This window comes from Dongia sp. agr-C8 (assembly GCF_054658695.1).
Window position 1 is genome coordinate 1,071,737 of the sequence record NZ_BAAGHZ010000001.1, and the last position, 56,015, is coordinate 1,127,751.

General features: G+C 65.5%; 50 protein-coding genes (2 of these 50 running past the window's edge). 24 read left to right on the plus strand and 26 right to left on the minus strand.

Annotated features, from left to right (window positions below; translation table 11 throughout):
- From ACYQ4T_RS04905 to ACYQ4T_RS04925, 5 genes are all read right to left on the minus strand, one after another.
- A protein-coding gene (locus ACYQ4T_RS04905; RefSeq protein WP_459851161.1) for a hypothetical protein crosses the window boundary here: on the minus strand, positions 1 to 483 show its 5' portion. Its footprint begins 243 nt before the window's first position; 483 of the gene's 726 nt are visible here — the first part of the coding sequence; its start codon is at positions 481 to 483; the stop codon falls past the left edge of the window.
- Between the two features lie 18 nt (positions 484 to 501).
- Positions 502 to 1,365 carry a hypothetical protein gene (locus ACYQ4T_RS04910; protein WP_459851162.1) on the minus strand — a complete coding sequence of 288 codons (864 nt, stop codon included), beginning with the start codon at positions 1,363 to 1,365 and terminating at the stop codon, positions 502 to 504.
- 25 nt (positions 1,366 to 1,390) lie between these two features.
- Positions 1,391 to 1,867 (minus strand): flagellar biosynthesis regulator FlaF, encoded by a 477-nt coding sequence (locus ACYQ4T_RS04915; protein WP_459851163.1) that lies wholly within the window; start codon positions 1,865 to 1,867, stop codon positions 1,391 to 1,393.
- A 68-nt stretch (positions 1,868 to 1,935) separates the two neighbouring features.
- Positions 1,936 to 2,292: a flagellar biosynthesis repressor FlbT gene (locus ACYQ4T_RS04920; protein ID WP_459851164.1), complete on the minus strand. Its 357-nt coding sequence runs from the start codon at positions 2,290 to 2,292 to the stop codon at positions 1,936 to 1,938.
- A gap of 135 nt (positions 2,293 to 2,427) precedes the next feature.
- A complete protein-coding gene (locus ACYQ4T_RS04925) occupies positions 2,428 to 4,710 on the minus strand; it encodes a flagellin N-terminal helical domain-containing protein (RefSeq protein WP_459851165.1) in 2,283 nt (760 codons plus the stop codon).
- A gap of 391 nt (positions 4,711 to 5,101) precedes the next feature.
- Between ACYQ4T_RS04925 and ACYQ4T_RS04930 the strand changes: the two genes are divergently transcribed.
- Positions 5,102 to 8,524: a tetratricopeptide repeat protein gene (locus ACYQ4T_RS04930; protein WP_459851166.1), complete on the plus strand. Its 3,423-nt coding sequence runs from the start codon at positions 5,102 to 5,104 to the stop codon at positions 8,522 to 8,524.
- Positions 8,525 to 8,534: 10 nt separating this feature from the next.
- Positions 8,535 to 9,620: a tetratricopeptide repeat protein gene (locus tag ACYQ4T_RS04935; protein ID WP_459851167.1), complete on the plus strand. Its 1,086-nt coding sequence runs from the start codon at positions 8,535 to 8,537 to the stop codon at positions 9,618 to 9,620.
- 120 nt (positions 9,621 to 9,740) lie between these two features.
- Here ACYQ4T_RS04935 and ACYQ4T_RS04940 read toward each other — a convergent pair whose 3' ends face one another.
- Entirely contained in the window at positions 9,741 to 11,981 is a 2,241-nt protein-coding gene (locus ACYQ4T_RS04940) for a flagellin N-terminal helical domain-containing protein (protein ID WP_459851168.1), read from the minus strand.
- Positions 11,982 to 12,511: 530 nt separating this feature from the next.
- On the opposite strand from ACYQ4T_RS04940, the gene ACYQ4T_RS04945 reads away from it, so the two are divergent.
- Complete coding sequence (locus ACYQ4T_RS04945; RefSeq protein WP_459851169.1) at positions 12,512 to 12,952, plus strand: hypothetical protein; 441 nt, start codon at positions 12,512 to 12,514, stop codon at positions 12,950 to 12,952.
- A gap of 6 nt (positions 12,953 to 12,958) precedes the next feature.
- Here ACYQ4T_RS04945 and ACYQ4T_RS04950 read toward each other — a convergent pair whose 3' ends face one another.
- Genes ACYQ4T_RS04950 through ACYQ4T_RS04960 form a run of 3 tightly spaced genes read right to left on the minus strand, consistent with a single transcriptional unit; the run spans position 12,959 to position 14,891 of the window.
- Positions 12,959 to 13,399 (minus strand): hypothetical protein, encoded by a 441-nt coding sequence (locus tag ACYQ4T_RS04950; RefSeq protein ID WP_459851170.1) that lies wholly within the window; start codon positions 13,397 to 13,399, stop codon positions 12,959 to 12,961.
- An 8-nt stretch (positions 13,400 to 13,407) separates the two neighbouring features.
- Complete coding sequence (locus ACYQ4T_RS04955; protein ID WP_459851171.1) at positions 13,408 to 13,740, minus strand: rod-binding protein; 333 nt, start codon at positions 13,738 to 13,740, stop codon at positions 13,408 to 13,410.
- Entirely contained in the window at positions 13,737 to 14,891 is a 1,155-nt protein-coding gene (locus ACYQ4T_RS04960) for a flagellar basal body P-ring protein FlgI (protein WP_459851172.1), read from the minus strand. Before ACYQ4T_RS04960 ends, ACYQ4T_RS04955 begins: the two co-directional genes overlap by 4 nt.
- A gap of 293 nt (positions 14,892 to 15,184) precedes the next feature.
- On the opposite strand from ACYQ4T_RS04960, the gene ACYQ4T_RS04965 reads away from it, so the two are divergent.
- Entirely contained in the window at positions 15,185 to 15,616 is a 432-nt protein-coding gene (locus tag ACYQ4T_RS04965; protein WP_395018172.1) for a flagellar assembly protein FliX, read from the plus strand.
- 167 nt (positions 15,617 to 15,783) lie between these two features.
- Complete coding sequence (gene dksA, locus ACYQ4T_RS04970; protein ID WP_395018174.1) at positions 15,784 to 16,200, plus strand: RNA polymerase-binding protein DksA; 417 nt, start codon at positions 15,784 to 15,786, stop codon at positions 16,198 to 16,200.
- Between the two features lie 9 nt (positions 16,201 to 16,209).
- On the opposite strand, the gene ACYQ4T_RS04975 is transcribed toward dksA, so the two are convergent.
- The gene (locus tag ACYQ4T_RS04975) at positions 16,210 to 16,755 is read right to left on the minus strand and encodes a PAS domain-containing protein (protein WP_459851173.1); all 546 of its coding nucleotides are present in this window, start codon (positions 16,753 to 16,755) and stop codon (positions 16,210 to 16,212) included.
- Between the two features lie 275 nt (positions 16,756 to 17,030).
- Here ACYQ4T_RS04975 and ACYQ4T_RS04980 point away from each other — a divergent pair, with 275 nt between their 5' ends.
- The 3 genes from ACYQ4T_RS04980 to ACYQ4T_RS04990 all read left to right on the plus strand — a co-directional run bounded on the left by ACYQ4T_RS04980 (position 17,031) and on the right by ACYQ4T_RS04990 (position 21,195).
- Positions 17,031 to 17,486, plus strand: coding sequence for a (2Fe-2S)-binding protein (locus ACYQ4T_RS04980; protein WP_459851174.1), 456 nt, complete (start codon positions 17,031 to 17,033; stop codon positions 17,484 to 17,486).
- A gap of 3 nt (positions 17,487 to 17,489) precedes the next feature.
- Complete coding sequence (locus ACYQ4T_RS04985) at positions 17,490 to 19,706, plus strand: xanthine dehydrogenase family protein molybdopterin-binding subunit (RefSeq protein ID WP_459851175.1); 2,217 nt, start codon at positions 17,490 to 17,492, stop codon at positions 19,704 to 19,706.
- Between the two features lie 142 nt (positions 19,707 to 19,848).
- Positions 19,849 to 21,195, plus strand: coding sequence for a hypothetical protein (locus ACYQ4T_RS04990; RefSeq protein WP_459851176.1), 1,347 nt, complete (start codon positions 19,849 to 19,851; stop codon positions 21,193 to 21,195).
- Here ACYQ4T_RS04990 and ACYQ4T_RS04995 read toward each other — a convergent pair whose 3' ends face one another.
- The 5 genes from ACYQ4T_RS04995 to ACYQ4T_RS05015 all read right to left on the minus strand — a co-directional run bounded on the left by ACYQ4T_RS04995 (position 21,196) and on the right by ACYQ4T_RS05015 (position 25,615).
- A complete protein-coding gene (locus ACYQ4T_RS04995) occupies positions 21,196 to 21,426 on the minus strand; it encodes a hypothetical protein (RefSeq protein WP_459851177.1) in 231 nt (76 codons plus the stop codon).
- A gap of 55 nt (positions 21,427 to 21,481) precedes the next feature.
- Positions 21,482 to 22,387 (minus strand): pseudouridine-5'-phosphate glycosidase, encoded by a 906-nt coding sequence (locus ACYQ4T_RS05000; protein WP_459851178.1) that lies wholly within the window; start codon positions 22,385 to 22,387, stop codon positions 21,482 to 21,484.
- A gap of 1 nt (position 22,388) precedes the next feature.
- Positions 22,389 to 23,399 (minus strand): carbohydrate kinase family protein, encoded by a 1,011-nt coding sequence (locus tag ACYQ4T_RS05005; protein ID WP_459851179.1) that lies wholly within the window; start codon positions 23,397 to 23,399, stop codon positions 22,389 to 22,391.
- 13 nt (positions 23,400 to 23,412) lie between these two features.
- The gene (locus ACYQ4T_RS05010; protein ID WP_459851180.1) at positions 23,413 to 24,060 is read right to left on the minus strand and encodes a DUF1013 domain-containing protein; all 648 of its coding nucleotides are present in this window, start codon (positions 24,058 to 24,060) and stop codon (positions 23,413 to 23,415) included.
- Positions 24,061 to 24,613: 553 nt separating this feature from the next.
- Positions 24,614 to 25,615 carry an NAD(P)H-quinone oxidoreductase gene (locus ACYQ4T_RS05015; protein ID WP_459851181.1) on the minus strand — a complete coding sequence of 334 codons (1,002 nt, stop codon included), beginning with the start codon at positions 25,613 to 25,615 and terminating at the stop codon, positions 24,614 to 24,616.
- Positions 25,616 to 25,726: 111 nt separating this feature from the next.
- On the opposite strand from ACYQ4T_RS05015, the gene ACYQ4T_RS05020 reads away from it, so the two are divergent.
- Positions 25,727 to 25,909: a DUF1192 domain-containing protein gene (locus ACYQ4T_RS05020; RefSeq protein WP_459851182.1), complete on the plus strand. Its 183-nt coding sequence runs from the start codon at positions 25,727 to 25,729 to the stop codon at positions 25,907 to 25,909.
- A 9-nt stretch (positions 25,910 to 25,918) separates the two neighbouring features.
- Here the strand turns inward: ACYQ4T_RS05020 and ACYQ4T_RS05025 are convergent, their stop codons facing one another.
- Complete coding sequence (locus ACYQ4T_RS05025; protein ID WP_459851183.1) at positions 25,919 to 26,809, minus strand: 2OG-Fe(II) oxygenase family protein; 891 nt, start codon at positions 26,807 to 26,809, stop codon at positions 25,919 to 25,921.
- Between the two features lie 591 nt (positions 26,810 to 27,400).
- On the opposite strand from ACYQ4T_RS05025, the gene ACYQ4T_RS05030 reads away from it, so the two are divergent.
- A complete protein-coding gene (locus ACYQ4T_RS05030; RefSeq protein WP_459851184.1) occupies positions 27,401 to 28,696 on the plus strand; it encodes an O-acetylhomoserine aminocarboxypropyltransferase in 1,296 nt (431 codons plus the stop codon).
- 7 nt (positions 28,697 to 28,703) lie between these two features.
- Complete coding sequence (locus ACYQ4T_RS05035) at positions 28,704 to 29,489, plus strand: alpha/beta fold hydrolase (protein ID WP_459851185.1); 786 nt, start codon at positions 28,704 to 28,706, stop codon at positions 29,487 to 29,489.
- 157 nt (positions 29,490 to 29,646) lie between these two features.
- Here the strand turns inward: ACYQ4T_RS05035 and ACYQ4T_RS05040 are convergent, their stop codons facing one another.
- Complete coding sequence (locus tag ACYQ4T_RS05040) at positions 29,647 to 30,099, minus strand: Hsp20 family protein (protein WP_459851186.1); 453 nt, start codon at positions 30,097 to 30,099, stop codon at positions 29,647 to 29,649.
- Between the two features lie 274 nt (positions 30,100 to 30,373).
- Here ACYQ4T_RS05040 and ACYQ4T_RS05045 point away from each other — a divergent pair, with 274 nt between their 5' ends.
- Positions 30,374 to 30,808, plus strand: a complete 435-nt coding sequence (locus ACYQ4T_RS05045; RefSeq protein WP_395018197.1) for a DUF1465 family protein — start codon at positions 30,374 to 30,376, stop codon at positions 30,806 to 30,808.
- Positions 30,809 to 30,986: 178 nt separating this feature from the next.
- Here the strand turns inward: ACYQ4T_RS05045 and rpmE are convergent, their stop codons facing one another.
- On the minus strand, positions 30,987 to 31,220 hold the full coding sequence (gene rpmE, locus ACYQ4T_RS05050) for a 50S ribosomal protein L31 (RefSeq protein WP_028098974.1): 234 nt from the start codon (positions 31,218 to 31,220) through the stop codon (positions 30,987 to 30,989).
- A gap of 204 nt (positions 31,221 to 31,424) precedes the next feature.
- Here rpmE and cyaY point away from each other — a divergent pair, with 204 nt between their 5' ends.
- Entirely contained in the window at positions 31,425 to 31,769 is a 345-nt protein-coding gene (cyaY, locus tag ACYQ4T_RS05055) for an iron donor protein CyaY (RefSeq protein ID WP_459851187.1), read from the plus strand.
- An 11-nt stretch (positions 31,770 to 31,780) separates the two neighbouring features.
- Positions 31,781 to 33,571, plus strand: a complete 1,791-nt coding sequence (locus ACYQ4T_RS05060) for an ABC transporter transmembrane domain-containing protein (protein ID WP_459851188.1) — start codon at positions 31,781 to 31,783, stop codon at positions 33,569 to 33,571.
- A 151-nt stretch (positions 33,572 to 33,722) separates the two neighbouring features.
- Here the strand turns inward: ACYQ4T_RS05060 and ACYQ4T_RS05065 are convergent, their stop codons facing one another.
- The 6 genes from ACYQ4T_RS05065 to ACYQ4T_RS05090 form a co-directional block, all read right to left on the minus strand.
- Positions 33,723 to 33,914, minus strand: a complete 192-nt coding sequence (locus tag ACYQ4T_RS05065; protein ID WP_395018204.1) for a hypothetical protein — start codon at positions 33,912 to 33,914, stop codon at positions 33,723 to 33,725.
- A 107-nt stretch (positions 33,915 to 34,021) separates the two neighbouring features.
- Positions 34,022 to 34,705: a DUF1345 domain-containing protein gene (locus ACYQ4T_RS05070; RefSeq protein WP_459851189.1), complete on the minus strand. Its 684-nt coding sequence runs from the start codon at positions 34,703 to 34,705 to the stop codon at positions 34,022 to 34,024.
- 2 nt (positions 34,706 to 34,707) lie between these two features.
- Complete coding sequence (locus ACYQ4T_RS05075) at positions 34,708 to 35,370, minus strand: PH domain-containing protein (RefSeq protein WP_459851190.1); 663 nt, start codon at positions 35,368 to 35,370, stop codon at positions 34,708 to 34,710.
- Between the two features lie 10 nt (positions 35,371 to 35,380).
- Positions 35,381 to 36,889 carry a phenylacetate--CoA ligase family protein gene (locus ACYQ4T_RS05080; protein WP_459851191.1) on the minus strand — a complete coding sequence of 503 codons (1,509 nt, stop codon included), beginning with the start codon at positions 36,887 to 36,889 and terminating at the stop codon, positions 35,381 to 35,383.
- Positions 36,890 to 36,917: 28 nt separating this feature from the next.
- Positions 36,918 to 37,715: a hypothetical protein gene (locus ACYQ4T_RS05085; protein WP_459851192.1), complete on the minus strand. Its 798-nt coding sequence runs from the start codon at positions 37,713 to 37,715 to the stop codon at positions 36,918 to 36,920.
- 6 nt (positions 37,716 to 37,721) lie between these two features.
- Positions 37,722 to 38,717 (minus strand): NAD-dependent epimerase/dehydratase family protein, encoded by a 996-nt coding sequence (locus ACYQ4T_RS05090; protein WP_459851193.1) that lies wholly within the window; start codon positions 38,715 to 38,717, stop codon positions 37,722 to 37,724.
- Positions 38,718 to 38,803: 86 nt separating this feature from the next.
- On the opposite strand from ACYQ4T_RS05090, the gene ACYQ4T_RS05095 reads away from it, so the two are divergent.
- The 7 genes from ACYQ4T_RS05095 to ACYQ4T_RS05125 all read left to right on the plus strand — a co-directional run bounded on the left by ACYQ4T_RS05095 (position 38,804) and on the right by ACYQ4T_RS05125 (position 49,059).
- Complete coding sequence (locus tag ACYQ4T_RS05095) at positions 38,804 to 42,268, plus strand: indolepyruvate ferredoxin oxidoreductase family protein (protein WP_459851194.1); 3,465 nt, start codon at positions 38,804 to 38,806, stop codon at positions 42,266 to 42,268.
- 325 nt (positions 42,269 to 42,593) lie between these two features.
- Positions 42,594 to 44,192: a peptide ABC transporter substrate-binding protein gene (locus ACYQ4T_RS05100; RefSeq protein ID WP_459851195.1), complete on the plus strand. Its 1,599-nt coding sequence runs from the start codon at positions 42,594 to 42,596 to the stop codon at positions 44,190 to 44,192.
- A 60-nt stretch (positions 44,193 to 44,252) separates the two neighbouring features.
- Positions 44,253 to 45,170, plus strand: a complete 918-nt coding sequence (gene oppB, locus ACYQ4T_RS05105; RefSeq protein ID WP_459851196.1) for an oligopeptide ABC transporter permease OppB — start codon at positions 44,253 to 44,255, stop codon at positions 45,168 to 45,170.
- Between the two features lie 7 nt (positions 45,171 to 45,177).
- A complete protein-coding gene (locus ACYQ4T_RS05110) occupies positions 45,178 to 46,074 on the plus strand; it encodes an ABC transporter permease subunit (RefSeq protein WP_459851197.1) in 897 nt (298 codons plus the stop codon).
- Between the two features lie 6 nt (positions 46,075 to 46,080).
- Positions 46,081 to 47,046 carry an ABC transporter ATP-binding protein gene (locus ACYQ4T_RS05115; RefSeq protein WP_459851198.1) on the plus strand — a complete coding sequence of 322 codons (966 nt, stop codon included), beginning with the start codon at positions 46,081 to 46,083 and terminating at the stop codon, positions 47,044 to 47,046.
- The gene (locus ACYQ4T_RS05120) at positions 47,025 to 48,071 is read left to right on the plus strand and encodes an ABC transporter ATP-binding protein (RefSeq protein ID WP_459851199.1); all 1,047 of its coding nucleotides are present in this window, start codon (positions 47,025 to 47,027) and stop codon (positions 48,069 to 48,071) included. Before ACYQ4T_RS05115 ends, ACYQ4T_RS05120 begins: the two co-directional genes overlap by 22 nt.
- A 31-nt stretch (positions 48,072 to 48,102) precedes the next feature.
- The gene (locus ACYQ4T_RS05125; RefSeq protein ID WP_459851200.1) at positions 48,103 to 49,059 is read left to right on the plus strand and encodes a DMT family transporter; all 957 of its coding nucleotides are present in this window, start codon (positions 48,103 to 48,105) and stop codon (positions 49,057 to 49,059) included.
- On the opposite strand, the gene ACYQ4T_RS05130 is transcribed toward ACYQ4T_RS05125, so the two are convergent.
- Complete coding sequence (locus tag ACYQ4T_RS05130; RefSeq protein WP_459851201.1) at positions 49,056 to 50,870, minus strand: AMP-dependent synthetase/ligase; 1,815 nt, start codon at positions 50,868 to 50,870, stop codon at positions 49,056 to 49,058. The genes ACYQ4T_RS05125 and ACYQ4T_RS05130 overlap by 4 nt on opposite strands.
- 111 nt (positions 50,871 to 50,981) lie before the next feature.
- Between ACYQ4T_RS05130 and ACYQ4T_RS05135 the strand changes: the two genes are divergently transcribed.
- Together ACYQ4T_RS05135 and ACYQ4T_RS05140 are read left to right on the plus strand one after the other, a co-directional pair.
- Positions 50,982 to 52,814: a M3 family oligoendopeptidase gene (locus ACYQ4T_RS05135; protein ID WP_459851202.1), complete on the plus strand. Its 1,833-nt coding sequence runs from the start codon at positions 50,982 to 50,984 to the stop codon at positions 52,812 to 52,814.
- A gap of 89 nt (positions 52,815 to 52,903) precedes the next feature.
- Positions 52,904 to 54,286 carry an ABC1 kinase family protein gene (locus ACYQ4T_RS05140; protein ID WP_459851203.1) on the plus strand — a complete coding sequence of 461 codons (1,383 nt, stop codon included), beginning with the start codon at positions 52,904 to 52,906 and terminating at the stop codon, positions 54,284 to 54,286.
- Here ACYQ4T_RS05140 and ACYQ4T_RS05145 read toward each other — a convergent pair.
- A complete protein-coding gene (locus ACYQ4T_RS05145; protein WP_459851204.1) occupies positions 54,255 to 55,136 on the minus strand; it encodes a 5'-nucleotidase, lipoprotein e(P4) family in 882 nt (293 codons plus the stop codon). The genes ACYQ4T_RS05140 and ACYQ4T_RS05145 overlap by 32 nt on opposite strands.
- A gap of 188 nt (positions 55,137 to 55,324) precedes the next feature.
- Between ACYQ4T_RS05145 and ACYQ4T_RS05150 the strand changes: the two genes are divergently transcribed.
- On the plus strand, positions 55,325 to 56,015 hold the 5' portion of the coding sequence (locus tag ACYQ4T_RS05150; protein ID WP_459851205.1) for a Re/Si-specific NAD(P)(+) transhydrogenase subunit alpha. It continues 440 nt past the right edge of the window; the window shows 691 of its 1,131 coding nt (coding positions 1-691); the start codon lies at positions 55,325 to 55,327; its stop codon lies beyond the right edge, outside the window.

Here is a 56,015-nt window from a genome sequence, read left to right on the forward strand (position 1 = left end):
CCATTCGCGCGGCAGGTCGCCGATCAGGTCCTCGGGCACCCAGTCGATGCCGTGCGGGTTGCGGCACTGCTTCGGGTCCTGGACGTATTCCGGCGTCAGGATGCGGTTGGCGGGGTGGCCGCAGTTGAACAGGATCAGGCTCGCCCACTCGAACCGCTTAGCGTTCTTCGAGACCATGACCGCGTAGCGGTCGTCGGTCATCGCGAAGAGCTCGGCCACGTCGGCGCGGCAGAGGTAGTCGAGGTCGAGGAACAGCGCCCAGCCCTGGAACCCGGCCAGCCACGGCGTCAGGAAGCGGCTGTAGGTGAACGGGGTGAGGCCGGTGCGGGTGAGCGGCAGGCTCGGCAGGAACAGCGGGGTGATCGCCACCGGCTTCGAGCAGCGGCGGAAGATGCTGAACTGCAGCACGTTGTAGGAGATCGCCTGGCGATGGTCGTAGCCGATGAAGATGCGCAAAGGCTGCGCGAAAGTCTGTGCGGTCATGGGTGCCGCCTCCTCCAATTAGAATGAGCCGCTGTAGATCATGCCGAGCAGCTTGCTGGTGCCCGAGGTGCCGATCGGCGGCAACGAGTTGATGCGACTGAAGGCGTCGGCCAGGGAGTCGGTCAGGATGTTCGCCGGGCTGTTGGTGTTGTTCGCGATCCCGAAGGGATCGTCGGTGCCTTCGGTATAGGCTTGCTCGGTGGTGGTGAAATCCTTGGTGTACCGCGTGCCCTGGGTCATCTGGATGGCGTAGTTGTAGGTGCCCTTGGCCTGCGTATCGACGCCGTCGGCGCGGGTGACGCGGATCACGTACTGGCCACTCGCCATGCTGAACGTGCCGTTCTTCAGGGCCTTGTAGTTGTCGTTGGCCTGGCCGGCGCCGGCGTCGCTGTCGGCGACCAGGCCCTTGCCCTTGGCGAAGATCTGGACCCGCACCTTGCCGCTGGAGTCCTGCAGCGGGTTCGGATTGCTGGGGTCGTTCACCAGGATCGAGAATTTGGTGCTGCCGTTGGTCGCGACGTTGAGCGAGAAGGTATCGACCTTGTCGGCCTTGTTGAGCGCGCTGATGACGTTCAGCCGGGTCGAGTTCAGGCTGAGCTGGCCGATCTGCCGGGCGGTCGCATTGTTGTCGTAGAGGACGTCCTGGCTGGTCTTCTCGAACTCCTGCACGTCACCGGAGGCCGAGGCGCTCAAGGCCGCGATCTGGTCGGAAATCTGCTGCAGCGCCGCGCTGGTCTGGTCGGCGATGGTCTGGGAGGCGTTGCCGGAGAGCGCGGTGTTCAGGTTCGAGGTGGTGGAGCTGCCGCTGTTCGACGACGACGTGCCAAGCAAGCCGCTGCCGCTGCTCGAGGTCAGTCCACTCGTCACGGGGCTCACGGCCATGCTCGGTACTCCAGTTGCCGGCCGTTCAGGCCGAGACGTTCACCGCCATCCGGGCGCCGCCGACGGCGGGAACCGCCGGGATGGGGTTTGCATCATTCGCTTGCATCGGCTGTGCCATTCCGGCTTCGGCGACCTGCGGCTTTTGCGCCAGGCCCTCGGCCACGCAGCGGTTGATGTCCAGGATCGGCTGCAGCTTGGAGCCGTCGAGGTCGCCCAGACGCTGCAGAATCTGCCGGTCCATCATGATCGAGAGGGCGAGGACATTGTCGCGGATCTCCCGCGGCAGGGGGCAGTCGGGCTCGGCCATGGCGGTCTGGAAGATGGTCCAGAGCCGCTGGTTGAGGATCAGCGCGTCGCGCAGCGACTTGCCGCCGTCCTCGGTCTTGGCGCCGACGACAAGGCGACGGGAAGCCTCGGACAGGGCCCAGGCCTCGGTGCTGCGCGGATCCGTCGCCGCCGGCTGGCTGACATAGCCCGCCTTTTTCGCCCCTTGGTTCATCATCGTCTTTACTCCGTGCTCCTAAAACGCCGCCTTGGCCTTTCGGCTCCGTTGGCGCTCGGAGCCGCGGGTCAGAACAGTTTCGCGGTCAGTTTCAGCGCTCGGTAGTAGTCCTCGGACTGCACGAGCCGTGCCACGTCCTCGAGCTTCTCCCGGTCGCCGGGCCGCTGCCGCAGAACCTCGCCCCAGATCTGCTCGAACTTGACCACGTTCTCCGCAGCGTTTTCCGGGAAGAGGTATATCAACTGAATGATTAAATAGAGCTTGCGCTCCAAAGTGTCGGCCTGCTCCTCCTTCATGACCTCGCGGCCGCGGAGAAACTTGACCTTGTTGTAAAGGTAAAAACTGCCCGGCTCCTCGCCGCGGCCGATGACCGCGCCGTTGACGATGACTTTCTCGCCGGGTTTCAAAGTGAACTTGAGGGGCAAAACGGGAACTCCCAATCCGAAGCGAATCGGCCCGGTCCCCTCGAACTATCGTATGCATTTGATTTCGCATCAGTCTTGGCGGGGAGCCTGGGCGGCGGGTTGCCCCGCCGCCCAAGTCTACCCAACCCCCGACGGTTAGAACAACCGCAGGATGGCCTGCTGAGCCTGGTTGGCCAAGCTCAGGGCGATCGTGCCGAGCTGCTGCCTGGTCTGCAGCGTCAGCATGTTCGCGCTTTCCTCGTTCTGATCTGCCTGGGTCAGCTTGGATGCACCTTCCGTGAGCACGTTCGCGAACTCCAAGGTGAAGTCCTGACGCGTCTGGATGATGTTCAAGTTGGTGCCCAGGTTGGACGAGGCCGTTCGCAGCAGGTTCTTGGCCTTGTTCAACTGGTCGATCGCGTTCTGAATGTCAGAACGGTCTCCCCAGCTGTTCTGGGCCTGGTCGAGCTGCAAGCCTTGTCCGTTGGTCTGGACGTTCTGGCTGACCACGTTGACGATCGAGGTGTTGGTCTCGTTCAACTGGACAGTCAGGTTGTTCTGGTCGGAAGCATCGACCAGCTGCTTGGTGGTCAGATCGGCCGAGGTGCCGGTATGCGCACCGCGGACGTCGAACTTCGCATCGCGCTGCTGGGTGTACGCACCGCGCACCTGGACGGTGAACGCTGCGTGGCTGGCCGCAGTACCCGCCGAGCCGGACTGCGAGATCGCGCTGTCGCGGAAGGCGAGGTTGATCGTCGCACCATTGTTGGTACCACCGGTCAGGGTGACCGAGATGATGCTGCCGGCGTCGACGCTGCCAGCACCGATCGTGGTGCTGAACGAACCGCCCAGGCCGTCCGAGATGTTGATGGTGGTCGAACCAGCCGATCCGACGGTCACATCAACGCTGAGCTTGCTGACCTGGTTGGCAGCGAAGCCAGCAACCGCGCCAACACTGGTGATCGGAGCGGTCGACAGGGTGCCGGACGCGCCGCTCTGCTGTTGGATCGTGGTGGCGATTTCGGCGGAAGCCGCCGCAGCCGCCGTCGCGATGTACTTCAGCTCATTGTAGTTGAACGAGATGTCGATCGAGCTGCCGTTGATGCTGCCGCCGGCGCTGAAACCCACCTGGGAAGCATTGCCGGTGCTGACGACCTTGGTGTTCAGGCCGGCCGAGCCGTTGCCGTCCAGCGAGACGCTATACGAGTCGAAGTTGCCGGTCGCATAGTTGAAGCTGTTGGCATTGGCCGTCACGGTGAACGTCTCGTCGACGGTCACGCTGCCCGGGGAGGTCAAGGTCGGGGTGCCGGTGATCGCCGCCGCGCCGGTGCCGTAGGAACCGGAAGCCGCCGCGGTGTAGGTCGAGGCCTGCAGGATCTGCCGCTCGTCCAGAGTGACGCGCGCGGTACCCGAGCCGAACGAGAACGCGTTCTCGCCGTCCGAGACCTTGCCGTTACCAACCGACTGGAGACCGTCGCGGGTGACCTTTTCGCCCGCGGAGTTTTCGACGGAAACCTGGAGGTTGATGTTCTTCTGGATGGTCGACGTACCCACGCCGGCGGTATCCGGCACGTCTTCGATCGAGTCGAAGTCGACGTCGAAGGTGAGGTTGGTGCCGCTGCCGAAGCTGTGCGAGAACTTCAGCACGGTGCCGGCGCCCTTCGCCGTGGTCCACTCCGCCTGGGTGAAGGTCGTGGTGAAGGACTCGTCGCCTTCGGTAACCGTGAAGGTCTTGTCCTTACCCGTGCCGCCGCTCAGCTTGATGGTGATGTCGGAGAGGGTGTTCTTCGAGGTCGAGGCGAAGCCGTTGACCGTGATGTTGCTGATGCCGCGATCGGTGGCGGCGTTGGCGATGTCGCCCGCGTCGCCGGAGATCGCGCCGTCGCCCGCGACCGAGACGGTGTAGGTGTCGGCCTTGGTGACGTTGGTGACAGTGGCACCGCTGATGCCGGCCAGGGCGTTGACGTCGAGCTGGCTGCTCGCAGTCACGCCGAGACGGAGGCCGCTGCCGATCAGCAGGTTCTTACCGGCATAGTTGGCATCTCCGGCCTGGCTGTCGATCTGGCGCAGGAAGGCGTTGTACTGCTGGGCAAGGCTCTTGCGGGTCGCGACCGAGTTCGCGTCCGTGCCGAGATTGCTCAGCGCCGACTGCGTCAGCGCGGTGGCGTTGTCGATCAGGTTTTGGATCGCCGTGATGCCTTTGTCGCCGGCGGTGATCGTGCTGATCGCCTGGCCGATGCCATCCTTCAGGCTGGTAAGATCGCTGGCGCGTTGGTTCAGCGACTTCGCCGCGAAGAAGGCGGTCGGGGAGTCCAGAGCCGAGTTGACCTTGTTGCCGGTCGACAGGCGGGTCTGGGTACGGTCGAGAGAGGTCTGCGTGGTCTGCAGCAGGAGGAGGTTGCTGCGGATACTCGCAGAGAGCTGGACAGAATTAGCCATTCGAGTGTGCTCCCTTTTGGAGGCTGGGTTTCAGCGCCGACCTTTGTCAGGCGCACCGGCCGCGGACATGCGGCAGGCAGGGCTAGGTAGCAATTTCCCTGCCAACCGGAAAAAGTTGCCAGACCCGGCAGAAATGGCGGAAATCCGTGCCGCCTGGATTAACCATGTTAGAGTAACGGCGTTGAGGCCCGGCAATTTTTGCCGAACGGGGCAGGAATTGCCGCTGAAACCCCTATCGCAGCGGCAGAATGTGCCGCGTTAACAAATTCCGATTTCCTCGGCGATTCATCGAGTTAGAGTTTATTTTTTGTTAACGCCCGACAGACTAGGCTAGCGGCAAGCCGAAGGCTGACGGCCCGATCCATCATCCGAAGTCAGGCAAGACCGCACCATGTCGTCCAACTACAAGATCAACGAAGCGGGGCTGCTGTCCTACCCCCAGGTCACCCCGGCGGTGGTGCCTGCCGCAGAGGATGCCGAACTGACGTTGAAGAGCCAGCGGCAGCGGAAGATCGAACTGGCCCATGAGGCGAGCCTGCTCAACAAGGCGGGTCGCACCGAGGAATTGAGGCGCTGCCTCGAATCCATGATCGACCTCGATCCCAACGACGCCCAGGCTCTCTACAACCTCGGCGTGCTGCTCTCGCGACAGGATAACGAGAAGACGCGCGCCGAGCGCATGCTGCGCCGCGCGATCGACAACGAACGCGACTATGCCGATGCCTACCTTGCGCTCGGTAACATGTATTTCGAGAGCCGGCATCTGCTCTCCTCGATCGAGATCTACGAGGCGGGGCTGCGGCAGGTACCGACCCGCCTTCAGCTGCTGAGCAGCTTGCTGCGTGCTGCGACCACCATGCGCTCGCCGCAGCGAGTGGAGAAGATCGCGCGGCGCATCCTGAACATCGACGAGGACGACACCAACGCCCTCAACTACCTGGCCTGGTCGCTCATGATGCGGGGAGGCGACCTGGACGAGGCGGATCGCGCCTTGAAGCGCGCCCAGAAACGCAAGGTGGAGGCGGCGTTGACGGCGGTCAATCTCGCCTTGGCGGAGGCGCTGGCCGACCTGCGCCACGAGCCCGACGTCGCCGCGGCGCATCGCGCGCGCCTGGAAGAACTCGCGGCCGACAACTGGTCTAACGCTCATCTCGCCGCCGAGACGTTCGTCATTGCGCAGCGGCCCGAACGCGCCGCGGGGATGGTGCGGGACTACATCAAGCGGAACCCGGACGACTCACAGGCCTATCGCTATCTGGCCGTGACGTTGATGCAGGACGGCGACTTCCTCGGCGGCCACGAAGTCGTGCGCGAGGTGCTGAATGCCGGAATGGACCGGCCGAGCCTTCTGATGATCTACTCCTTGAACTCATTCCGGCTCGGCGATCTTGAGACCTTCCACAAGTACCATTACACGCGTTGGGTGCGGGAAGGCGCTGAGGAACTGTGGAAACTTCCGGTCCCGGAGTGGGACGGCAGTCCGATCAAGCACGGCAAGCTGGTCGTGCAATGCGAGCAGGGGGTCGGCGACTATGTGATGTGGGCGGTGCTCTTTCCCGGCATCGCGCCCAAGGCGCGGGACGTCGTCACCAAGGTCATCCCACGTATGGGCAACCTGTTCCGGCGAAGCTTCCCCGAAATGCAGTTCATCTATGAGAACAAGCTGCCGCCTGACATCCCGCTAGAGGCGGTGGCGGCGCGCACGACGGCTGGCGACCTGCTCGATCTTCTGAAGCCCGATATCGACGATCTGCCGGGCAAGGCGGGCTTCCTGGTGGCCGATCCGGCGCTGAAGTCGAAGCTCCGGAAGCGTTACGAAGCGCAGTTCCCGGGGAAACGCCTGATCGGCATTTCCTGGCGAAGCGGAAACCGCGACAGCGCTGCGATGCGCTCTCTCGAACTTCCCTACTGGAAGCCGCTGTTCGACATGGAGGACTGCGCCTTCATCAGCCTGCAATACGGCGACCTTACCCGAGACATCGAAGAGTTGCAGCAGCAGCTGGGCGACAAGGTGTACTGGGACAAGGAGGTGAACCCGATGGGGGACATGGATCCTTTCACGGCGCAGATCTCCGCCATGGACATGGTCATTTCGGTAGACAACAGCACGATTCATTTCGCCGGCGGCCTCGGCAAGCCCTGCTGGGCCATGCTCCCGCTCAATTCCGACTGGCGCTGGCAGACCGATCGAACCGACACGATGTGGTACGACAGCCTGGAACTCTTCCGGCCCGACAAGGAAGGGGGCTGGGACGGATTGGTCGAACGGGTCGCCGATCGGCTGGCGAAGCAGGATGACGAAACTCTGAAACAGGCTGAGATCGCATACCTCCGCCGCGCCTTCTCCACCATGGTCAAGGCCAACCGGATCGCGGATGCCGAGCAATACGGCCGCATGCTCCTGGCCCATGGCGTGGACAAGGCGCAGGCCATGCGCGCGGTGGCCAAATCCGCGCTGGCGGCGGGCCAGGCGGCGGATGCCGTCGGCATTCTGCACCGCGCGATCGAGCTTGATTCCGAGGATCCGGACATCCAGGCGGACATGGCCCAGGCACTCGCCAAGGCGGGTGACGCCGAGCACGGCCTCGGTCTTGCGCGCGAGCTGACGCGCCGCTTCCCCAAGAACGACGAGGCCTCGATAGCCTGCGGCCGCATCCTGTCGGATCTCGGCCGGTACGACGAAGCGACCGATTTCTTCGCGCGGATCCTGCGTCGCGACCCTGAGAACGTGGCCAGCCGCATGGCTTTGGCGGGTTTGCAGGCCGCCCAGGGAGATTTCGAACTGGCCCGCAAGAACTACGAGCGCGTGCTCACCGTCGAGCCTTCGAATGCGACGGTCCACACCGCACTTGCCGAGATCCTGTTGCGGCTCGACCAATGGGCGGCAGGCTGGCCGAGCTTCCGCTGGCGCTTTGGTGTCCGGCCCGAAGTGCTGCCGACTTACTTCGCCGCGCTCGATCCGGCAAAGCAACCGAAGCCCTGGTCCGAGGGCAGCTTGCGCAAGCAGCGCCTCTTCCTGGCAGCCGAGCGCAATCTCATCGAGCAGCTGCTGTTCGCCGGATTGATCCCGGAGGTCGCAAGGGAAAGCCGAAAGACGGCGCTGGAATGCGATCCCCGTCTCGCGTCGTTGATGACCACCAGTTTTCCGACCATAGACGTCATGGGGCGTAACGACCTGACTCCGGAAACCCTGCAGGAGCGCAATTTCCAGCTGGTGAGCACGCTCGGCAACTTGGCTGGCCGGCTCCGCAGCGCTCAGAGCCAGTTTCCGGCGCGTCAGAAACCGGCGCTGACCGCGGACCCGGAGAAGGTCGCGGTGCTGCGCCAGGCATACCAGGCGACAGCGCAGGGTCGGAAATTGGTGGGCCTGTCGTGGCGCCATGCCAAGAGCTCGCCGCAATGGCCGACCCCACTCGACGCCTGGCTGCCGCTGATCGATCGATCGGACGTGATGGTCGTCGCCCTGCATCCCGGTTCCGCGGAGGCGGAACTGGCGGAATTTGCGGAGCGCACGGGCCGCGATCTTATTTTTGACCGGCGGGTGGACTTCTCCGGCGACCTCGGTGCATACGCCGCCGAAGTTCAGGCTTGCGATTTCGTGATCGCGGTCGAAGATTTGACCGCCGTTCTGGCCGGCGCGCTCGGCAAGCCGACTCTCAAGGTGAAGCGGGCGGTGGATCACTGGTGGTGGGGCATGAACGAAGGGGAGAACCGCTGGTTCTCGGCCTTGCGGACCGTGGTGGCGCCCGGTGGTCCGGGTGAGGCCGAAGTCGCAAAAGTGCTGGCCCTGTTCGAGCAAACGTTCGGGAGTTGATCGATCTCAGATGGCGATGAATCGGAAGGAACGCCGCGCTGCGGCGAAGCAAGAGCGAGGCGGTCGGGGGAAGGCCGTTTCCGCCGCCCATGCGGAAAGGCTGGATCAGGCCATCTCGCTGGCTCAGGTCGGCAACCTGGCCGGCGCCGAGGCGTTGCTCGATGCGGTTTACAAGGCTGACCCGGATCAGCCCGAGGTCAACCATCAGCTCGGCATGATCTACTCCCGCACCGGTCGCACCGAGGCCGGCCTCGAACTGCTGCGCAAGGCCGTCGCGACCCGGCCGGAGGAATCGCTCTATTGGAACAACCTCGCGGCGGCCTGCCTCGCCATCGAGCGGTCGCAGGAAGCCGTCGATGCCGTCACCAAGGCATTGGCGCTCGACCCGAAGAACTTCATGGCCTGGCAGAATCTGGGGCTCGCGCGGCGCGACCTCGGCGACCAGGCCGGCGCGGCCGAGGCTTTCGACAAGGCCGCGGCCCTGGGCAGCCTCGATGCGAACAGCCTGGCCAGCTGGGGCGAGTGCCTGGGCGCGCTCCGGCGGTTCCAAGAAGCGGAAACCGTGGTCCGTCGCGGCCTGGCTCTCTCGGGCGATAAGGATCCGGCGATCGTCTCCTTGCTCGGCTGGCTGCTGAGCGAGCAGGGCAAAAGCGACGAAGCGCGCGAGACTTTCCGGCGCAGTTTGGACATCAAGGCCGACCAGTTCCTTGCAGCCTTCAACTACGCCATCCTTTCCCTGCGGGCCAACGACAACGAGGTGGGCTTGCGCTGGCTGCGCCGCGCCACCTCCATCGACCCGAAGTCGGCCGTTGCCTGGCGCTTGCTGGCCCTCGAGTTGGCGCGACAGGAACTGAGTGAAGAGGCCCTGCCGGTCGCCGAGCGCGCCCTGCGCCTCGCCCCGGACGACGCCGAGATCCAGAGCCTGATCCGGAAGCTCAAGGGCGAGCCGGAGGCCGCGGCGCCGGCCTTCACCGTCGATTTCGGCGAGATGGCGCCGGCCGCCACGGTCGAGCCTAAGGCTCCCGACGCCAAGCCGCTCGCCGGCTCCGGTGTCTTCGACCTCTCCGTCGTGAAGATCGGCAACAGCGGCGACTGATCGGGACGGCCTCGCCCGATCCGGCGATGCATCCGCCTGAAAAGAGAAGGCCCGGCGACTGGGGCAAGTCGCCGGGCCGGTCTGTCGCTGCCCCCCAGGGAAATCGGGGGGAGACTGCGATCAGAACAGTTTCAGGATGGCCTGCTGGGCCTGGTTGGCGAGACTTAAGGTGATCGTGCCGAGCTGCTGCCTGGTCTGCAGCTGCAGCATGTTGGCGCTTTCCTCGTTCTGGTCCGCCTGGACCAGCTTGTTGGCGCCCTCGGCCAGGATGTTCACGAAGCTGTCGGTGAATTTCTGCCGTTCCTGGATGATGTCGAGGTTGTTGTTCAAGCCCGAGGTCTGGGCCTGCAACTCGGTCTTCGCGGCCTGGATCATCTTGCTCGCGACCTCGAGATCCGCGCGGTCGAGCCAGTTGTTCTGCGCCTGGTCGACCGCGAGGCCTTGTCCGTCGGTCTGCAGGTTCTTGCTGATGACCTGGATATGCGCGACGTTGGTCTCGTCGAGCTGGACCGTCATGTTGTTGGCGTCGGTGGCGTTCGTCACCTGCGCCGTGCTCAAGGTGGACGTGTACCCGGTCTGGCCGGCGCGCACGTCGAACGCGACCTGACGGGGTGCCGTGTAGGCGCCGATCGCGTTCATGATGATCTGGCCGGTGGCGTTGGACTGCAGCACGCTGCTGCCCAAGCTCAAGACCAGGGTCGCGCCGCTGTTGACGCCGCCGGAGATCACGAAGTTGATGACCTGCGACGAGGCCAGTGTGCCGTTGTAGGTCGCCTTGCCGCCGTAGCCGTCGTCGAGCACGAAGGTCGAGGCGCTGACGTCGGTCTTCATGTTGATGGTCATGCGCGTCGCCACGTCGTTGGCGAAGCCCGAGACCGCTCCGACCGAGATGTTGCTGACGTCGAGCACGCCGCCCAGGACGATGGCGGTCGATTGCACCTGCGTCGCGTCCGAAGCCGAGGCAACGGTGGTGCGCGCCAGGCCCGCGGTGCGGAAGTCGATGGTGACGCTTCCTGCCGGCGTGCCGTCGGCGATGCTGTTGATCGAGTAAAGTCCGTCGCCGTTGACCACGATGGTCGAGGTGCCGGAGGGGCCGGTGACCGTCACGCTGTAGGCGGTGAACTTGCCGGCGACGAAGTCGAAGTTCGCCGGGTCGGCACGCGCGGTCACCGTGTAGGTGAAGTCGTTGGAGATTCCGGCCAGCGGAATGGTCGGCGTGCCGGCGATCGCATCCGCGGCGCCGCCATAGGCGCCGCCAACGATCGCGTTGTACTGGGACGACTGCAGGATGGTCTTCTCGTCGATGGTGAGGCGCGGCGTGCCGGTGTCGAAGTTCCAGGAGTTCTGGCCGTCCGCCAGCTTCTGCTGGCCGGACAGGTTCGACGCGCTGCGCGTGACCGTGGCGCCGATGCCGTTGAAGTTGGTGACACCGATCCCGAGGTCGGCGAACTTCTCGATGGTCGAGGTGCCGACACCGGCGGTGTCCGGCACCGCTTCGATCTGCTCGAAGTCGACGTCGAAGTTGATATGCGTGCCGCTGACGAACTGGTGGTCGAAGTTCAGAACCTGGCCGGTCGAGTTCGCCGCCTTCCACTGCGCCTGGGTGAAGGTCTGGGTGAAGGCGACCGTGCCCTCGGTGACCGTGATGGTCTTGTCCTGGCCGACGCCGCCGGTGATCTTCACCGAGAGCGAGCTGAAGGTGGCGGACACCTTGCTCTGGAAGCCGCTGACCACGACGTTGCTGATCCCGCGGTCGGCCTCGGCATTGGCAACGTCGGTGGCGTTGGCCGAGATCTTGCCGTCGCCCTTGATCGCGATGACGTAGTCGTCGGTCGTCATCACGTTGGTGACGGTTGCGCCGGTGACCCCCGGGATCGCGTTGGTCGAGCTCTTGGTCGACGAGGTCGCGTCCATCCGCAAGCCGTTGCCGATCACCAGGTTCTTGCCGTTGTAGTTGGCGCCCTGGGCGAGCTTGTTGATCTGGTCCAGGAGCGTGTTGAACTGCGTCGCCAGCGACTTGCGCAGATTGATCGAGTTCGCGTCCGACCCGAGGTTCTGTTGCGCCTGGTTGATCAGCGCCTGCGCCTGGTCGAGATAGTTGCCGATCGTGGTCGCCGCCGTGTTGGCGGTCTGGATCGTGCTGACCGACTGGCCGATCGAGTCCTTCAAGGCCGAAAGGTCGTCGGCCCGGTTGTTGAGACCCTTGGCGGCGAAATAGGCGACGGGCCCATCGAGCGCGCTGTTGATCTTGTTGCCGGTCGACAGGCGCTGCTGTGTCCGATCGAGCAGAGACTGGGTCGACTGCAGGAGCAGCAAGTTCCCGCGGATGCCGCTCGTCAATGGGATGTCGTTCGTTGCCATCAGGGTTCTCCCGTAATCTTGGCTGACCGAAGCCTTTGGCCCCGGCTAGGCTGGTCAACCCAGCCCTCGGACCCCTTGATGCAGTCGCCATGCCAACTGCTATTTTGTTGATATTACGTCAGAAAATGACGATTCCAGAGACCTGCGGCTCGCCCACCACCCTGCAATTATCGCCGGGAAGGAACAGAATTGCCGACTGGATCGTTGGCTTTTGGTGGGTAGAAACCGCCGGGTTGCGCGGCGCGGTTGTCCATGAATCGGAATGGTAGAGGAAGATTCTTCGCTTCGATTCTGAGGAATCACACCATTGGGTTGGGTTTCCCAGGGTTAAAGTCTTGAAGTTAAGTGTTAACAGGCCTATTGTAACCCTGCCCAGGTTCTAATTTGGGTGCATAGAGCTGGGCATAGAGGTTTTTAGTTGAATACGTGGCGAAACAGCGGGTTAGGTCGCCCGTCCGCGGATAGTCAAAATGCTGAGTGTCGGCAACAGTTTGGGAAGCACTGGCGCATCGTCCTCGCTTGATACGCGGGTGGCGGTGGGTGCTGGCGTGTTCGCCGTCAGCGCCGCGGAAGCCAGTCCCTCCGAGCCTCAGCCCCGCGTCATAACGACGCCCACACAGACCGCCGATCAGAAAATCTTCGCCTACAACGCCTTCGAGTTCAGCTACCGCTCGGACTTCGGCAAGGTCATCCTGCTGCAGCAGAACGTGGAGACCGGGGCGGAAGTCACCCAGGTCCCGACCGAGTATCACCTCCGGCAATATGCGGCGTCCCAGCGCGAGCAGCGGGTTCAGCTGCAGCAGAAGCTCTACAAGGGTTCCGTTGGTGAGAGCCAGACCGCGCCGCAGACCGTCGTGGTGAGCACCGGCGCCAAGCCGGCCTCCGGGCCGAGCGCGCCCCCGGCTTCGCCTTCCGTCGCACCCAGCACCACCGCGGCTGCGACGGCTGCCCACGTCGACATCAAGGCCTGATCCGCTTCAAGCGCGTTGTTGCATCGTAGCCGGCTCCGCGGCGGCGGAACGGCGTCCCTTGCGCAGGGAGCCCCGCTGATCGTAGCCGGTGACGCTGGAGCGCTTTTCGTCGAGCGCGGAAACCACGGCGCGCATCACCCGTTCGTTGACGTCCCGCATTGCGCGCAGCGCGCGGAGATTTTCGGTGACCGCCGCCTGGACCCGCTCGGTCGCCTCGACCAGTTCGTCCTTCAAGGCGGTGCTGATCGCCTGGTTCTCGCCGGAAGGCTCCTTCAGCGCCAGGGTGAAGGCGCGGTAGGTGTCGGCGAGGGCGATCTTCTCCACCTGCATCTGCTTCAAGGCTTCCGGCCGCATGGCGCGGATCGCTTCCATCTCCTGCTGCAGGCAGCCGATCAGCCGCGAAGTGATGGCCAAGAGCTCGGTGACGCGCGACGACGGCTTGGACATAGAACCCCCTATTGCTGCTCCTGCAGTTGCAGGAGCTGACGTTTCACGACGTCGGCGATCCCGAGCACATGCTGCCTTGCGACCGCCTTGCCGTATTCCTGGGTCATCAGCGAGCGGAACATCCCCTCCGCCTCGCCGCCGCCGGTGACCGAATCCGGCTTGATGCCCGAGAACATCTGCTCGAAATAAGCACCGGCGAAGAAGGCCTCGAAATCCTCGGCGACCTTGTCGATCGCCGCTTCGTTCTGCTGCTTGGCCAGGGCCGCGCGCTGCTGAGCGAGCTGGCGCGGATCGGGCGTATAGGTCGGCCCAAGGGTCGGCGCTGTCGAGACCGCGTTCATTGCGTAACGATGTCCGCTTGGAGCGCGCCGGCGGCCTTGATCGACTGCAGGATCGAAATGAGATCCCGCGGACCGACGCCGAGCGAGTTGATTCCGGTGACGAGCTGTTCGAGGGTGAGGCTGGTCGGCAGCACCGCGAGCTTGCGGTTGCGATCTTCCTGCACCTCGATATCGGTGCGCGGCACGACCACCGTCACGCCGGTCGAGGAGAAGGGCGAGGGCTGCGACACCTGCGGGGTCTCGGTGACGCGGATGGTGAGATTGCCTTGGGCAACCGCGACCTTGCTGATCCGCACGTTCTCGCCCATGACGATGACGCCGGTATTCTCGTCGATCACCACGCGGGCCTGCTGGTCCGGCTCGATGGGCAGCTGCTCGACATTGGTGATGAGAGCGGCCGGGCCGCCGGGAAACTGGCTGGAGTTCAACTGCACGGTGCCGCCGTCGATCGGCAGGGCGGTGCCGGCGCCGACTGCGGCGTTGATCGCATCGGCGATCCGCTGGGCGGTGGTGAAGTCCGGGTTGCGCAGCGACAGTTTCAAGCTGGAGAGCTGATTCAATTCGAAGGGGATCTCGCGCTCGACGATGCCGCCGCGCACGATCCGGCCGCTGGTCGGCACGCCGCGCACGATGGTCTCGGCCGCACCCGCCGCCTTGAAGCCGCCGATGGTGATGCCGCCCTGAGCCACCGCGTAGACTTCGCCGTCGGCGCCGATCAGCGGGGTCGCCAGCAGGATGCCGCCCTGCAGGCTGGTGGCATCGCCCAGGGACGAGACGCTGACGTCGATCTCGCTGCCTTGGCGGGAGAAGGCGGGGAGGTTGGCTGTCACCATCACCGCCGCGAGGTTCTTGGTCTCGAGGTCGGCATTGTCGCGGTTGATCTTGACGCCGAGGCGCTCGAGCATGCCGATCAGGCTTTCCCGGGTGAACGGGGCCTTCTTCTTCATGTCGTCGCCGGTGCCGTCCAGGCCGACCACCAGGCCGTAGCCGACCAGCTGGTTCTCGCGGACGCCCTCGAAATCGGCGATGTCCTTGATCCGGGACGTGGCGGCGGCGGGGATCGCGGTCGCGGCCAGGGCCGCCAGCATCACGCCCAGGCGGGCGAGCCGCAGCAGGGCGGAGCGCGGTTTGCTGGTGGGCGGTCGCTTCATGTTCGGTCCGATTTCTTCGGCGGTTAAACTGGCTTTGCGCCCGGTAACTAGCGAATCCCATGCCAGGCGCGCCAATGTCGCTATATTAATGATTTCAGTTGGTTACCAGACCTGACCAGGACCGGTTGCTGTGCCCGGACGAGGCGCGGGCAGGACCGGCCTTAACCTTCCGGCAGTTTCTGCCGGGGCCAGGGTACGATAGGCAAGCCTTTGGATTTCTTTATAGAATGTTAAGGATACGGTGACTAAAAGGGCAGGCAGGGCGCCGCCCGAATGGAGTCGCTTCCCGACCGATGAAAGTCGAACCCACCGCACCGAGGCCCACGACGACCGTCCGCAAGACCGGCGGCACGTCGGCGACTGGTTCCGGCGCCTTCGCCAAGGCGCTCAGCGATACCCAGCAGAGCCACGGCCCGGGAATGCCGGTCAGCGTCGGCTTCACCGATCTCAACACCGTGCTGGCCCTGCAAGAGGCTCCGGATGCCACGCGTGGCCGGGCCCGGAAGCGGGCGCAGGAACGCGGCAACATGATGCTGGACCATCTGGAGGAGATCCGGCTGGGCCTGCTGCTCGGCACCATCCCGATGGCGAAGCTGGAGCAGCTCGCCTCCTTGGTCCGAGCCAAGCGCGAGCAGATCGACGATCCGAAGCTCCTCGCCATTCTCGACGAGATTGAGCTTCGGGCCGCTGTGGAGCTGGCCAAGCTGAGCCGCCCCGCGCCCTGAGCGCTGGGATATAGAATCCTTAAATTACAATAAGTTGAACGCCGCGCCCGACGCCAAATCGGACTTGCGAGGATAACTTTATTCCCTTATTACTCCCCGCGCCCGGCCACCAGGGAATCGCCCTGGGAGGATGGTACCGGGAACCGGCGTATCCATTCGAGCACTGCATGAAACCGTTGCTTTCGCCCGACTATCGGCCGACCGAAAAAGAGTCCTTCATGAATCCGATGCAGCTGGAATATTTCCGGCAGAAGCTGCTCGGATGGAAGGCGGAACTGCTCCGGGAATCGAACGAGACCCTGAGCCATCTCCAGGAAGAGAGCCTTTCGGAACCGGATATCGCCGACCGTGCCTCGCTGGAGACCGACCGCGCCCTCGAGCTCCGCACCCGCGACCGCGAGCGCAAGCTGATCTCCAAGATCGACGAGGCGCTGCTCCGGATCGAGGACGGCTCCTACGGCTATTGCGAGGAGACCGGTGAGCCGATTTCGCTGAAGCGCCTGGAAGCCCGCCCGATCGCAACCCTGTCGATCGAGGCCCAGGAGCGCCACGAGCGGATGGAACGCACCCACCGCGACGACTGAGCCGGTGCTCTAGCCTTCATCTTCCGCGTCCTTCTCCCAGCTGTGGTAGCGGAGCAGGACGGAGGATTCCGCCACCCGCGGGTGGAACCGGTAATCGTGATAGAAGACCAGGATGATGCTGACCGTCTCGCCGTCTTCCGAGAGCGGCAGGAAGATCACGTCCTGCTTCTCCAGCGCGCCGTCCGGTGCGCGGTAGTCGCCGCGAAAACAGCAGGGTTCCCCGGTCTGAGCGACGTACTCGTAGTAGGCGAGGGATTCCTCGGCGGAGGAGGCGAAAAAGGCCTCTGCCACGGAACGGCCGGTCGGGTCGCTGCCGCGCGATGCCACTTCCTCGGTCCCGACCAGCCGGTAGACGAAGCGGCGCGCATCCGGCACGACATCCACCAGGGTGATCCGCGGCAGGAAGGCCTTGATGTCGCCCGGGTCGATATCGGTGCGGCGGGGCATCCGGCGCGCGCCGGCCTTCGACCGCCAGTAATCGACCATGGCGCGAATGTCCGGATGGCTTGCGGCGATCCGGGCTTCGGTCTCCTCCTGGCTCAAGCGCTCCAACACCCCAAGTTCCGCCTTTTCCGGAACAACCCTTTCCACAATCTATAACTTTCGCAGGAAGGTCGGATACGGTGCCGCGGCTTTATCCCCAGGGAAATTCCGGGCGGCGCAAAAATACTGCCCGCAACGCCATTGCAAAAACGGAGGCGCCTCCTGATATAATCGGGGCTAGTGACCTTCGAGCCTTATCCGCACGCATGTCTTCCCGCCACCGGTCGCTTCGGTGCCGGGACATCGCCGTTTCTCATCCGCACCGCCCTCGGGAGGGGCCACGCGCCATGATCACTCTTAAAGTCAACGGACAGGACCATCTGGTCGATGTCGATCCCGCGACGCCCTTGCTCTGGGTGCTGCGCGACACGATTGGATTGACCGGCACCAAGTACGGCTGCGGCATTGCCGCCTGCGGCGCCTGCACCGTCCATATGGACGGCCAGCCGACCCGCTCCTGCAGTGTCACCGTCGGCGATGTCGGCGCGGCCAGCATCACCACGATCGAGGCGGTCGAGAGCAAGGCGGCGAAGGCGGTGCAGACCGCCTGGCAGAAGCTCGATGTCGTGCAATGCGGCTACTGCCAGTCCGGCCAGATCATGGCGGCGACGGCGCTGCTCGAGAGCAACCCGAAGCCGACCCAGGAGGATATCGAGGCGGCGATGACCAATATCTGCCGCTGCGCCACCTATCAACGCATCCGAACCGCGGTCAGCGAAGCCGCCCGCATCATGGAGGGCTGAGCCATGTTGATCCGCAAGAACGAAGCACTCCCCATCAACGCCATCACGCCCAGCCGCCGCAGCTTCCTGAAAGCCGGCGTCGTCGCCGGCGCCGGTCTCGTCATCGGCTGGCATGGCCTGGGAGGCCGCATCACCAGTGCGCAGGCCGCGGGGGCCGGCAGCCCGTTCGAGGGCTATATACGCATCTCGCCGGCGAACAAGGTGACCGTGCTCGCCGCCCACCTCGACATGGGCCAGGGCATCTACACCGGCACCGCGACCCTGGTCGCGGAGGAGCTCGAGGCCGACTGGTCGCAGATGGAGGTCGAGGGCGGCTACGGCAACCCGAACCTCTATGGCAATATCGCCTTCGGCGGCAAGTTCCAGGGCACCGGCGGCTCGACCGCGACCATGAGCTCATTCGACCGCTATCGCCGCGCCGGCGCCATGGCGCGAGTGATGCTGGTCAACGCCGCCGCCAAGCAATGGAATGTGCCGGCGGGTGAGATCACCGTCTCGAAAGGCGTGGTCAGCCACAGCAGCGGCAAGACCGCGACCTTCGGCGAGCTTGCCGAAGCCGCGGCGAAGGAAACGCCGCCTGCCGACGTGACCCTGAAGGATGCCGGCGCCTGGACCCTGATCGGCAATGCCGACCTGCGGCGTCTGGACTCTCCGGCGAAGACCACCGGGCATCAGACCTTCACGCTCGATGTGAAGCTGCCGGGCATGCTCTACGCCGTGGTCGCGCGGCCGCCGCTGTTCGGCGCGACGGTGAAGTCCTTCGATGCCGCCGCCGCCAAGCAGGTGAAGGGCGTGGTCGACGTCGTGCAGATCCCGCGCGGCGTCGCAGTGGTCGCCGACAGCACCTGGAACGCGATGCAGGGCCGCAAGGCCTTGAAGGTCGAATGGGACGACAGCAAGGCCGAGAAGCGCGGCTCGCCGGAGCTCATGGCCGAGTATAAGAAGCTTGCCGCCGGCACCGAGGCCGCGGTGGCGCGCCATGACGGCGATGCCGATGCGGCGATGAAATCCGCCGCCAAGGTCATCTCGGCGGAGTTCGAGTTCCCCTACCTCGCCCATGCCGCGATGGAGCCGCTCGATGCCGTCGCCCGCAAGGACGGCGACAGGATCGAGATCTGGGGCGGCCACCAGATGCCGGATCTCTACCAGGGCATCGCGGCCGGGATCGCCGAGACCACGCCGGACAAGATCGTGCTCCACGTCATGATGACCGGCGGCAGCTTCGGCCGTCGTGCGGTCGGCGATGGCGACGTGATCGCCGAAGCGGTGTCGACCGCCAAGGCGATCGGCTGGAAGGCGCCGGTCAAGCTGGTCTGGACCCGCGAGGACGACATGACCGGCGGCCGCTACCGCCCGATGTATTTCCACAAGATGTCGGCCGGCCTCGACGGCGAGGGCAAGCTCGTTGCCTGGCAGCACCGCATCGTCGGGCAGTCGATCATGTCCGACGGTCCCTTCGCCGGGTTCATCCAGAACGGCGTCGACCCGACCTCGGTCGAAGGCGCCTCGACCTTGCCCTATGCGGTGCCGAACATCCATGTCGACCTGGTCACGACCAAGGTCGGCGTGCCGGTCTTGTGGTGGCGCTCGGTCGGCAGCACGCACACCGCCTATTCGACCGAGGTGCTGATCGACGAGCTGGCGCAGGCCGCCGGCAAGGATCCGATCGAGTTCCGTCTGGCGATGCTCGGCGACAAGCCGCGGCACAAGGCGGTGCTCGAGAAGGTGAAGGAGGCCTCCGGCTGGGGCCAAGCCTTGGAGAAGGGCCCCAATGGATCCCTTAGGGGGCGCGGCGTTGCCGTCGCCGAATCCTTCGGCTCCTATGTGGCGCAAGTGGTCGATGTCTCGGTCGACCAGGGCTCGGTCAAGGTCGAGCGCGTGATCTGCGCGGTCGATTGCGGCACCGCCGTCAATCCGGACGTGATCAAGGCGCAGATGGAAGGCGGAATCGGCTATGGCTTGAGCGCCATCCTGAAGGGCGAGATCACCCTGAAGGACGGCGCGGTCGAGCAGACCAACTTCGACGGCTATGAAGTGCTGCATCTCGACGAGATGCCGCAGGTCGAAGTGCATATCCTGCAGTCCAAGGAAGGCCCGACCGGCGTCGGCGAGCCCGGCGTCCCTCCGATCGGCCCGGCCGTCGCCAACGCGGTCTTCGCCGCCACCGGCAAGCGCATCCGCGTCCTGCCGATGAGCAAGTTCGACTGGACCGCGGCGTAAGCATCAGAGGCAGGCTGCGGCTGTGATCGAAATCACGGCTGCAGCCTGCGCTGCGTCACAGTCCAACGCATGAACCATTGCGCTGATTCGCGAGACCCATATCCTGCGCCGCGTTCGGGGTCTCAAGAAAAGCGAGTCATTCATGTTCCGCTGGTTGGCATTCGCCGCCGTCATCTTCCTTTCAGCACCCGTCTTCGCCGCCGATCTCTCGCCGGACCAGCAGTCCGCGATCTGTGGCGCGCGCAAGACCTGCAAGACGACCACGGTGGATGCCGGGCAGGGACCGGGCAACGTGAAGCTGACGGTGGTCGATGTGCATTTCGACGTCGCCGACAAGCCGGCGGAGGCGCCGGAAGAAGGCTGCATCGGCGATCCGGAAGCGACCGACGCACCGGATCACGACGGCGGCCGCGAGCTCTGGCTGATCGCCGGCGGCGAGGCGCCGAAGCGCATCCTGGCACTCTGCAACGACGGATACGGTTCCGCCGGCATGGGCGAGGACATGATCGAAGTCACCCCCAACATGATCACCTGGGACCAGAGCGGCGGCTCGGCCTGGCGCTGGGTATCCACCAAGCAGATCCGTCTCAGCCCGCTCGCCGTCGTGAAGGAGTTCGACTGCAGCTATCACAACGCCATTCCCGGCAGCGGCACCTATACCGAGGTCGATCGTGTCACCTTGTCGGCGCGCCAGGTCGGGTCGGTCGCCGGGTTCAGGTATAAGGAAGATGACGAGATCGGTTGCCCGGACTGGCCGAACGGCCCGGATGCGACCTTGCCGACCGGCCCCAAAATCGCCGGCGGCTATTCCATCCCATTCCCGAATGCCGGCCCCGATTATGACGGCAACGGCTACCCCGAGGGCACCGCGCTCGGCGATTGCGCCCGCGCGCTGACCACCGACGGCCTCAACGGCTTCATGGTGTTCGGCAAGCCGATCGACGAGGGTGCTGCCACCCTGCGCGTGATCAAGGAGAGCGAGGCTTCGTTGCTGATTCAGGTCTTCGACCCGAGCGCCGACGCAGAGCTCAAATCGGGCAAGGCCAAGTCCTGGGTCGGCCAGCCGCATATCGAGCTCTGGGTCGCCGAGATGGCGAACCCGGAGGACAATGACGGGCCCAACGGCGAGACCTACATCTATCGCCAGTTCGCGATCGGCCTCGACGGCAAGACCTTTCCCGGCGCCAATGCCTTCGAGCCGCTGCCGACAGTCACCCATTGGGCGGCGAAGGACGAGCTCGGCCACGACGTCACGGTCTATCGCGTGAAATGGGAAGGCGACAACGCCCGTCCGAGCTTCGGCATTGGCGTGGTCTATTCGCAGGCCAAGAACGGCAAGCAGGCGCGCATGGTCTCCAACGCGCAGATCAAGAAGAACAAGCCGCTCTACCTGCCCGACGCCTGGGCCAACAGCCCGGAGGACCAGGGCATTCCCAGTGCGAAATGCGCCGTGAACGCCGACCACCGGCTGGATATCGTCAAGAACTGATCAGCGCGACTGGCTGCGGGCGGATTGCGGCGACTTCCTGGTCGTCGCGGCCTGCCCCTGCTTGGGCCGACCCTTGCTTTGCTCTTCCAAGGCGCCCGGCCCATGATGGGCCGCCTTGCCTTCGGCCGCATCGCGCTGGTGCTTTTCGGATGAGCTCCGCCCGCGTTCGACCTGGTTCTGCTGGTCGAGCGCCCGCTTGAACTTGCCCAGGTCGCCGTTCTTGTTCGCCATGCTTCGGTGCTCCTTTCGGAACTAATCCGAGGCGAACGGCGAAGGTTCCCTGGCGCTATCGCTCGGCCAGCGCGACGGCGATCTCGGCGGCCAACCGCGCGTTGTTTTTCACCAGCGCGATATTGGCCTTGAGGCTGGCGCCGGCCGTCACTTCGTTGACGCGCTTCAGCAGGAAGGGCGTCGTCTCCTTGCCGGCGATGCCTTGCTTCGCGGCCTCGTCGAGCGCGGCGCGGATCGTGCCTTCGATCTTCGCCGCCGGGATCTCGTCCGCGGCCGGGATCGGGTTGGCGATGCTCACGCCGCCCTTCGGGGAGAGCTCCCAGCGCGCCTTCAGGAAAGTCGCGATCTCCAGCGGCGAGTCGAGGCGCATCGGCGCCGCGAAGCCGCTCTCGCGCGAATAGAAGGCGGGGAATCGGTCGGTCTTGTAGGCGATCACCGGGACGCTCAGCGTCTCCAGCATTTCCAACGTGCGGCCGATGTCGAGGATCGACTTGGCACCGGCGGAGACGACGGCGACCGGCGTCTCCGCGAGCTCGGTCAAGTCCGCGGAGATGTCGAACGTGGTCTCGGCGCCGCGATGCACGCCGCCGATTCCGCCGGTGGCGAAGACGCGGATGCCGGCCCGCGCCGCAAGCCGCATGGTGGCGGCAACGGTGGTCGCGCCATGCAGGCGCTTCGTGGCGGCGAGCGGCAGGTCGCGCACGCTGAGCTTCATCACGTCCTGCTCGGTCGCCAGGACGAAGAGCTCGGCGGCGGTCAACCCGATCTTGAAGTCGCCGCCGATGACGGCGATGGTCGCCGGCACGGCGCCATGGTCGCGGATGATCTGCTCCAGCGCCTGCGCGGTTTCCAGGTTCTGCGGATGCGGCATGCCATGGGCGATGATGGTGGATTCCAGCGCCACCACCGGCCGGTTCTCCTCCAGCGCGTCCTGCACCTCGGTTGTGATCTCGAATGCCATCTTAGAGCTCCTTCACGCGGCGCTTCAGCGCCGTCGCCGTGTTGGTCAGGTTCTTCATGCTCATCTTGCGGCTGACGCTCTCGGCCGCGCTGACCGCAAGTCCCGCCGCCGCCTGGCCGAGCAAGGCCGCCTGCAGCGGTTTCATGCCGCCGACCAGGCCGGCCACATAGCCCGCCACATGCGCATCGCCGCCGCCGGTCACATCCTGCGGCTTTGCCTGCGCGGCCGGGATATGGTGCTGCCGGATCTCCTCGCCCTGGGTGGAAGAGAGCAGGGCACCCTCCGGCCCGAGCCCGACCAGGACATGGGCAACACCCCGATCATGGAGGCCGCGCGCGGCCTTCCCGGTCGCCTCCAGCGACTTCAGATCGGCTCCGGTCAACGCACCCAGTTGCTGCTGGTTAGGCGTCACGGTGTGGATCGCCGCACCGCGCCGCAGGATGGCGTGCAGCTTCTCGACTTTGACGGCGGAGACCGGCTCCACCAGGAAGGGGATGCCGTTCTGCTTGGCGCATTGCTGCAGCCATTGCAGGGAGCTCCGCTCGAGATTGCAGTCGGCCACCAGGAAGCCGGCGCCGGAGATCTCGGCGTGGCAGCGCTGCAGCATGCGCTGGGTGATCTGCGCAGTGATGTCCATCGCCGAGACACCGATCACGAGTTCTCCGGTGCGATCCAGCACGGCGGCGTAGACGCCGGTATTGCCGCCGCCGCGCCGCACCGCCGCGACATCGACGCCGGCCGCCGCGGTCTCGGTGAGCAGGCGATCGCCTTCGGGATCGCGGCCGACCGCGCTGATCAACTTCACCGCCACCTCGAGGCGGGCGAGGTTATGCGCGATGTTCCGCCCGACCCCGCCCGGCGACATCATCGCCGTGCCGGGATTGGAAGTCGCGGGAATGGTCGCGCCCTTGATCGCCACCTTGATGTCGATGTTGGCGCCACCCACCACGGTGACAAATGAAACGCCGCGCCCGGGCTGGGCGCGGCGTGTCGGTTTCGCCGGCTGGCTCAAGCGAGCCGGGCGGTCAGTTCTGGCTCTTGAAGAAGGAGCCGATATCGAAGCGCGACTTCTCCTTCGGTTCCTGCATCGGCTCCTCGACGATCGGCTCGGCGCCCGGCAGCGGGTCGAGCGTCGCCGGCTTGCCGGCGGCCTTGCGGGCCTTGAGGATCGCGTTGTTGAGGTCGGTCTGGGTGCACAGGCCGAGCAGCACGGGATCGCGCGGCCGCAGGTTGGCCGAGTTCCAGTGGGTGCGGTCCCGGACCGCGGCGATGGTCTGCTTGGTGGTGCCGATCAGGCGCGAGATCTGCGCGTCGGTCAGCTCCGGGTGATGGCGCACCAGCCAGGCGACGGCGTCGGGCTTGTCCTGGCGCTTGGAGACCGGCGTGTAGCGGGGGCCCTTGCTGCGGGTCAGTGGCAGCGGGATCGCGACTTTCGCCATCTTCAGGCGCTGGGTCGTGTCCTGCTCGCAGCGCAGGATCTCTTCCTTGGTCAGCTGGCCGTTGGTCGTCGGGTCGAGGCCGACGATGCCGATCGCGACCTCGCCGTCGGCGATGCCCTGGACTTCCAGCGGGTGCAGATTGCAGAAGGCGCCGATCTGGTCGAAGGTCAGCGTGGTGTTCTCCACCAGCCAGACGGCGGTCGCCTTCGGCATCAGAAGTTGCGGTGCAGCCATAAAATCCTCCTCCTCGGCCGCCGGGTTTTCGCCGGCGGGCGGCCAAGTCCGTTACTTGACCATTTGGGGTGCTGATCAGGGCGCGCCAATAAGGCAGCGACACCAAATCAGCCCGCGAAATAGCATTGGCCGGGGGCTATGGACAAGGAGAAACTCGATTCGAACCCGCTTAGAAGGCCGGCTCGCGATAAAGTCGGAAGATTTTAAGTTGTTGAATTATATGGATTTTAGTCGCCAAGAGTAAGCCACCGGAAGGCCGCAAGCCCCTTCGCTCGGGCGAAGCGGATCCGGCGTTTCGTACATGCTGGGTCCATGCAAGGCGCCGGGCGCGACCACCGGCATCGCAATTCAAGTCAGCGGATCCGGCGTTTCGTACATGCTGGGTACATGCAAGCGCTGCCGATGGGTTGCCGGCCGGCATGCACCAAGTCGGGGGGCAGCTTCGATGCAGCATTCGCGAAGTCAACCAGCACGTGGATCATAGCACGATCGACGCAGTGAGTCTCTGCCGGATCGCGTGACCTCCAATTCGGGTGAATTCTGGAGTATGCAGTCAACCTGATACGGTCAGCACGATCTTCCCGATATGGGCGCTGGATTCCATCAGGCGGTGGGCTTCGGCCGCCTCGGCGAGCTTCAGGGTCTTGTAGATGACCGGCTTGGCCTTGCCCGCTTCGAACAGCGGCAGCACATGGCTCTTCAGCGCCGCCGCGATCTCGCCCTTCTGGGCGACGGAGCGGGGGCGGAGGGTCGAGCCGGTGATGGTCTGGCGCTTCATCATCACCGCAGCGAGATTGATCTCAGCTTTGGCCCCCTGCAGGAAGGCGATCTGCACCAGACGGCCATCGACGGCGAGGCAGGCGAGATTGCGGTTGATGTAATCGCCGCCGACCATGTCGAGGATGAGATCGGCGCCGTGCTTCCCGGTGAACTTCGTCACCGCCTCGACGAAATCGGCTTCGCGGTAGTTGATCGCGAGATCGGCGCCGAGCTTGCGGCAAGCCTCGGCCTTGTCGGCGCCGCCGACCGTGGTGATGACTTTCGCGCCGAAGAGATGGGCGAGCTGGATCGCCGTGGTGCCGATCCCGCTCGATCCGCCATGCACCAGGAAGGTCTCGCCCGATTTCAGCCGCCCGCGATCGAAGACATTGGTCCAGACCGTGAAGAAGGTCTCCGGCACCGCGCCGGCCTCGACCATGCTGAAGCTTTTCGGTACGGGCAGGCATTGCGGCGCCGGCGCCGCGCAGTATTCCGCATAACCGCCGCCAGCCACCAGCGCCATGACCGAATCGCCGACCTTCCAATCCTTCACGGCGCTGCCGATCGCGGCCACGGTGCCGGCGACTTCGAGGCCCGGCAGATCCGAAGCGCCCGGCGGGGGCGTGTAATTGCCGGTCCGCTGCAGCACGTCGGGGCGATTGACGCCAGCCGCGGCCACCTTGATCAGGACTTCGTCGGCGCCGTATGTCGGCATCGGCCGCTTGCCGGGCTTCAGCACCTCCGGACCGCCGAAACCGTCCAGCACGATGCAGTTCATTTCTGATGGCAGGGTCATGGCGTCCTCCGTTTGGCCGATCATTAGCCGAGAATGCCCTATGGGTAAAAGGGGGCGCTTGGAAACCGGCGCGGCCGGGGTCATCATGCCGGCAACAGCGAGGATGAAGCGATGGACACCGACGATCTCGAACCCCGGAAAGCCAAGCCCAAGCCGAAGAATCTCGATCCAATGTCGGTCGAGGATCTCGCGGACTATATCGAGGAGTTGAAGGCCGAGATCCGCCGGGTCGAGGAGAACATGCAAAAGAAAAAGGCCCACCTCGCTGCCGCGGCGGGCCTTTTCAAATCGTAAGGCGGCGGCTTAGCGGCCGCGGCCCTCGGTGCCGTCCTCGAGCGTCGGCAAGCCGAATTTCAGCGGCAAGGCATTGGCCTCGGCGATGACGTCCGCATCCTTGTTGGTCTCGTTGCGGATCCAGGGCTCGAGCACCTGGTTGCCCTCGGGGTTCACGAAGAACATCATCGAGTAGCGCGGGTCCTGGCGCCGGCTGTTCTTCACCTGGTGGAAGAGCGGCGGGATCGCACCGCCGGTCATCAAGGTCAGCAGGCTGCCGGGCATGATCAAAAACTCGTCCGGGCCGATATCGACCGGCTGATACTTGCCATTGATCTCAGCCTCCAGCCCCGGCGCGTTCGAGGTCACCAGCGTGATCAGATGTCCGTCCTCGTGACCGTCCTGCAGCATATCGCGGCTGTGCTGCGCCGGCTCGTAGTAGTTCACCTGGATATAGGAGGCGCGCTGGAACCTGGGGCCGGTGGTCCCGGGCGCCCATTTGTCGGCCATGGTCTGGAAGAGCTCGGCGACATAAGTCGAGAGATCGTCAATGGTGCGACGGAGCTCCTGGTGGATCGGGCAGCTCTGGGTCCAGCCCGCGGCGTCGGTATGGGCGCGGTTGCGGTTCCAGAGCGAAAAACTCTCGGTGAGGTCGGGGCGCTCTTTGACCTGGGAATATTCCAGGCCGATCTCGCGGTAGCCCTCGACGTAACGGGGCAGGGCGAAGGACGATTTTTCGGGAATGGGTTTCGCGAAATATTCGCGGGCGATGGCAAAGGTGTTATCGATCTGGCGGCGAGTTTCGCGGCTGATTTTCAACTTGGCGTGGCCGCGCGCCAACAACTCTTCGAGCACGAGGCGGGCGGCAGGATTATCGATCGGGTTGCAATCATGAACCCGCTCCACGGCATTGCTGTGCATGCTGTTCTCCCCAGTGAGGGTCTAAGGGCGTTCATCCCGGCGTCCCAGCAGCCGGTTCAGCCTTAAACCACGTTCGACTAACCGTACCCTGACCGGGGGCGCCTGTCACATACCTATCGCTGGGGTTCCCCGCGGCCCTGCGCCGCTACCGGTCGCGATGCCATCGGCGGCATCGTTAACATTTTGTTCACATCTTCGCGTTATTTTGGCAATCGGAAAAGCGGCTTTCCCTGCTTTTCTTCCTGGATCTTTCCGACGATCCAGTTTCATGCCTCCCTGTCTAACTTGCCGCCGGTTTTACCGGCGGCATTTTTCTTATGGGTTCCTTATCAAGCCGCCGATCGAGCGTCCGTGAATTTTGAAAATTGCAAGAGGGGAATTCATGTCCCCTGTTACAGTTTGTCGCGTTTCACGCTTGACGGTGATGGAGGTCACTCGTAACGTCCCCCTGCTGCAAGTTAGACAGGTCGAGGCTTACGTAAAAACGAGGGCCGCCGCTGGGAAACCAGCAGAGCGGCCCTCAGCTTTTGTGGACGCTTCCCACATCTTTTGCGGAGCGCTGCGCGACGCGTGATCTCGGGCTCGAAGCCAATGGCCGATGCAAAATTCCTGAAATTCGATTCACTGTCGCTGCACGCGGGTCAGCAACCTGATCCCGTCACCGGCGCCCGCGCGGTGCCGATCTACCAGACCACTTCCTATGTGTTCGACGATTCCGATCACGCGGCGGCGCTGTTCAATCTCGAAAGCCCCGGCCACATCTATTCGCGGATCAGCAACCCGACCGTCGGCGTACTGGAGGAACGGATCGCGGCGCTGGAAGGCGGCGTCGGCACGGTCTGCACCGCGAGCGGCCACGCGGCGCTCTTCCTCGCCATCGCGACCCTGATGGATGCGGGCGCGCATATCGTTGCCTCCGCGGCGCTCTATGGCGGCAGCCTCAATCTCTTCCGCCTGACATTGCCGCGCTTCGGCATCACCACAAGCTTCGTCAACCCGCGCGACATCGACGGCTTCCGCAAGGCGATTCGCCCCGAAACCCGTTTGGTGTTCGCGGAGACGATCGGCAATCCCGGCCTCGAGGTGCTCGACGTGCCCGCACTGGCCGCGGTCGCGCACGAGGCGCAGCTGCCGCTGCTGGTCGATGCCACATTCACGACGCCTTACCTGAGCCGGCCGATCGAGCAGGGCGCGGACCTGGTGCTGCATTCGGCGACCAAGTGGCTCGGCGGTCATGGGCTCGCGATCGGCGGCGCGCTGGTCGATGGCGGCAAGTTCGACTGGGAGGCCTCCGGCAAGTTCCCGACCCTGACCGAGCCCTATGCCGGCTATCACGGCATCGACTTCGCGGAAGACTTCGGGCCCGCCGCCTTCATCATGCGCGCGCGGCTCGAAGGCCTGCGCGATTTCGGCGCCTGCCTTTCGCCGGCCAACGCCTTCTACATCCTGCAGGGCGTCGAGACCCTGCCGCTGCGCATGGCGCGGCATGTCGAGAATGCGCAGAAGGTGGCGGCGGCGCTGAAGCAGGATCCCGCCGTGCAATGGGTCAACTATCCGGGTTCGCCGGATTCGCCCGACGCCGCGCTGGTGAAGAAGCTGCTGCCCAAGGGTGCGGGCTCGATGATCAGCCTCGGCGTGAAGGGCGGCCGCGAAGCCGGCCGCAAGTTCATCGACGCGCTGAAGCTCGCCTCGCATCTGGCCAATGTCGGCGATGCCAAGACCCTGGTGCTCCACCCGGCCAGCACGACCCATCGCCAGCTCGACGAGGCGGCGCTGAAAGCCGCGGGCATCGGCGAGGAGCTGATCCGCCTCTCGGTCGGGCTCGAGGACGCCGACGACATCATCGACGACCTCTCCCAGGCGCTGAAGGCGTCCCAAAAGGGTTGAACGGGAAATGATCTTCGACGTTGGGGGAAAGCGCGTCTTCGCCGCGACCGGCGGGCAACCGGTCCGCGCCGAACGTCCGGTCGCGGTTTTCCTGCATGGCGCCGGGATGGACCACAGCGTTTGGACCTTGCCCGGCCGCTATGTCGCACACCACGGCGGCACCGCCTTGGCGCTCGATCTGCCCGGCCATGGCAAGTCGGAGGGCCCGGCGCTCGGCAGCATCGCCGAGATGGCGGCCTGGGTGCTCCGCGTCCTCGATGCGCAGAAGATCGGCCGCGCCTTCTTCGTCGGCCATTCGATGGGCGCCCTGATCAGTGTGGAAATCGCGCGGGCACATTCCGAGCGCGTCGCCGGCCTGATGCTGGTCGGCTTCGCGCCGAGGATGCCGGTGCATCCCGATCTGCTCGATGCGGCGAAGCGCAACGATCCCAAGGCCGCCGAGCTCATCGCCAGCTGGGGCTTCGGCCCGGCGGGGCAGGTGGGCGGCAACCAGACGCCGGGCCTGGCAATGCTGCCGCTGGGCCTGCGCCTGATCCAGCGTGCGCCGGCCGGATCGCTGCATGCCGACCTCGCCGCCTGCGATGCCTATCGCGCGCCCGACGCGGCCGCGATCAGCGTGCCTGTCCTGTTGCTGCAAGGCGCCGCAGATCGCATGACCCCGGCGAAAGGCGCCAAGGCCTTCGTCGCGGCCATTGCGAAGTCCGATATCCGCGTGCTGGACCGCATCGGCCACATGGTCATGGCGGAAGCGCCGGATGCGGTGACGGCGGCACTGCGAGATTTCGTTCGGTGACAGATGCGCGGGTCAAGCCCGCGCATGACGAAATAGGAAAGCGTCACCCGCGGGCTTGACCCGCGGGTCTGGTGCAGGGGACGTCTCCAAAAGAAAGCGCCCGCCGGATTGCTCCGGCGGGCGCGCGTCACCCAGGACGTTTCCTCGAACTTTGTTGTTAGGCGGCCTTCTGCTCGACCGCCTTCGGGGCTTCGAGCTTGCTGCCGATCTTGATGGTCCGCGGCTTCACGGCCTCGGGCACCTCACGGACCAGCTCGATGTGGAGCAGGCCGTTCTCGAGGCTGGCGCCGGAGACGCGGATATACTCCGCGAGCTCGAAGCGGCGCTGGAACGGGCGGCCGGCGATGCCGCGATAAAGCAGGTTCTTCGGCGCCTCGTCCTTCGGCTGCTTGCCGACGACGGTCAGCGCATTCTCCTGCGCGGTGATCTCGATATCGTCCTCGCCGAAGCCGGCAACCGCCATGGTGATTCGGTACTGGTCTTCGCCGGTCCGCTCGATGTTGTAGGGCGGGTAGCTCGGGACGTCGTCGCGCGCCGAGTCCATCAGCTGCGCCAGACGATCAAAACCGACCGAGGAACGGAAAAGGGGGGAAAAATCGAACGTACGCATAGCCATATCCTCCTATGAGCGACATGTTGGGCCGGGGGCCACCAAGGGGTCGGCCCAGAGTTAATCCGGTCTCGTATCGCGGCCCGAGACGGCACCGCGATACCAGCCATGTGGGAGAAACCCCACTTTGGTTCAAGGGCGTGAATGTCGCATTTTTAAGGACCGGAAAGCTTTGTTAATCCTTATATGTGCAAGCTATACGGAGCGGCGGGACCCCGGGGCGGCAACGTGGGTTCTCTCTATTCGCCGTAAGGGAAAGAATACCGAGTATCGGATGGCCAATATTGAGTTCTTCGACCGGACCATGCTGGAGGCGATGAGCCTCCTGGCAGAATCCCGGCGCTACCTGACCGACAAGGCCGAGGCCGAGAGTCAGAAGATGGATCTGGAGCAAGGTCTCGCCAACAGCATGGAGACCATGCGGCTGGTCGCGCGTCTGACGCAGGTCCTGGCTTGGCTGCTGACCCACCGTGCGGTTCACGCCGGCGAGATGTCGATCGCCGAGGCCACGCTGCCGGATCGCCGGCTGGGCGGCCGCGACCTATGCGCGAAAGACAGTTCCGACGCCGCGAAGAAGTTGCCTGACGAGCTGCAGAGCCTGCTCGCCCGCAGCCATTCGCTCTATCTGCGCATCGCCCGCCTGGACGACCAGGCAACCGCCCGCGCCGAGGGCGGCGCGGTGGCCAACGGCGGGCCCAGGCTGCAGTAGCGGACATCCTTGGCAGGCAGACCCGAGGATCAAGTCCGCGGGTGACGCATGGTTTTGGCCGTCATGCGCGGGCTTGCCCCGCGCATCTCGTGCCGTCGCTACCAAGCCCCCCAAAAGCAAAACCGCGGACCCAGGGGCCCGCGGTTTGCACTTGGTCCGAACGGATCGGACGTGAAGCTTACTCGTTGCCCTTCTTCAGGCCCATGCCGGCGAAGCGCTTGTTGAACTTCGCGAGCTGGCCACCGCTGTCGATCAGGCGGTGCACGCCGGTCCAAGCCGGGTGCGACTTCGGGTCGATTTCCAGCGTCATGGTGTCGCCGGCCTTGCCCCAGGTCGTGCGGGTGGTGAACTTGCTGCCATCGGTCGCCACCACGGTGATCTCGTGGTAGTCCGGGTGAATCTTCTCTTTCATCGCGAAAACTCCTGCGGAATTGGCGCGCGTTATAACCACATGAGGCCGGCTGCGCAAGGCCCGGGGTCCACCTGCGTCAATTGGTTAACGGTTTAGGCCCCGGCATTGCGCGCCCGGCCGGCAAAGATTAAACCAGGGCGCCTTTTGGCGGTTTGCCCCTGTATTCCAAGGGATTCGCCCGCAACCGATTGGCGACGGGGAGTGATGATGGATGAGCCCGAGTTCGAGCGCCAGGCCGGCAAGGTGCTGGACCGCCTGATGCAGGAGATCGAGGACCAGGCCCTGGACGATCTCGACCTGGACCTTGAAGGCGGCGTCCTGACCATCGGCCTGCCCGATAGCGGCGGCACCTATCTGGTGAACAAGCACGCCCCGAACCGGGAGGTCTGGCTGTCCTCGCCCAAGAGCGGGGCCTGGCATTTCCGCCACGATCCCGAGGCCGGCTGGATCTCGACCCGGGAAGTCGATGGGGCGCGTCCGCAGTTGCACCGCCTGCTGGCCGACGAACTCGCGGCCGCGATCGGCAAACCGCTGCAGCTGACGGCGTAGGGACTTAAGGGATGGCCCGCGCGCCGAAGGAGCTGCCGCCGGATCGCCCGATGTCGCGGGACTTCCGGATCCTGTTCGAGATCCTGAAGTTCCTGCGGCCCTATCGCTGGCAGGCGGTCGGTGCGACCTTGGCGCTGCTGGTCGCCGCCGGCACCGTGCTGGCGCTCGGCCCCGGCCTCAAGTTTCTGATCGACCAGGGCTTCGGCCAGGGCGATCCCAGCGTGCTGGACAAGGCGGTGCTGGCGCTCGGCGTGGTCGCCCTGCTGCTGGCGCTCGGCACCGCGGCGCGATTCTACCTGGTCTCCTGGATCGGCGAGCGGGTGGTGGCCGACATGCGGCGCGCGATCTTCAGCCATATCATCGGCCTCTCGCCGGGATTCTTCGAGGTCACGCGCACCGGCGAGGTGATCTCGCGCCTCACCACCGACACCACCTTGATCCAGACGGTGATCGGCTCCTCGGTTTCGGTTGCCTTGCGCAACTCGATCCTGCTGCTGGGCGGCTTCATCGGGCTCTTCGTCACCAGTCCCAAATTGACGGGGCTCACCATCGTGCTGCTCTCGATCGTCGTGGTGCCGATCGTGATGTTCGCGCGGCGGGTCCGGCATCTCTCGCGCCTCTCCCAGGACAAGATCGGCGAGGTCTCGGCGGATGCCGCGGAATCGCTCTACGGCATCCGCGCGGTCCAGGCCTACAGCCATGAGGATCTCGATCGCGCCTCGTTCCAGGACCGGGTGGAGCAGGCCTTCTCCACCGCGATGCTGCGGATCCGCGCCCGCGCGATCCTGACCTTCATGGCGATCGCGCTGGTGCTGGGCGCGATCAGCTTCATCCTCTGGATCGGCGGCCATGACGTGGTCGGCGCCAAGCTCTCCGGCGGCGCGCTCACCCAGTTCGTGTTCTACGCGATCGTCGTCGCCGGCTGCGCCGGCGCGGTCAGCGAGGTGATGGCCGACCTGCAGCGCGCCGCCGGCGCCATGGAGCGCATCCTCGAACTCCTCGATACCAAACCCACGATCACCGCGCCCACGCAGCCGAAACCGATTCCGCTGCCGGCGCGCGGCGCGGTCAGCTTCGACAACGTCACCTTCCGCTATCCGTCTCGGCCTGAGGCGACTGCGCTCGACGGCTTCACCTTGCAGGTAAAGCCGGGCGAGAAGATCGCCATCGTCGGTCCCTCTGGCGCGGGCAAGACCACGGTCTTCCAGCTGCTGCTGCGCTTCTACGATCCCGAGGCCGGCAAGGTTGCGTTCGATGGCATCGACCTCCGGGCCCTGGCGCCCGAGGCGCTGCGGCGCCAGATCGGCCTGGTGGCGCAGGACCCGGTGATCTTCTCGACCAGCGCCTTGGAGAACATCCGCTACGGCCGGCCGGACGCCAGCGAGGCGGAGATTCATGCCGCCGCGCGCGCCGCCCATGCCGATGAGTTCCTGGAGCGCCTGCCCCAGGGCTACGCCACCTTCCTCGGCGAGCGCGGGGTGCGCCTCTCCGGCGGACAGCGCCAGCGCATCGCGATCGCCCGCGCGATCCTGCGTAACCCGGCTTTGCTGCTGCTGGACGAGGCGACCAGCGCGCTCGACGCCGAGAGCGAGCGCGTGGTGCAGAAGGCGCTGGACGAGATCATGCAGGACCGCACCACGATCGTGATCGCGCACCGCCTGGCGACGGTGCTGAAATGCGACCGCATCCTGGTGCTGGACCATGGAAGGGTCGATGCCATCGGCAGCCATGCCGAGCTGAGCGGGCAGGGCGGGCTCTACGCACGCCTGGCTGCGCTGCAATTCGACCGCGCGGCGGAGTAACCTCCAAACGCGTCATGCCCGGGCCCAGCGGACGAATGTCCGCATTCGCGGACGGGGCCGGGCATCTCTCGCCGACTGCTCGCCGGCTGAAGACCCGCGGGTCAATCCCCGGATCAAGTCCGGGGACGCGGGTGACGACTTCAAGCGGGCCTTACAGCAACCCGATCAGGGCCTTCTCGGCCGCCGGCTTCACGCTGCCGTCGCCCATGACGGCCTGCGGCTGGACCGCGATGATGGTGCGGTCATGCACGGCGGGAAGCAATCCGGCTGAAACCTGGTCCAATTCGGCCTCGGAAAGCGCGTTGGTCTCGGTCTCGCGGATCGACTGGGTCTGACGGGTCATGGTGACCTCCATCCTGTGATCCGGACTGGAGCGCCCGGAATACCAGGACTGTCGGCCGCCACCCGGCGCCTGTTCAACCGCCGGGCCGCGCCTGTGACGGCGATCACTCAGTTCAGCCCGGCGGCGATGTTGACCGCCAGGGCGACGATCACCGTGTTGTAGAAGAAGGCGATGATCCCCTGCGCGGTCACCAGGTGGCGCATGTGCCGTGCCGTGACCTGGACGTCGGAGACCTGGCAGGTCATGCCGATCACCAGGGAGAAGTAGACGAAGTCCCAGTAATCGGGCTCGCTCGTCTCCGGGAATTCGAGCCCGCCGCGGATCTTGCCGGCATCCTTCCGCTCCGCCGGGTCGTAGAACAGATGCGCGTAATGCACGGCATAGATCACATGCAGCGTGACCCAGGAGAGGAACACCGTCAGCACGCCGATCGCGAGATGCAGCGCGCGGGCGCCGCCCTCAACCTCCTTCGCGCGCTCCAGCACGCCGGCGACCGCGAACAGGCTGAAGGCGCCGGCCAGGACGACGATGGCGATGATCTCGCCCAGCCGGATGTCGATCGCCTTGGCCCGCTCCCGGAGCCTCGCCTTGTCCGGGCTGTGGATCATCGCCAATGTCGGGATGAGATAGGCGATGGTCGTGAGATCCCAGGCCAGCGCCGGTTTCAGCGCGGCGGTCGTCAGCCATTCGGAGACGGGCAGCAGCGTCATCGCGAGATAGGCGGCGAGGCCGATGGCCACAGCGCCATAGATCCGGATGCGCGTCGCGAAGAAGGCGAACGGGCGGCGCATGGTCAGCGCTCGATCACGCTGGAGCGCGCGGATGAGCGGCCCCGGGGTGGGCCCTCCTCGGCGTCGGAGAGATTGATGATCTTGCCGGCGAGTTCCTCGGGCATGGCCGGCAGAGAGTCGCCGCCGAAGACGAAAGCGCCGCGCACCATCTCGAGCCAATGAGCGACCGCCTGCGCCTCTGCCTTGCCGAACGAGAAGAACTTGAACCGCAGATACCCGCCCAGGGTGAAACGCAGCGGTCGGTCCGATTCCACCTTGATCCAATCGATCGGCGGATTGGACAGGAAGAACCGGCCGGCAGAGAACCCGGTGATCTCCTCCCATCGGCGGTGACGGCGCCCGAGCAACCCCCTGGTGGTCAGCCCGGCCGGGCCGATTTCGATGAAGTCGAGAGGGCTGCCGGGCAGGAGCCGCCGCGCGTAAAAGAGAAAGAGGAGGAGCATGGGAATCATGGCGAGCAGGAACATGAAGTTCATATCCCGCAATGCCTGAACCCGTTCCTCGCCGTAGACTTCCCGGCCATTCACGGTGACGCTGTCGAACTCGGCGAACAGGCTCGTGGCAAACATCACGAGAAACATGCCGAAGAACAGCGTGTTGAAAGCGGCGCCAAGCTTGCGCGGAATGATGCGAAATTTCGGAAGAGTCTTTTTGCCGCGGGCCATCGTCCAATGCCTACTTTCGGCTATACCGATGCTTCACCCCGACCGGGAAGTATTCGGGATGCCCGGTCGGATAGAGGGTGACCACCGGCTTCTGGAACTCCGCTGGCACGTAGTTGGCGAACTCGCTGTTCAGGCGGCGGAGCTGGGCCAGGATGGCGATGGCGACGGCTTCACCGAATTCATCGTCGCCCGCCGCCTCCTTGGCCAGTTCGACCGCGATGGTGAGGCGCGGTTTGGCGTCGGCCGTGCCTTCCTTCACCTGCATGACGAACTTGCCGGTCACCCGCGCTCGGATCTCGGGCTGTTCAAGCCCCAGCGAGATCGTCTCGGGGAAGACATTGGCGCCGAAGAAGGAGACGGTGAAGTCGGTGCGGCCGAACACCCAGACGAAGGGCTGGCGGCGCGGCTCCGGGCCGCCGTTCTGGCGCACCGCCGCCGCCGGGTCGCAGCCGAGGTCGCGCATCTTCGCGAGCATCGCGTCGTAGGGCATGACCCCGCCGCGATCGGCGATGTGGTAGCGGACCAGCGGGACGCCGTTCCAGCCGGAGAAGGCGAGCGACCCGTCCAGGCTCTCGAAATAACGGGCCGTGGGATCGTATTGGCAGAGCGTCGGCAGCCGCGTGTCGCCGAACATCGCTTGCGCCGCGTCGGGGCGTTCGGCGAGGAAGCGGCGGATCGCGATCGAGACCGGCGTCTCCTGGCCGAGCACGCCGGCATCGGCCGTGCCGTAGATCGAGGCGCCGAAGCGCAAAGGGTCGGCGCCGCCCAGGCGTTCCGCCACCAGATCGCGCCAGGTTTCGCTGAAGACCTCGCCGGCCATCACCAGCTTCACCTTGAAGGGCGACCAGTCGATTCCCTGGCTGCGCCCGGCATCGACCACTTCCTTGAGGAAAGGCGGGTAGCCGAGCAGCACGGTCTGCTCGAATTGCGGACCCAGGCGCTGCACCACGCGCAGGATCTCGTCGATCTTGTTGCCCGGCGTCGCGGTCACGACCGGATAGCCCTTGGCGGAGAGATGCCGCATGCAGGAGGACGTGAACATGCCGCCGACCCAGGTGCCGAGGGCGAAGCAGACCACGGCGAGGGTGCGCCGCTCATGGGCGCGGAAGGCGTCGCGGAACACCTGCTCGAAGCGCACCGCGACCGGGAACTCGTCGGCCTGGGCGCGCGGCCAGAAGGTGGGTTCTCCCGTGGAGCCCGAGGAGACGGCGAAGAAGTCGCTGCGGGTCAGCTTGCCGCCCAGCATGAGCTCGTCCAGGCTGAAGCGGCGGTTGTAGTTCTTCTTGTCCAGCAGCGGCAGGCGCGCGAAATCCGTCGCCGTCCGGATCGATGCCGGATCGATGTTCTGCTCGGCCAGGAGCTGGCGGTAGGCGGGAACGTCGCGGGCCACGGCGCGAAAGAGGTCGAGGGCTTCGCTGGCGCCGTCGCTGACTTCCCCGGCTTGCAGCAGCGCATCCAGTGGCGTCAGCAGGAAGCGCTGCGCCTCCGCCTCCGGTGCGGGCGTCAGGACGTCATGCATCGGAAAGCCTCATGCGGGTCAACGGGTTTCAACGTTCGACGGTCGGGCCGTCGCGGCGGCCGAACTTGCGGTCGGCCATCGCGGGAAGATCGTCGTCGGCCGGCCGCGGCGAGGGCGCCTTGGCCGCAGCCTGGGCGGGCTCGGGCGCGGCCGGCCGGCCGATCGCCCGATCGACCGGTTGGCCTGAGCCCAATTCCGCCGGCGCGTCGGGCGCGTCGTCCGGGTCCAGGCTGTCCTCCCGCGCCAGCTTGCGCAGGCTCTCGAGCCAGGCGGCGGTCGCATCCATGGCCGGCCCGATATTGCCGCCGAGCCAGCTGCTGCCGACGTAGGCGGTCACCGGGATCCGCAGGGTGAAGCTGGAAAGCGCCCGCCGGGTATCGACGCGGCTTTCGCCGCTGAAGGTATCGGAGACGATCCAGAACCGCCGGTCCAGGCCCATCGCCTGCAAGACGGTGCGCCGGAACGGGCGGATCGGCCCGAGGTCCTTCCAGGAGAGCCGGGTCTCGCCGAAGTAACCGCGGACCTGGATGCCGAAGCGGTCGACGATGAAATGGCTGTGCGGCGATCCCCCGGCCATGTTCAGCAGCGAGAGCGCGAGGGCCACCAGGCCGAACAGCAGCACCGCGACGGTGACCAGCAGGAACGGCAGCCGGACGCCGCTCAAGCCCAGCCATTCGCCGAAGCTCATGTTCATGTTCTCGGTTGCCGTGCGGTCGGGCAGGTAGCCCGTCATGAAGGCGAGGCCGAACAGGATGATGATGACCGCGCCGATCACATTGCCGAGATGCTGGCTCTGCTTGGGCACGAATTTGGCGGGAAGCTGCATGTTCTCTCAGAGCCGGTGAAAGCGTTTGAACCAATCGACGAAGCGCGGCACGCCCACGGAGAGCGGCGTCTTCGGCTCGAAGCCGTATTCGCGGCGGGCCAGCGTCACGTCGGCATAGGTTTCCTGGAGATCGTCCTTCTTCATCGGCTCGTTCTCGATGATCGCGGGCACGCCCAGCGCCTTCTCGATCTCGGCGATGAACTCGCTCAGGGAATTGCTGCGGTCGTTGCCGATGTTGACGGTCTGGTGCGGGATGAAGGCATCCGCGGCCACGCCTTCGGGCCGGCGCAGCGGCTGGTCGAGTGCGGCGACGATCGCATGCACCGCGTCATCCACATAGGTGAAGTCGCGGCGGAAGTCGCCCTTGTTGTAGACCCGGATCGGCCGCTTCGCGGCGATCGCCTGGGTGAAGGTGTAATAGAACATGTCGGGCCGGCCCCAAGGCCCGTAGATCGCGAACAGGCGAAGCCCGGTCATCGGGACTTGCGTGATGTTGGCATAGGCCGCCGCCAGCAGTTCGTCGGCGCGTTTCGAGGCGGCATAGATGGAGCGCGGCTGGTTCGCCTGGTCGGCCTCGGAGAACGGCACCTTGCGATTGCCGCCATAGACCGCCGACGAGCTGCCGTAGATGACGTTCTTCAGGTGCCTGAGCTTGCGGCATTCCTCCAGCAGCACGAACATCCCGGAGATATTCGTGTTCAGGAAGGCCTGCGGGTTGGCGAGGCTGTGGCCGACGCCGACCTGGGCCGCCAGATGGACGATGCCTTCGAGATCGGGGTAGAGGGCAAAGACCGCGCCGGCCGCCTGGGCATCGCCGATGTCGAGATAGTGGAAGGTGAAGTTGGCGTCCTCCTCCAGCTCGGCGAGCCGCGCCTCCTTGAGCTCGAGGGAATAGTAGGCGTCCATGTTGTCGACGCCGATGACCTTGTCGCCGCGCTGGAGCAGGCGCTTCGCCACGTGCATCCCGAGGAAACCGGCCGCGCCGGTAACGAGAATGGTCATGGGGCAAGGTTACTGCGGCCCGAACCAGCTGGACAAGGTCGGGCTTTTGGTTTCAAGGTTCGGCCCACACCGGTTTGGAGGATTTCATGTCGCTGGCGGCTGTCGCGCTGGACGACAAATATGTGCAGGACAAGGGCCGTGTCTACCTGACCGGCACCCAGGCCCTGGTCCGGCTGCCGCTGATGCAGCGTCGCCGCGATCTCCTGGCCGGCCTCAACACCGCCGGCTACATCACCGGCTATCGCGGCTCGCCCCTGGGCGGACTGGACACCGCCGCGACTCAGGCGCGGCGCTTCCTCGAGGCGCACCATGTCCGCTTCCAGCCGGGGGTCAACGAGGACCTGGCGGCGACCGCGGTCTGGGGCACGCAGCAGAACGATCTCTTCGGCGACGCGATTTACGACGGCGTCTTCGCCATGTGGTACGCCAAGGGTCCCGGCGTGGACCGTTCGGGCGATGCGCTCCGCCACGGCAACCTCGCCGGCTCGTCCAAACATGGCGGCGTGCTGGTCCTGGCCGGCGACGACCATACCTGCAAGTCCTCTACCACCGCGCATCAGAGCGAATACGCGCTGATGGATGCCAACATCCCGGTGCTCAATCCCTCGGGCGTGCAGGAAATCCTCGATTTCGGCCTGCACGGCTGGGCGATGTCGCGCTGGAGCGGCGCCTGGGTCGGCCTGAAGGTCACGGCCGAGACGACCGATGTCGCCGTCTCGGTCGATCTCGACCCCGCCCGGGTCGAGGTGCGGCTGCCGACCGATTTCCAGATGCCGCCGGGCGGCCTCTCGATCCGCTTCCCAAGCTCGCCGCTGGCGGGACCCCAGGCGCTGGAGCAGGAGTTACGGCTGCACAAGCACAAGGTCGCCGCCGCCGTCGCCTATGCCCGCGCCAATGGGCTCGACCGCATCGTCAGCGATGGCCCGGGACGCAGGTTCGGCATCGTCACCTGCGGCAAGTCCTATCTCGATGTCCGCCAGGCGCTGGAAGACCTCGGCATCGACGAGGCCGAGCTGCGCCGGCTCGGCGTCTCCCTCTATAAGGTCGGGCTCACCTGGCCGTTGGAGCCGCAGGGTGCGCGCCGCTTCGCCGAAGGCCTGGAAGAGGTCCTGGTCATCGAGGAGAAGCGGGCGCTGATCGAGACCCAGCTGAAAGAGCAGCTGTTCCATCTGCCCGACGGCAAGCGACCGCGCATCATCGGCAAATATGACGAGAGCGGCGCCTGGATCCTGCCCTCGGCTGACGAGCTTTCGGCATTGATGATCGCGCGGGCCATCGTGACCCGCATCGCCCGGCTGCAGCCGGTGCCAGAACTGGAGGCGCGGCTGCACAAGCTGGAGCAGCGCGAAGCCAGCCTGAAGTCGATCCAGCCGCCGATCCGGCGCATCGCCTATTTCTGCTCCGGCTGCCCGCACAACACCTCGACCAAGGTGCCGGAGGGCAGCACAGCGCTGGCCGGTATCGGCTGCCATTACATGTCGCTCTGGATGGACCGCAACACCGCGACCTTCACCCAGATGGGCGGCGAGGGCGGCACCTGGATCGGCCGCGCGCCGTTCTCAAAGACCAAGCACGTCTTCCAGAACATGGGCGACGGCACCTACTACCATTCCGGCAGCCTCGCGATCCGCGCCGCGGTCGCGTCCAACACCACCATCACCTTCAAGATCCTGTTCAACGACGCGGTCGCCATGACCGGCGGCCAACCGATGGACGGGCCGCTCTCGCCCGGCATCATCGCCCGCCAGTTGGCCGCAGAGGGCGTGAAGAAGATCGCGGTCTTGAGCGAAGCGCCGGAAAACTACGCCGAGAGCGAATTGCCGGCCGGCACGCCGCTCCGCCACCGCGACGACCTCGACGAGATCCAGCGCGAGTTCCGCGAGATCGAGGGCGTCACCGCGATCATCTACGACCAGACCTGCGCCGCCGAGAAAAGGCGTCGCCGCAAGCGCGGCCTGATGGTCGACCCGCCGAAGCGCGTCTTCATCAACCAGGAGGTCTGCGAAGGCTGCGGCGATTGCGGCACGCAATCCAACTGCCTCAGCGTGACGCCGGTGGAGACCGCCTTCGGCCGCAAGCGCGCCATCGACCAGTCGAGCTGCAACAAGGATTTCTCCTGCCTGAAGGGCTTCTGCCCGAGCTTCGTCACCGTCGAAGGCGGGCGCCTCAGGAAGCCGAAGCCGGTCGAGGCCGGCGACATCGCCCTGCCGGAGCCGAGCTTGCCGAAGCTTGACCCGTCCTACGGCATCCTGGTGACCGGCATCGGCGGCACCGGCGTCGTCACCATCGGCCAGCTCCTCGGCATGGCGGCGCATCTCGAAGGCAAGGGTGTCTCGGTCATGGACATGACCGGCCTCGCGCAGAAGGGCGGCGCGGTGCTCTCCCATGTGCGGATCGCCGATAAGCCGGATCGCCTGCACGCGGTCAGGATCGGCACCGCGCAGGCCGACCTGCTGCTCGGCTGCGATCTCGTCGTCTCGGCGGGGCCCGATGCACTTGGGCGCGCCGGCCGCGAACGCACCACGGCGATCGTCAACGCCCAGGAGACCGTGACCGGCGACTTCACCCGCAACGCCGACTGGGAATTCCCCGCCGCCAAGCTGCAAGCGATGATCCGCGATGTGATCGGCAAGGCGGTGGATTTCCCCGACGCGACCCGGCTCGCGACCGCGCTGATGGGCGATGCGATCGCCACCAATCCCTTCATGCTCGGCTTCGCCTACCAGCGCGGCCTGATCCCGGTCTCCTCCGAAGCCATCCTGCGCGCGATCGAATTAAACGGCGTCGCCATCGAGTTCAACAAGCGCGCCTTCCATTGGGGCCGCCGCGCCGCGCTGGATCTTGCTGCGGTCGAACGGATCGCAGCACCCGCGAAGGCCGCAATCCCGGAGACGCTGCCGGAGATCGTCGCCCATCGCCGCCGGCATCTCACCGACTATCAGGATGCCGCCTATGCCGACCGCTATCAGGCGCTGGTGGACCAGGTCGCCGCCGCCGAACGCGCGCGGCTGCCGGGCAGCGATGCGCTGGCGCGCGCGGTCGCCCGGAACTACGCGAAGCTGCTCGCCTATAAGGACGAGTATGAAGTGGCGCGGCTCTATACCGACGGCGGCTTCCGCGATCGCCTGGCGCAGCAATTCGACGGCGACTTCGCGCTCAAGGTCCATCTGGCGCCGCCGCTGTGGGCCAAGCGCGATCCCGCCACCGGTCATTTGAAGAAGCAGGCCTATGGCGGCTGGGTGCTCCGCGCCTTCGGCCTGCTGGCGAAGTTCAAAGGCCTGCGCGGCACCAAGCTCGATGTCTTCGGTTATTCCGCCGAGCGCCGCGAGGAGCGCAGGCTCATCGCCGAGTACGAAGCCTCGATCGCCACGCTCATCGCGGCACTCACCCCGGCCAATCATGCGGCGGCGGTGGCCCTGGCATCGCTGCCGGAAGCGATCCGCGGCTTCGGCCATGTGAAAGCGGCGAGCATCGCCAGGGCCGAGCAGCGACGGGGCGAGCTGCTCACGGCGTTCCACAACCCGCCGGCCGAGAACCGCGCCGCGCAATAGTGCGCCGCGAAATTCGCGATTCGTCATGCGCTTGCTCCGGCGCATCGCCGGGTTTCCGCCGGATCGCCAGCCCTGATCGCGCGCAACGCCGGTACGCTTTTCAGGCCATGCCTAACCCCAGGCATTACAACCGTGAACAAAACGGGGGCGAAGCGCGCGGGCGGCCCCAAATCGTTGGCGCAAATGGCCTTGCCGGACCAAAGAGGGTTGAAATCTCTCGAAGCTATGCAACAAGATCGCAACAACTGGGTGTGATGCCCGGGATCCGGCGGCTGCTTGCCGCCAGCGGGACCCGACATGGTCCAATGAGTGGGAGGCTTACCTAATGAAAGAAGCTCTTCGGAAGCTGATGCTTCCGGCGGTGGCGGCGGCTGGCCTGATGGCCGGCGCCTTCAGCGCGCAAGCGGAGTCCGTTCTGCACCGTGGCAACGGCGCCGAACCCGAGACGCTCGATCCGGCCAAGTCGACCGGCGTCATCGAATCCAACATCCAGTACGAACTGCTCGAGGGTCTGACGACCTACGCCGAGGACGGCGCGGTGGCGCCGGGCGTCGCCAAGAGCTGGGACGTGAGCGACGACGGTCTCACCTACACCTTCCACCTGCGCGACGAGAAATGGTCGAACGGCGATCCGGTGACCGCCGCCGACTTCGTCTATTCCTTCCAGCGCCTGCTCGATCCGAAGACCGCTTCGGACTACGCACCGATCGCCGACGTGATCGCCGGCGCCGAGGAGATCCGCAAGACCGCCCCGGACAAGACCCCGGACTTCAGCAAGCTCGGCGCCAAGGCGACCGACGACCACACCCTGGTCGTCACCTTGAACAAGCCGACGCCGTACCTGCTGTCGCTGCTCCGTCACTCGAGCTTCCTGCCGGTGCACAAGGCATCGGTCGAGAAGTTCGGCGCCGACTGGACCAAGCCGGGCAACTTCGTCGGCAACGGCGCCTTCACGCTTTCCGAGTGGACGCCGCAATCCTCGCTGACCGTGGTGAAGAACCCGAACTTCTACGACGCCGCCAACGTCAAGCTCGACAAGATCATCTACTACCCGACCGAGGACATCGGCGAGGAGTTCAAGCGCTATCGCGCCGGCGAGCTCGACATCACCTATGAAGTGCCCTCGGACCAGATCAAGTTCATCGAGAGCAAACTGAAGGACGAGTATGAGGCGAAGCCCTATCTCGGCACCTACTACTACGTCATCAACCTGACCCGCGAGCCGTTGGGCAAGCAGAAGTCGATCCGCGAGGCGCTGGCCCTGGCCATCGACCGCGACACGCTCGCCGACAAGGTCACCCAGGGCAGCTTCCTGCCGGGCTGGTCCTGGGTCCCGCCGGGAACCGGCGAGTACCAGAACACCTATGTCAGCTTCAAGGACATGAAGCAGGCCGACCGCGTCAAGAAGGCCAAGGAGCTCTTGAAGGAAGCCGGCTATGGCCCCGACAAGCCGCTGAAGCTGGAGATCCTCTACAACACCAGCGAGAACCACAAGAAGATCGCGATCGCGGTCCAAAGCATGTGGAAGAAGGTCGGCGTCGATGCCACGCTGAATAACCAGGAGTGGCAGGTCTATCTCGACACCCGCGACAACAAGGCCTACGACGTCGCGCGGGCCGCCTGGATCGGCGACTATGCCGACCCGATGACCTTTCTCGACATCTTCCTCTCCGATGCCGGTGTCCGCAACGACGCGGGCTACAACAACCCGAAGTATGACGAGCTGGTGAAGAAGTCGGCCGGCATCTCCGATCCGAAGGAGCGGATGCAGGTCCTGCAGGACGCCGAGAAGATCTTCCTCGACGACCTGCCGCTGATCCCGCTGCTCTACTACAAGACCAAGCACATGGTGTCGAAGAAGGTCCATGGCTGGACCTACAACAACCTCGACTTCCATCTCGGCCGCTACATGTCGGTCAACTAAGCGCTCGGTGCGGGCCGCCGGCGGCTAGCCGGCGGCCCGTCCTTCGCGGACCCGAATACCTTGCTCAATTTTTTCCTGCGGCGTCTCGGCGGCGCGATCCCGACGCTGTTCGTCATCATTGCGATTTCGTTCTTCATGATCCGCCTGGCGCCCGGCGGACCCTTCGCGCGCGAGCGCCAGGTGCCGCCCGAGGTGCTGGCCGCGCTGAACAAGCAGTATCACCTGGATGAGCCGCTCTGGCAGCAGTTCGGGCGTTACATCTGGGACCTGCTGCACGGCGATTTCGGCCCCTCGTTCAAGTACAAGGATTTCCGCGTCACCGACCTGATCCTGCAGGGCTTCCCGACCTCGCTGCAGCTCGGCCTGCTGGCGATCAGCCTCGCCTTGATCATCGGCCTGACGCTCGGCATCTGGGCGGCGCTCCGCCAGAACACCATCGTCGACTACACGACCATGGGCGTCTCGATGCTGGGTATCGCGGTGCCCAACTTCGTGGTCGCGCCGGTCCTCACCCTGGTCTTCGGCCTGATGCTGAGCTGGCTGCCGGTCGGCGGCTGGGGGCATCCCGCCAACTACGTGCTGCCGGTGATCGCGCTCTGTCTCTCGCAGATCGCCGCGATCGCGCGCCTGATGCGCGCCAGCATGATCGAGGTGCTTAGAAGCAACTATGTCCGCACCGCCCATGCCAAGGGCCTGCCGGAGCGGATCGTGCTGCGGCGGCATGCGATCCGCGCGGCACTGCTGCCGGTGGTCTCCTTCCTCGGCCCGGCGATCGCCAACATCATCACCGGCTCGGTGGTGATCGAGCAGATCTTCTCGATCCCGGGCATCGGCCGCTACTTCGTGCAGGCCTCCTTGAACCGCGACTACACCATGGTCATGGGCGTCACCGTGTTCTACGGCGCACTGATCATCTTCTGCAACCTGCTGGCGGACCTTGCCTATGGGTTGCTCGATCCCAAAGTCCGCTACGACTGAGGGCGCCATGACCGATATCCCGCTCCCCAGCAACACCCCCGTCGAAGTCAAAGGCCGCAGCCTCTGGGCCGACGCCCGGCGCCGCTTCATGCACAACAAGGCGGCGGTGGTTTCGCTGGTGGTTTTGGCGATCATCGCCGTCGCCTGTTTCGCGGCGCCCTATCTCGGCCTGCGCAGCCCGGACGACGTGAACTGGGACCTCGACCCGCTGGCCTCGCCGCCGAACCTGGAGCAGGGCTACTATTTCGGCACCGACGCCAACGGCCGCGATCTCTTCGTGCGCACGCTCTACGGCGGCCAGGTCTCGCTGATGGTCGGCTTCGTCGCGACGCTGGTCAGCCTGATCATCGGCACGCTCTGGGGCGCCACCGCCGGCTTCCTCGGCGGCCGGATCGACGGCCTGATGATGCGGATCGTGGACATCCTCTACTCGGTCCCCTTCATCTTTTTCGTGATCCTGCTGACGGTGGTGTTCGGCCGCCAGATCGTCCTGATCTATCTCGCGATCGGCGCGGTCTCCTGGCTCGACATGGCCCGCATCACCCGCGGCCAGACCATCAGCATCAAGCGCCGCGAGTTCATCGAGGCCGCCCATGCCAGCGGGGTCTCGACCTGGCGGATCATCACCCGGCATGTGATCCCGAACTGCCTCGGCCCGGTCGTGGTCTATGTCACGCTGACGGTGCCGAACGTGATCCTGATCGAGAGCTTCATCAGCTTTCTCGGCATGGGCGTGCAGGAGCCGGATTCCAGCTGGGGCACCCTGGTCGCGGAGGGCTCGTCGGTGATGGAGATCGCGCCCTGGCAGGTGCTGGGGCCGGGCATCGTGCTGGCGGTCACCTTGCTCTCGCTGAACTTCATCGGCGACGGGTTGCGCGACGCGCTCGACCCGAAGGACCGCTGAGCCAAGATGAGCAAGGTCCTCGAAGTCACCGATTTGAAGACCACCTTCTCCACGCCGGAAGGCGAGGTGAAGGCGGTGGGCGGCGTCGACTTCAGCATCAACAAGGGCGAGACCTTGGGCGTGGTCGGCGAATCCGGCTCCGGCAAGAGCCAGATCTTCATGTCGATCATGGGCCTCTTGGCGCGCAACGGCCGCGCCGCCGGCAGCGTCAAGTTCCAGGGCGAGGAGATCCTTGGGCTTCCGGTCAAGGACCTGAACCGGGTGCGCGGCGCCAAGATGGCGATGATCTTCCAGGACCCGATGACCTCGCTCAATCCCTACCTTTCGGTCCGCCGCCAGATGACCGAGGTGCTGATGCTGCACAAGGGGCTGACCGAAGAGAAGGCCGCGGCGGAATCGGTCGCGATGCTGGAGAATGTCCAGATCCCGGAAGCCAAGCGCCGCCTCAACATGTTCCCGCACGAGTTCTCCGGCGGCATGCGCCAGCGGGTGATGATCGCCATGGCCTTGCTCTGCGGCCCGGAACTCTTGATCGCCGACGAGCCCACCACCGCGCTCGACGTGACGGTCCAGGCGCAGATCCTGGAAGTGCTGGTCGGATTGCAGCGCGACTTCGGCATGGCGATCGCGCTCATCACCCACGATCTCGGCGTAATCGCCCGCATGGCGGACCGGGTCATGGTCATGTATGCCGGCGGCATCGTCGAGAAGGGTTCGGTCCGCGACCTCTTCAAGGACCCGCAGCACCCTTATACCCAGGGCCTGCTGGAATCCATGCCGCGGCTGGACGAGACGGAATCGACGCGGCTCATGACCATCGGCGGTCAGCCGCCCAACCTGCAGAACCTCCCTAGCGGCTGCAGCTTCCGCGACCGCTGCCGCTATGCCTTCGAGCGCTGCCCGGTCGAGCGGCCGATTCTGACGCTATTTGCCGAGGGAAGGAGCAAGGCATGCCATCTGCCCAGCCTCTGATGACCCCGACGGGTGCGCAGACCGCTAGCAAGGGCGCGCCGCTGCTGACAGTCCAGGATCTCAAGGTCTATTTCGAGGTCGGCGGCAACCGGCTGCTCGGGAAGCAGCCCGGTGTCGTGAAGGCGGTGGACGGCGTCTCCTTCGACCTCCGCGCCGGCGAGACCCTGGGGCTGGTCGGCGAGTCCGGCTGCGGCAAGTCGACGCTCGGCCGCGCGGTGCTGCGGCTGCTGCCGATCCATGCCGGCCGCGTGGTCTGGCTGGGCCAGGACCTCGCCAAGCTCAGCGAACACGACATGCGCGGCGTGCGCCGCGACATGCAGATCATCTTCCAAGACCCGCTGGCGAGCCTCAACCCGCGCATGACGGTGGGCGAGATCATCGCCGAGCCGCTGCAGACCTTTCAGCCGACCCTGAGCAAGGCCGAGGTCCGCGAGCGGGTGAAGGGGATGATGGCCAAGGTCGGCCTGCTGCCGAACCAGATCAACCGCTATCCGCACGAGTTCTCCGGCGGCCAGTGCCAGCGCATCGGCATCGCCCGGGCCATGATCAACGAGCCGAAGCTCATCGTCTGTGACGAACCGGTCTCGGCCTTGGACGTCTCGATCCAGGCGCAGATCGTCAACCTGCTGATGGATCTGCAGCGCGAGATGGGCATGTCGCTGATCTTCATCTCGCACAACCTCGCGGTGGTGAAGCATATCAGCCACCGGATCATGGTGCTCTATCTCGGCAAGATCATGGAGATCGCCGACCGCAACTCGATCTACGCTGACCCGCTGCATCCCTATACGCATGCGCTCAACTCCGCGATCCCGCTGCCCGATCCCGAGCAGGAGCGCGGCCGCTCGCGCATCGTCTTGAAGGGCGACCTGCCGTCGCCGCTCAATCCCCCGTCTGGGTGTCCATTCCGGACCCGCTGCCCGCGCGCGACCGAGATCTGCGCCCAGGTGATGCCGGATCTGCTTCCGGCGAAGCCCGGTCACCTTGTCGCCTGCCACCACGCCGACACACCGCGCAGCAATTGAAGCCAGGCGCGGAAGGGTTCCAAGTCAGCCAATGTCGAGTGAAGCCGCTTCGTCCGCCCGCGCCGGCGGCTCCCGCTTGATGGCGGCGCTTTCGCTCTGCGGCGGCATCGCGATCTTCTCGTCGCAGGACTGGATCCTGAAATACGTCAGCGGCACCTATCCCTTGAGCGAGGCGATCGCGATCCGCACCATCGCGGCGCTGCCCTTCCTCTGCATCATGGTGCACCGGAGCGGCGGCCTGGCACGGCTGGTCTCCCGTCGCTTCTACAAGCACGTGATCCGCGGCCTGATCATGCTGTCGGCCTACAGCACCTATTATCTGGCGCTGCCGGCCATGGATCTCGCCGAAGCGGTGACGCTCTATTTCACGGGACCGCTGTTCATCACCGTCCTCGCTATCCCGATGCTCGGCGAGCGGCTCCAGGCGAAACGCGTGATCGTGCTGCTGGTGGGCTTCCTGGGCGTGATCGTGACCTGCCGCCCGGGCGCCGGGGTCTTCGACCTGGCGAGCCTGCTGCCGGTCTTTGCGGCCTTCACCTATGGCGTCGCGCAGCTGATGGCGCGGCAAATGGGCGGCAGCGAAAGCGCCGCGGTCATGGGCTTCTACCAGAACATCATGTACATGATCGGCGCCATCGTGCTCGCCGCCCTGTTCGGCCACGGCGCCTTCGCCTATGAGGGGATGCACCCCAGCCTCGGCTTTCTGCTGCGCCCCTGGTCCTTCGAGCGGCCGACCGATCTGCTGCTGCTCGCCTGCTGCGGCCCGATCGCCGCCGCGGGCACGGTGCTCTTGAGCCATGCCTATCGCATCGCCGAGGCGAATTACGTGGCGCCGTTCGAATACACCGCGCTGATCTGGGCCGCGAGCTGGGGGTTTCTCATCTTCGACGAGATCCCCACCGTCTACACCTATGTCGGCGCCGCGCTCATCGTCGGCGCCGGACTCTACATGCTATTTTCGGGACGGAAGAGCGAGGCGCGCGCCTAACTCCGCTCGTAGAGCTTCTTCAGCGTCTCGCCGTATTTCTCGCGGATCACATGGCGGCGGATCTTCAGCGACGGCGTCAGCATCGCGTTGTCGATGGTGAAGCCTTCGGGCGTCAGCGCGACGCGGCGGATCTTTTCCAGCGCCGACATCTTGGAATTCACCCGGTCGATCGCGGCGTTCATGGCCTTGATGAAGCCGGGATTGGCGCACAAAGCCGTGAGATCATTGGCGACGCCGTTGGCCTTCGCCCAGTCCGCCGCGAATTCCGCATCGGGGACCACCAGCGCCACCAGATGCGGGTGCTTGTCGCCGTAGATCATCGCCTGGGCGATCTCCGGCTGCAGGATCAGGAAGCCCTCGATCCGCGCCGGCGAGACGTTGTCGCCGCCGGACAGCACGATGATGTCCTTCTTGCGGTCGGTGATCTTCAGATAGCGGTCCTGGTCGAACTCGCCGATGTCGCCGGTATGCAGCCAGCCATCCTGGATCGCCTTGGCGGTCGATTCCGGGTCGTTCCAATAGCCCTTCATCACCGCTTCACCCTTGACCAGGATCTCGCCGTCCTCGGCGATCTTGGCCTCGAGGCCGTGGAAGATCGGCCCGACCGTATCGATCTTGATCTTCTTCGGCCGGTTGGCGCTGATCACCGGCGAGGCCTCGGTCTGGCCGTAGCCCTGCAGCAGCGGCACGCCCAATGAGAGGAAGAAGACGCCGATCTCGTAGTTCAAGGCGGCGCCGCCCGAGACGAAGGCCTTGAGGCGGCCGCCGAATCGCTTGCGCACCTTGCGCCGCACCAGCACCTCGCAGAGCAGGTTCTGGATCTTCTCGACCAAGGTCAGCGTGCCGGGATGCTCGTAGTTCTTCCGCCCCAGCCGGAGTGCCAGGTCGAACAGCTTCTTGCGCGCGGGCGGCGCCTTGGCGAGGCCGCGCAGGATCTTCTGGTGCATTGCCTCGTAGAGCCGCGGCACCGCGGTCATGATGGTCGGCCGCGCCTCGGCCATGTTCTCGACCAGCTTCTCGACGCTCTCGGCGTAGTAGATCTGGGCGCCGAGGCTGATCGGCAGGAACTGTCCGGCGGTATGCTCGTAGGCATGGGAGAGCGGCAGGAAGGAGAGGAAGACGTCGCCGCCCAATCCCACTTCCTTCACCAGCTCGAAGGCGCCCTTGATGTTGCAGAGGATCGAGCCGTGGGTCAGCGTCACACCTTTCGGCACGCCGCCGGTGCCCGAGGTGTAGATGATGCAGCAGGTGTCGCCGCGCTGCTGCCTGGCGATCCGCGCCTCGACTTCGGCTGTTCCTTCCGCCGAGGGGCCGGTCGGGGAACTCGGCTGCTCGACCAGGTCCTTCCAATCGACCAGGCGGAAGCGGGGGCTCTGCTGCAGGTCGAGCCCGTCGATCGCGATCAGGAATTCGAGTTCCGAGGCCTGCACCGCCGCCGGCAGCAGGCGCTTGGCGATCGTGCCGCCGGCGACGATCGCGCCCTTGGCGCCGCTATGGGTCAGGATATGCCGGTGGTCGTCCGGCGTGTTGGTGGCGAAATGCGGCACCGTGATGCCGCCCGCCGCCATGATCGCGAGATCGGCGATCAGCCATTCCGGCCGGTTCTCGGAAATCAGCGCCACCCGATCGCCGGGCTGGATGCCGAGGCCGATCAGCCCGCGCGCCAGCGACCTCACCCGTGCCGCCACCTCTCCCCAGGTCATCGGTACCCAGGCGCCGTTCTGCTTGGAACGCAGCAGGGGCTCACGCGAGAGCTTGGCGGCCTGATCGAAGAACAGCCGCGTCAGGCTTGGAACCGCGTCGTAATTCATGCGCTAGTCCTGGATTGCCCCAATTCGTCCTGGTCGAGCGTGCACTTGGCCATCCGCCCCCGCCTCCCATATAAGGGAGGCTGATTTTCTGCAAGGAGCAAGCCGATTCCCATGAATGCCCCGGTTCCCCCCGTCACCTTCGCCGCCGTTACCGAGGCCGCCGCGCCGGAAACCCCGAGCCTCGGTGCCTTGCCGAACTGGAACCTGGCCGACCTCTACAAGAGCCCGACCGCGCCGGAGATCGAGCAGGACCTGAAACGGGCCGCCGCCGCCGCGGGCGACTTCCGCAAGGCCTTTGAGGGCAAGCTGGCCGCCATCGACGGCGCCGCTTTCCTGAAGGCGGTCACCGAATACGAGATGATCCAGGAGCTGCTCGGCAAGGTGATGAGCTATGCCCAGCTGGTCTATGCCGGCAACATGGCGGACCCCGAGCTCGCGCGCTTCCAGCAGAATATCAACGAGCGGGTCAATGCGATCTCGGTCGAGGTGCTGTTCTTCTCCCTAGAGCTCAACAAGCTGGAAGACTCCAACCTTGCCGCCAAGCTGAAGCACGAGCCGCTCCGGCGCTACCGGCCCTGGCTCGATGCCGTGCGCCTGTTCCGCCCGCACCAGCTCTCCGACGAGGTCGAGCGCCTGCTGCATGAGAAGCACGTGGCAGGGAGCGCCGCCTGGCAACGCCTGTTCGAAGAGACGCTCGCCGACATGCGCTTCGAGATCCAGGGCAAGAAGCTGACCTCGAACGAGGCGCTGAACCTGATGACCGATCGCGATCCGGTGAAGCGCAAGGCGGCGGCCGACGGGCTCGCCAAGGGCCTCAATGCCGAGAAGCGGGTCTTCGCGCTGATCACCAACACGCTCGCCAAGGACAAGGACATCGAGGACAAGTGGCGGAAGTTCAAGGCCCCGGTCTCCTCGCGCAACCTCGCCAACCAGGTCGAGGACGAGGTGGTCGATGCGCTGGTCTCCGCCGTGAAGGCAAGCTATCCGCAGCTATCGCACCGCTACTACCGCCTGAAGGCGAAGTGGATGGGCGAGACCGCGCTCGAGTTCTGGGACCGCAACGCGCCGCTCCCCAGTGACGACGACAAGCTCATCACCTGGCCCGAAGCGCGCAAGCTGGTGCTCGACGCCTATGCCGCCTTCTCGCCGGAGCTCGCCTCGGTCGGCAGGACCTTCTTCGACCAGAACTGGATCGACGCGCCGCCGCGCCCCGGCAAGGCGCCCGGGGCCTTCGCGCACCCGACCGTGCCGAGCGCACATCCCTACCTGCTGATGAACTATCACGGCCGCACCCGCGATGTGATGACGCTGGCGCACGAGCTCGGCCACGGCGTGCACCAGGTGCTGGCCGCGCCCCAGGGCCAGCTGCTGGCCGACACCCCGTTGACGCTGGCCGAGACCGCCTCGGTGTTCGGCGAGATGCTGACCTTCCAGGCGCTGCTGAAGCGCGAGACCGACAAGACGAAGCGCAAGATCCTGCTGGCCGGCAAGGTCGAGGACATGCTGAACACCGTCGTGCGCCAGATCGCCATGCACGAGTTCGAGCGGCGCCTGCACGACGCGCGCAAGAACGGCGAGCTCTCCGCCGACGAGATCTCCGCGATCTGGCTCGAGACCCAGCGCGAGGCCCTGGGGCCCGGGATCAAGCTGCCCGACGGCACCGACTATGCCGTCTTCTGGAGCTATATCCCGCATTTCATCCATGTGCCGTTCTACGTCTACGCCTATGCCTTCGGCGACTGCCTGGTGAACTCGCTCTACGCGGTCTACCAGGGGGCGGAGCAGGGCTTTGCACAGAAATATCTCGACATGCTGAAGGCCGGCGGCACCAAGCGGCACAAGGAATTGCTGGCGCCCTTCGGACTCGACGCCTCCGATCCCGGCTTCTGGACCAAGGGGCTCGGCGTGGTGAAGGGCTTCATCGACGAGCTGGAGAAGCTCTGATCACAGCTAAGCCATTGATTGGCCCTAATAGTGACAAGGTGATTTTCCAGGATCGGATTTGGTTCTTCTAGACCCGCATCAGGGACAGCATGGCCGATAAGGAAGCGAACTCACTCGGCGGCCGGGTCCGCCGTTACGCCAAGGTCGGCCGCGCCATGGCCGGCATCGGCGCGCGGATGGCCGGGAGCCGCTATCTCGGCCTGGAGCTCGATCGCGGCAAGAATGCCGCCGAGCTGAAGGCGGCGCTCGGCGGCTTGAAGGGCCCGCTGATGAAGGTGGCGCAGATCATGGCCACCATCCCCGACGCCCTGCCGCGCGAATACGTGCAGGAACTGCAGCAGCTGCAGTCCAACGCGCCGGCCATGGGCTGGCCCTTCGTGAAGCGCCGCATGGCGGCGGAGCTGGGCGAGGGCTGGCAGCAGCGCTTCAAGGATTTCAGCCACCAGGCCGGTGCCGCCGCCTCACTGGGGCAGGTGCACCAGGCGCATGCGAAGGACGGCAAGCTGCTGGCCTGCAAGCTGCAGTATCCGGACATGAAATCCGCGGTCGAAGCGGATCTTCGCCAGCTGAAGCTGATCTTTAGAATCTACGAGCGCGCCGACAAGGCGATCTCGACCGAGGAGATTCATTCCGAGATCGCCGACCGTCTGCGCGAGGAACTGGATTACGAGCTGGAAGCCCGGCATATGGCGCTCTACCGCCTGATGCTGGCCGATGAGGCGAACGTGCATCTGCCCGAGCCCCAGCTCGACCTCACGACCAAGCGGCTGCTGACCATGACCTGGATCTCCGGCCAGCCGCTGATGCAGTTCCTGGATGCGAAGCCGTCGCTGGAGCTCCGGAACAAGGTCGCCTTCAACATGTTCCGTGCCTGGTACGTGCCGTTCTATGAATACGGTGTTATTCACGGAGACCCGCATCTCGGCAACTACACGGTGCGCCCGGCGGGTGCCAAGGACGCCGGCGACGTCAACCTGCTCGACTTCGGCTGCATCCGGGTGTTCGAACCGAAATTCGTGAAGGGCGTGATCGATCTCTATTTCGCGCTGCTGAACGACGACCGCGACCTTGCGGTCCATGCCTATGAGAGCTGGGGCTTCAAGGGCCTCTCCAAGGACGTGATCGACGTCCTCAACCGCTGGGCCCATTTCGTCTACGGACCCCTGCTCGAGGACCGCGAACGCAAGATCCAGGACGCCGAGACCGGCATCTACGGCCGCGAAGTCGCCGAGGGCGTGCATGCCGACCTGCGCCGCCTCGGCCCGGTGACCCCGCCCAAGGAGTTCGTCTTCATGGACCGCGCGGCGATCGGGTTGGGCTCGGTCTTCATGCACTTGAAGGCCGAGATCAACTGGTACCGCCTGTTCCACGAACTGATCGAGGACTTCGACGCGAAGGCGCTGGAAAAGCGGCAGAAGGCGGCGCTGAAGAAGGCGGGCGTTACTGGGGCGCTGGCCCGCCCCAGCTCGTGAGCGCCTTCTTCTTGGCGTCGCGCATCTCGTCCGGCGACGCGCCGTAGTTGAAGCCGTAGGGCACCGCCTCGAACGAGCCGTAGCTGGGATTGGGCAGCATGATCCAGTCCTTGGTCCAATGCGCGGCGCTGTCGTCGAACACCTTCTGCCGGTCCGCCTCCGTCCCCTTGTAGGCATCGACGAAGTCGCCGAAATTGTCGCCGATCAGCAGCAGCACCCGGTAGTTCTTGGCGATGAAGGCGCGCCGCGTGCCCTTGGCCGAGGTCCAGTCCTCCTTTTCCTTGGAGAACAGGAAGGTGTCGACATTGCCGCCCATCGGGAATTTGAGCGCCTGCATGTTCTCCCGGGTGGCCTGCTCCATATCGGCGGTGCGGTTGGTCACGTAGAAGACCTTGATGCCCCGAGCATTGGCATAGCGGGTGAAGGCGACGGCGCCGGGCACCGCCGTGGAGACCTTGGCCTCGACGAAGGCCTTCCAGGTCTCGTTGCTGAAGGGCTTGCCCGAGGCGATGTTCCAAGCCTGGTATTTCGAGTTGTCCAGCATGGTCTCGTCGGCATCGACGACAATCGCCGGCGGCAGCTTGGAGTAGTTGCCCTTCTGAACGTCCGGCACGGCGGTCCACCACGGATCGCCCATCGCCTGAATCAGGCGCCGCTTGGCCAGCGCGAAAGCAGCCATCGTGCTGGCCTGGTACTCGACCGAGTGCTGCATCCACAGGACGGCATTCAGATTGTCGTCCGGCATCACGGGTGCCGCGGCCGGCGTATTCTCCTGCGCGGCGGCGGCAACGGACAAGACGGCCGGGAACAGCAGGGCGGCGGCGAGAGCGAGCAGGCGTGTGCGATGCATGATGGCGCCTCGGCGTAGGGGAAGGGTCAGGGAGCGTAGCATGGGCCGTCCATCTTAGGGAGGAGCGCGGGTTTGCCGCGAATCCGGCCGTTCTCAGCCCTTGTTCGCATGCGCAAAAGAAGGCACATTACGCCCCCGGCCGTGGGGAAAACGGCCGCGGCAAACGAAGAACAGGGGCCGGAACACGCATGAAAATCGGCATCGTCAAGGAACGGCGCGAGGGTGAACGCCGCTGCGCCGTGTCGCCGGACACCGTCAAGAAATACGTCGGATTGGGCGCCCAGGTCGCGATCGAGACCGGCGCGGGCCTTTCCGCCGCCATCACCGACGACGCCTTCAAGGCGGCCGGTGCCGAGATCGTCGGCGACGCCGCTGCGGCCTTGAGCGGGGCGGATCTCGTCCTCAAGGTACAGCGCCCCGACAGCGACGAGCTGGGGGCCATGAAGCGCGGCGCGGTGCTGGCCGCGATCCTCAATCCTTACAACGCGAAAGAGTCGATCGCCGACTACGCCACGCGGGGCATCGATGCGCTGGCGATGGAACTGGTCCCGCGGATCACCCGGGCCCAGGCGATGGACGTGCTCTCGTCCCAGGCCAACCTTGCCGGCTATCGCGCGGTGATCGACGCCGCGGCGGAGTTCGGCCGGGCCTTCCCGATGATGATGACCGCAGCCGGCACGGTCGCGCCGGCCCGGGTGCTGATCATGGGCGTCGGCGTCGCCGGCCTGCAGGCCATCGCCACCGCCCGGCGCCTCGGCGCCATCGTCAGCGCGACCGACGTGCGCCCGGCCACCAAGGAACAGGTGAACTCGCTGGGCGCCACCTTCGTCGCGGTCGAGGACGAGGAGTTCAAGCAGGCGGAAACCACCGCCGGCTACG

Excerpts from the sequence above, each read along its gene's own strand:
- ACYQ4T_RS04995 (WP_459851177.1), bottom strand. The coding sequence starts at position 21,426 with ATGGCGAACAAGAACGGCGACCTGGGCAAGTTCAAGCGGGCGCTCGAC.
- ACYQ4T_RS05130 (WP_459851201.1), bottom strand. The coding sequence starts at position 50,870 with ATGAATTACGACGCGGTTCCAAGCCTGACGCGGCTGTTCTTCGATCAG.
- ACYQ4T_RS05020 (WP_459851182.1), top strand. The coding sequence starts at position 25,727 with ATGGACACCGACGATCTCGAACCCCGGAAAGCCAAGCCCAAGCCGAAG.
- ACYQ4T_RS05040 (WP_459851186.1), bottom strand. The coding sequence starts at position 30,099 with ATGCGTACGTTCGATTTTTCCCCCCTTTTCCGTTCCTCGGTCGGTTTT.
- ACYQ4T_RS05010 (WP_459851180.1), bottom strand. The coding sequence starts at position 24,060 with ATGGCTGCACCGCAACTTCTGATGCCGAAGGCGACCGCCGTCTGGCTG.
- ACYQ4T_RS05110 (WP_459851197.1), top strand. The coding sequence starts at position 45,178 with ATGACCGATATCCCGCTCCCCAGCAACACCCCCGTCGAAGTCAAAGGC.
- ACYQ4T_RS05090 (WP_459851193.1), bottom strand. The coding sequence starts at position 38,717 with ATGACCATTCTCGTTACCGGCGCGGCCGGTTTCCTCGGGATGCACGTG.
- rpmE (WP_028098974.1), bottom strand. The coding sequence starts at position 31,220 with ATGAAAGAGAAGATTCACCCGGACTACCACGAGATCACCGTGGTGGCG.
- ACYQ4T_RS04930 (WP_459851166.1), top strand. The coding sequence starts at position 5,102 with ATGTCGTCCAACTACAAGATCAACGAAGCGGGGCTGCTGTCCTACCCC.
- ACYQ4T_RS05035 (WP_459851185.1), top strand. The coding sequence starts at position 28,704 with ATGATCTTCGACGTTGGGGGAAAGCGCGTCTTCGCCGCGACCGGCGGG.
- ACYQ4T_RS04985 (WP_459851175.1), top strand. The coding sequence starts at position 17,490 with ATGTTGATCCGCAAGAACGAAGCACTCCCCATCAACGCCATCACGCCC.
- ACYQ4T_RS05000 (WP_459851178.1), bottom strand. The coding sequence starts at position 22,387 with ATGGCATTCGAGATCACAACCGAGGTGCAGGACGCGCTGGAGGAGAAC.
- ACYQ4T_RS05140 (WP_459851203.1), top strand. The coding sequence starts at position 52,904 with ATGGCCGATAAGGAAGCGAACTCACTCGGCGGCCGGGTCCGCCGTTAC.
- cyaY (WP_459851187.1), top strand. The coding sequence starts at position 31,425 with ATGATGGATGAGCCCGAGTTCGAGCGCCAGGCCGGCAAGGTGCTGGAC.
- ACYQ4T_RS05045 (WP_395018197.1), top strand. The coding sequence starts at position 30,374 with ATGGCCAATATTGAGTTCTTCGACCGGACCATGCTGGAGGCGATGAGC.
- ACYQ4T_RS04955 (WP_459851171.1), bottom strand. The coding sequence starts at position 13,740 with ATGAACGCGGTCTCGACAGCGCCGACCCTTGGGCCGACCTATACGCCC.
- ACYQ4T_RS05115 (WP_459851198.1), top strand. The coding sequence starts at position 46,081 with ATGAGCAAGGTCCTCGAAGTCACCGATTTGAAGACCACCTTCTCCACG.
- ACYQ4T_RS05070 (WP_459851189.1), bottom strand. The coding sequence starts at position 34,705 with ATGCGCCGCCCGTTCGCCTTCTTCGCGACGCGCATCCGGATCTATGGC.
- ACYQ4T_RS05135 (WP_459851202.1), top strand. The coding sequence starts at position 50,982 with ATGAATGCCCCGGTTCCCCCCGTCACCTTCGCCGCCGTTACCGAGGCC.
- ACYQ4T_RS05085 (WP_459851192.1), bottom strand. The coding sequence starts at position 37,715 with ATGCAGCTTCCCGCCAAATTCGTGCCCAAGCAGAGCCAGCATCTCGGC.
- ACYQ4T_RS05080 (WP_459851191.1), bottom strand. The coding sequence starts at position 36,889 with ATGCATGACGTCCTGACGCCCGCACCGGAGGCGGAGGCGCAGCGCTTC.
- ACYQ4T_RS04950 (WP_459851170.1), bottom strand. The coding sequence starts at position 13,399 with ATGTCCAAGCCGTCGTCGCGCGTCACCGAGCTCTTGGCCATCACTTCG.
- ACYQ4T_RS05145 (WP_459851204.1), bottom strand. The coding sequence starts at position 55,136 with ATGCATCGCACACGCCTGCTCGCTCTCGCCGCCGCCCTGCTGTTCCCG.
- ACYQ4T_RS05060 (WP_459851188.1), top strand. The coding sequence starts at position 31,781 with ATGGCCCGCGCGCCGAAGGAGCTGCCGCCGGATCGCCCGATGTCGCGG.
- ACYQ4T_RS05100 (WP_459851195.1), top strand. The coding sequence starts at position 42,594 with ATGAAAGAAGCTCTTCGGAAGCTGATGCTTCCGGCGGTGGCGGCGGCT.
- ACYQ4T_RS04965 (WP_395018172.1), top strand. The coding sequence starts at position 15,185 with ATGAAAGTCGAACCCACCGCACCGAGGCCCACGACGACCGTCCGCAAG.
- ACYQ4T_RS04980 (WP_459851174.1), top strand. The coding sequence starts at position 17,031 with ATGATCACTCTTAAAGTCAACGGACAGGACCATCTGGTCGATGTCGAT.
- ACYQ4T_RS05075 (WP_459851190.1), bottom strand. The coding sequence starts at position 35,370 with ATGGCCCGCGGCAAAAAGACTCTTCCGAAATTTCGCATCATTCCGCGC.
- ACYQ4T_RS04935 (WP_459851167.1), top strand. The coding sequence starts at position 8,535 with ATGGCGATGAATCGGAAGGAACGCCGCGCTGCGGCGAAGCAAGAGCGA.
- dksA (WP_395018174.1), top strand. The coding sequence starts at position 15,784 with ATGAAACCGTTGCTTTCGCCCGACTATCGGCCGACCGAAAAAGAGTCC.
- ACYQ4T_RS05095 (WP_459851194.1), top strand. The coding sequence starts at position 38,804 with ATGTCGCTGGCGGCTGTCGCGCTGGACGACAAATATGTGCAGGACAAG.
- ACYQ4T_RS04940 (WP_459851168.1), bottom strand. The coding sequence starts at position 11,981 with ATGGCAACGAACGACATCCCATTGACGAGCGGCATCCGCGGGAACTTG.
- ACYQ4T_RS05120 (WP_459851199.1), top strand. The coding sequence starts at position 47,025 with ATGCCATCTGCCCAGCCTCTGATGACCCCGACGGGTGCGCAGACCGCT.
- ACYQ4T_RS04990 (WP_459851176.1), top strand. The coding sequence starts at position 19,849 with ATGTTCCGCTGGTTGGCATTCGCCGCCGTCATCTTCCTTTCAGCACCC.
- ACYQ4T_RS04910 (WP_459851162.1), bottom strand. The coding sequence starts at position 1,365 with ATGGCCGTGAGCCCCGTGACGAGTGGACTGACCTCGAGCAGCGGCAGC.
- ACYQ4T_RS05025 (WP_459851183.1), bottom strand. The coding sequence starts at position 26,809 with ATGCACAGCAATGCCGTGGAGCGGGTTCATGATTGCAACCCGATCGAT.
- ACYQ4T_RS05065 (WP_395018204.1), bottom strand. The coding sequence starts at position 33,914 with ATGACCCGTCAGACCCAGTCGATCCGCGAGACCGAGACCAACGCGCTT.
- ACYQ4T_RS04925 (WP_459851165.1), bottom strand. The coding sequence starts at position 4,710 with ATGGCTAATTCTGTCCAGCTCTCTGCGAGTATCCGCAGCAACCTCCTC.
- ACYQ4T_RS05030 (WP_459851184.1), top strand. The coding sequence starts at position 27,401 with ATGGCCGATGCAAAATTCCTGAAATTCGATTCACTGTCGCTGCACGCG.
- ACYQ4T_RS04960 (WP_459851172.1), bottom strand. The coding sequence starts at position 14,891 with ATGAAGCGACCGCCCACCAGCAAACCGCGCTCCGCCCTGCTGCGGCTC.
- ACYQ4T_RS05015 (WP_459851181.1), bottom strand. The coding sequence starts at position 25,615 with ATGACCCTGCCATCAGAAATGAACTGCATCGTGCTGGACGGTTTCGGC.
- ACYQ4T_RS04915 (WP_459851163.1), bottom strand. The coding sequence starts at position 1,867 with ATGATGAACCAAGGGGCGAAAAAGGCGGGCTATGTCAGCCAGCCGGCG.
- ACYQ4T_RS05125 (WP_459851200.1), top strand. The coding sequence starts at position 48,103 with ATGTCGAGTGAAGCCGCTTCGTCCGCCCGCGCCGGCGGCTCCCGCTTG.